The organism is Acidobacteriaceae bacterium (genome assembly GCA_035944135.1).
In the GTDB taxonomy this organism is placed as follows: domain Bacteria; phylum Acidobacteriota; class Terriglobia; order Terriglobales; family Acidobacteriaceae; genus Granulicella.
The window spans coordinates 1-57,671 of sequence record DASZBM010000004.1; the positions used below are offsets into that span (position 1 = coordinate 1).

48 protein-coding genes and 1 other RNA gene (1 of these 49 running past the window's edge) are annotated in these 57,671 nt (G+C 60.5%); 21 read left to right on the plus strand and 28 right to left on the minus strand.

The window, feature by feature from the left end; all coding sequences use genetic code 11:
• The 3 genes from gyrA to VGU25_10150 form a co-directional block, all read right to left on the minus strand.
• On the minus strand, positions 1–2,676 hold a 2,676-nt coding region (gene gyrA / locus VGU25_10140; protein HEV2577558.1), incomplete at its 3' end, for a DNA gyrase subunit A.
• 162 nt (positions 2,677–2,838) lie between these two features.
• Positions 2,839–6,354, minus strand: a complete 3,516-nt coding sequence (locus VGU25_10145) for a carboxypeptidase regulatory-like domain-containing protein (GenBank protein ID HEV2577559.1) — start codon at positions 6,352–6,354, stop codon at positions 2,839–2,841.
• A gap of 239 nt (positions 6,355–6,593) precedes the next feature.
• A complete protein-coding gene (locus tag VGU25_10150) occupies positions 6,594–10,202 on the minus strand; it encodes a carboxypeptidase-like regulatory domain-containing protein (GenBank protein ID HEV2577560.1) in 3,609 nt (1,202 codons plus the stop codon).
• Positions 10,203–10,530: 328 nt separating this feature from the next.
• Between VGU25_10150 and VGU25_10155 the strand changes: the two genes are divergently transcribed.
• A complete protein-coding gene (locus VGU25_10155) occupies positions 10,531–11,727 on the plus strand; it encodes a hypothetical protein (GenBank protein HEV2577561.1) in 1,197 nt (398 codons plus the stop codon).
• Positions 11,728–11,746: 19 nt separating this feature from the next.
• Entirely contained in the window at positions 11,747–11,881 is a 135-nt protein-coding gene (locus tag VGU25_10160) for a hypothetical protein (GenBank protein HEV2577562.1), read from the plus strand.
• A 102-nt stretch (positions 11,882–11,983) separates the two neighbouring features.
• On the opposite strand, the gene VGU25_10165 is transcribed toward VGU25_10160, so the two are convergent.
• A complete protein-coding gene (locus tag VGU25_10165) occupies positions 11,984–12,763 on the minus strand; it encodes a glycosyltransferase family 2 protein (GenBank protein ID HEV2577563.1) in 780 nt (259 codons plus the stop codon).
• Positions 12,764–12,841: 78 nt separating this feature from the next.
• Between VGU25_10165 and VGU25_10170 the strand changes: the two genes are divergently transcribed.
• A complete protein-coding gene (locus tag VGU25_10170; protein HEV2577564.1) occupies positions 12,842–14,380 on the plus strand; it encodes a hypothetical protein in 1,539 nt (512 codons plus the stop codon).
• Positions 14,381–14,395: 15 nt separating this feature from the next.
• Here VGU25_10170 and VGU25_10175 read toward each other — a convergent pair whose 3' ends face one another.
• The 10 genes from VGU25_10175 to thrS all read right to left on the minus strand — a co-directional run bounded on the left by VGU25_10175 (position 14,396) and on the right by thrS (position 26,419).
• The gene (locus tag VGU25_10175) at positions 14,396–16,165 is read right to left on the minus strand and encodes a hypothetical protein (protein HEV2577565.1); all 1,770 of its coding nucleotides are present in this window, start codon (positions 16,163–16,165) and stop codon (positions 14,396–14,398) included.
• Position 16,166: 1 nt separating this feature from the next.
• Complete coding sequence (locus VGU25_10180; protein HEV2577566.1) at positions 16,167–17,573, minus strand: hypothetical protein; 1,407 nt, start codon at positions 17,571–17,573, stop codon at positions 16,167–16,169.
• Between the two features lie 5 nt (positions 17,574–17,578).
• The gene (locus tag VGU25_10185) at positions 17,579–18,514 is read right to left on the minus strand and encodes an NAD(P)-dependent oxidoreductase (protein HEV2577567.1); all 936 of its coding nucleotides are present in this window, start codon (positions 18,512–18,514) and stop codon (positions 17,579–17,581) included.
• Between the two features lie 33 nt (positions 18,515–18,547).
• Positions 18,548–19,921: a hypothetical protein gene (locus VGU25_10190; protein ID HEV2577568.1), complete on the minus strand. Its 1,374-nt coding sequence runs from the start codon at positions 19,919–19,921 to the stop codon at positions 18,548–18,550.
• Between the two features lie 121 nt (positions 19,922–20,042).
• Positions 20,043–20,951: an NADP-dependent oxidoreductase gene (locus VGU25_10195; GenBank protein ID HEV2577569.1), complete on the minus strand. Its 909-nt coding sequence runs from the start codon at positions 20,949–20,951 to the stop codon at positions 20,043–20,045.
• 54 nt (positions 20,952–21,005) lie between these two features.
• Positions 21,006–22,130, minus strand: coding sequence for a glycosyltransferase family 4 protein (locus VGU25_10200; protein HEV2577570.1), 1,125 nt, complete (start codon positions 22,128–22,130; stop codon positions 21,006–21,008).
• Positions 22,131–22,204: 74 nt separating this feature from the next.
• The gene (locus VGU25_10205; GenBank protein HEV2577571.1) at positions 22,205–22,684 is read right to left on the minus strand and encodes an SRPBCC family protein; all 480 of its coding nucleotides are present in this window, start codon (positions 22,682–22,684) and stop codon (positions 22,205–22,207) included.
• A 503-nt stretch (positions 22,685–23,187) separates the two neighbouring features.
• A complete protein-coding gene (locus VGU25_10210) occupies positions 23,188–23,814 on the minus strand; it encodes a hypothetical protein (protein HEV2577572.1) in 627 nt (208 codons plus the stop codon).
• Positions 23,815–23,892: 78 nt separating this feature from the next.
• On the minus strand, positions 23,893–24,375 hold the full coding sequence (locus VGU25_10215; GenBank protein HEV2577573.1) for an SRPBCC family protein: 483 nt from the start codon (positions 24,373–24,375) through the stop codon (positions 23,893–23,895).
• A gap of 7 nt (positions 24,376–24,382) precedes the next feature.
• A complete protein-coding gene (thrS, locus tag VGU25_10220) occupies positions 24,383–26,419 on the minus strand; it encodes a threonine--tRNA ligase (protein HEV2577574.1) in 2,037 nt (678 codons plus the stop codon).
• A gap of 201 nt (positions 26,420–26,620) precedes the next feature.
• Between thrS and VGU25_10225 the strand changes: the two genes are divergently transcribed.
• The gene (locus VGU25_10225; GenBank protein ID HEV2577575.1) at positions 26,621–26,866 is read left to right on the plus strand and encodes a hypothetical protein; all 246 of its coding nucleotides are present in this window, start codon (positions 26,621–26,623) and stop codon (positions 26,864–26,866) included.
• Positions 26,867–26,995: 129 nt separating this feature from the next.
• Here the strand turns inward: VGU25_10225 and VGU25_10230 are convergent, their stop codons facing one another.
• Positions 26,996–27,205, minus strand: a complete 210-nt coding sequence (locus tag VGU25_10230) for a hypothetical protein (GenBank protein HEV2577576.1) — start codon at positions 27,203–27,205, stop codon at positions 26,996–26,998.
• Positions 27,206–27,362: 157 nt separating this feature from the next.
• Here VGU25_10230 and VGU25_10235 point away from each other — a divergent pair, with 157 nt between their 5' ends.
• A complete protein-coding gene (locus VGU25_10235) occupies positions 27,363–27,983 on the plus strand; it encodes a hypothetical protein (GenBank protein ID HEV2577577.1) in 621 nt (206 codons plus the stop codon).
• Positions 27,984–28,101: 118 nt separating this feature from the next.
• Here VGU25_10235 and VGU25_10240 read toward each other — a convergent pair whose 3' ends face one another.
• The 3 genes from VGU25_10240 to VGU25_10250 all read right to left on the minus strand — a co-directional run bounded on the left by VGU25_10240 (position 28,102) and on the right by VGU25_10250 (position 30,197).
• Positions 28,102–29,115: a class I SAM-dependent methyltransferase gene (locus VGU25_10240; GenBank protein ID HEV2577578.1), complete on the minus strand. Its 1,014-nt coding sequence runs from the start codon at positions 29,113–29,115 to the stop codon at positions 28,102–28,104.
• Between the two features lie 181 nt (positions 29,116–29,296).
• A complete protein-coding gene (locus tag VGU25_10245) occupies positions 29,297–29,842 on the minus strand; it encodes a rhodanese-like domain-containing protein (protein HEV2577579.1) in 546 nt (181 codons plus the stop codon).
• A 1-nt stretch (position 29,843) separates the two neighbouring features.
• Positions 29,844–30,197: a carboxymuconolactone decarboxylase family protein gene (locus tag VGU25_10250; protein HEV2577580.1), complete on the minus strand. Its 354-nt coding sequence runs from the start codon at positions 30,195–30,197 to the stop codon at positions 29,844–29,846.
• A gap of 128 nt (positions 30,198–30,325) precedes the next feature.
• Here VGU25_10250 and VGU25_10255 point away from each other — a divergent pair, with 128 nt between their 5' ends.
• Complete coding sequence (locus tag VGU25_10255; protein ID HEV2577581.1) at positions 30,326–30,655, plus strand: metalloregulator ArsR/SmtB family transcription factor; 330 nt, start codon at positions 30,326–30,328, stop codon at positions 30,653–30,655.
• A 59-nt stretch (positions 30,656–30,714) separates the two neighbouring features.
• Here VGU25_10255 and dnaA read toward each other — a convergent pair whose 3' ends face one another.
• Positions 30,715–32,130 (minus strand): chromosomal replication initiator protein DnaA, encoded by a 1,416-nt coding sequence (gene dnaA, locus VGU25_10260; protein ID HEV2577582.1) that lies wholly within the window; start codon positions 32,128–32,130, stop codon positions 30,715–30,717.
• A gap of 562 nt (positions 32,131–32,692) precedes the next feature.
• Here dnaA and rpmH point away from each other — a divergent pair.
• The 6 genes from rpmH to dnaN all read left to right on the plus strand — a co-directional run bounded on the left by rpmH (position 32,693) and on the right by dnaN (position 38,340).
• Positions 32,693–32,848: a 50S ribosomal protein L34 gene (gene rpmH, locus VGU25_10265; GenBank protein ID HEV2577583.1), complete on the plus strand. Its 156-nt coding sequence runs from the start codon at positions 32,693–32,695 to the stop codon at positions 32,846–32,848.
• A 163-nt stretch (positions 32,849–33,011) separates the two neighbouring features.
• Positions 33,012–33,455, plus strand: coding sequence for a ribonuclease P protein component (rnpA, locus tag VGU25_10270; protein ID HEV2577584.1), 444 nt, complete (start codon positions 33,012–33,014; stop codon positions 33,453–33,455).
• Positions 33,452–33,691, plus strand: a complete 240-nt coding sequence (gene yidD, locus VGU25_10275) for a membrane protein insertion efficiency factor YidD (protein HEV2577585.1) — start codon at positions 33,452–33,454, stop codon at positions 33,689–33,691. The genes rnpA and yidD overlap by 4 nt, the downstream gene beginning before the upstream one ends.
• Positions 33,692–33,799: 108 nt before the next feature.
• Positions 33,800–35,632 (plus strand): membrane protein insertase YidC, encoded by a 1,833-nt coding sequence (gene yidC, locus VGU25_10280; GenBank protein HEV2577586.1) that lies wholly within the window; start codon positions 33,800–33,802, stop codon positions 35,630–35,632.
• Between the two features lie 205 nt (positions 35,633–35,837).
• On the plus strand, positions 35,838–36,437 hold the full coding sequence (locus VGU25_10285; GenBank protein ID HEV2577587.1) for a R3H domain-containing nucleic acid-binding protein: 600 nt from the start codon (positions 35,838–35,840) through the stop codon (positions 36,435–36,437).
• Positions 36,438–37,170: 733 nt separating this feature from the next.
• The gene (gene dnaN / locus VGU25_10290; GenBank protein ID HEV2577588.1) at positions 37,171–38,340 is read left to right on the plus strand and encodes a DNA polymerase III subunit beta; all 1,170 of its coding nucleotides are present in this window, start codon (positions 37,171–37,173) and stop codon (positions 38,338–38,340) included.
• Positions 38,341–38,412: 72 nt separating this feature from the next.
• Here dnaN and VGU25_10295 read toward each other — a convergent pair whose 3' ends face one another.
• The gene (locus VGU25_10295) at positions 38,413–40,659 is read right to left on the minus strand and encodes a hypothetical protein (protein ID HEV2577589.1); all 2,247 of its coding nucleotides are present in this window, start codon (positions 40,657–40,659) and stop codon (positions 38,413–38,415) included.
• A 333-nt stretch (positions 40,660–40,992) separates the two neighbouring features.
• On the opposite strand from VGU25_10295, the gene VGU25_10300 reads away from it, so the two are divergent.
• From VGU25_10300 to VGU25_10310, 3 genes are all read left to right on the plus strand, one after another.
• On the plus strand, positions 40,993–41,511 hold the full coding sequence (locus VGU25_10300) for a DUF1440 domain-containing protein (protein ID HEV2577590.1): 519 nt from the start codon (positions 40,993–40,995) through the stop codon (positions 41,509–41,511).
• Between the two features lie 59 nt (positions 41,512–41,570).
• Positions 41,571–42,131 carry a PPC domain-containing DNA-binding protein gene (locus VGU25_10305; protein HEV2577591.1) on the plus strand — a complete coding sequence of 187 codons (561 nt, stop codon included), beginning with the start codon at positions 41,571–41,573 and terminating at the stop codon, positions 42,129–42,131.
• Positions 42,132–42,242: 111 nt separating this feature from the next.
• A complete protein-coding gene (locus VGU25_10310; GenBank protein HEV2577592.1) occupies positions 42,243–42,719 on the plus strand; it encodes a hypothetical protein in 477 nt (158 codons plus the stop codon).
• 77 nt (positions 42,720–42,796) lie between these two features.
• Here VGU25_10310 and VGU25_10315 read toward each other — a convergent pair whose 3' ends face one another.
• The 7 genes from VGU25_10315 to rnpB form a co-directional block, all read right to left on the minus strand.
• On the minus strand, positions 42,797–43,375 hold the full coding sequence (locus VGU25_10315) for an outer membrane beta-barrel protein (GenBank protein ID HEV2577593.1): 579 nt from the start codon (positions 43,373–43,375) through the stop codon (positions 42,797–42,799).
• A 622-nt stretch (positions 43,376–43,997) separates the two neighbouring features.
• Positions 43,998–44,435, minus strand: coding sequence for a 2Fe-2S iron-sulfur cluster-binding protein (locus VGU25_10320; GenBank protein ID HEV2577594.1), 438 nt, complete (start codon positions 44,433–44,435; stop codon positions 43,998–44,000).
• Between the two features lie 187 nt (positions 44,436–44,622).
• The gene (locus VGU25_10325; GenBank protein ID HEV2577595.1) at positions 44,623–45,855 is read right to left on the minus strand and encodes a GGDEF domain-containing protein; all 1,233 of its coding nucleotides are present in this window, start codon (positions 45,853–45,855) and stop codon (positions 44,623–44,625) included.
• A 247-nt stretch (positions 45,856–46,102) separates the two neighbouring features.
• On the minus strand, positions 46,103–46,540 hold the full coding sequence (locus tag VGU25_10330; GenBank protein HEV2577596.1) for a c-type cytochrome domain-containing protein: 438 nt from the start codon (positions 46,538–46,540) through the stop codon (positions 46,103–46,105).
• Between the two features lie 122 nt (positions 46,541–46,662).
• Complete coding sequence (locus VGU25_10335; protein ID HEV2577597.1) at positions 46,663–47,325, minus strand: hypothetical protein; 663 nt, start codon at positions 47,323–47,325, stop codon at positions 46,663–46,665.
• A 247-nt stretch (positions 47,326–47,572) separates the two neighbouring features.
• Positions 47,573–49,396, minus strand: coding sequence for a hypothetical protein (locus tag VGU25_10340; GenBank protein HEV2577598.1), 1,824 nt, complete (start codon positions 49,394–49,396; stop codon positions 47,573–47,575).
• A 279-nt stretch (positions 49,397–49,675) separates the two neighbouring features.
• Positions 49,676–50,157: RNase P RNA component class A (gene rnpB / locus VGU25_10345), an RNA gene on the minus strand.
• 51 nt (positions 50,158–50,208) lie between these two features.
• Between rnpB and VGU25_10350 the strand changes: the two genes are divergently transcribed.
• The 6 genes from VGU25_10350 (at position 50,209) to hpnI (ending at position 56,747) form a co-directional block, all read left to right on the plus strand.
• The gene (locus tag VGU25_10350; GenBank protein HEV2577599.1) at positions 50,209–51,360 is read left to right on the plus strand and encodes an endo-1,4-beta-xylanase; all 1,152 of its coding nucleotides are present in this window, start codon (positions 50,209–50,211) and stop codon (positions 51,358–51,360) included.
• Positions 51,361–51,402: 42 nt separating this feature from the next.
• Positions 51,403–51,729: an antibiotic biosynthesis monooxygenase gene (locus VGU25_10355; protein ID HEV2577600.1), complete on the plus strand. Its 327-nt coding sequence runs from the start codon at positions 51,403–51,405 to the stop codon at positions 51,727–51,729.
• A gap of 666 nt (positions 51,730–52,395) precedes the next feature.
• Complete coding sequence (locus VGU25_10360) at positions 52,396–53,622, plus strand: ABC transporter permease (protein ID HEV2577601.1); 1,227 nt, start codon at positions 52,396–52,398, stop codon at positions 53,620–53,622.
• 61 nt (positions 53,623–53,683) lie between these two features.
• Positions 53,684–54,067 carry a four helix bundle protein gene (locus VGU25_10365; GenBank protein HEV2577602.1) on the plus strand — a complete coding sequence of 128 codons (384 nt, stop codon included), beginning with the start codon at positions 53,684–53,686 and terminating at the stop codon, positions 54,065–54,067.
• Between the two features lie 100 nt (positions 54,068–54,167).
• The gene (locus VGU25_10370; protein ID HEV2577603.1) at positions 54,168–55,385 is read left to right on the plus strand and encodes an ABC transporter permease; all 1,218 of its coding nucleotides are present in this window, start codon (positions 54,168–54,170) and stop codon (positions 55,383–55,385) included.
• 198 nt (positions 55,386–55,583) lie between these two features.
• Positions 55,584–56,747, plus strand: a complete 1,164-nt coding sequence (gene hpnI, locus VGU25_10375; protein ID HEV2577604.1) for a bacteriohopanetetrol glucosamine biosynthesis glycosyltransferase HpnI — start codon at positions 55,584–55,586, stop codon at positions 56,745–56,747.
• A 313-nt stretch (positions 56,748–57,060) separates the two neighbouring features.
• Here the strand turns inward: hpnI and VGU25_10380 are convergent, their stop codons facing one another.
• A protein-coding gene (locus tag VGU25_10380; protein HEV2577605.1) for a DUF1003 domain-containing protein crosses the window boundary here: on the minus strand, positions 57,061–57,671 show its 3' portion. 226 nt of this gene lie beyond the right edge of the window; the window shows 611 of its 837 coding nt (coding positions 227–837); its start codon lies beyond the right edge, outside the window — the gene reads right to left on this strand; its stop codon occupies positions 57,061–57,063.

Genomic DNA, 57,671 nt, shown 5'->3' on the forward strand with positions numbered 1-57,671 from the left:
GCCCTTGCCGCCGCGCGACTGGAGGCGGTAGGCGTCGACGTCGGTGCGCTTGCCGTAGCCGTTCTCGGAGACGGTGAGGATGAGGCAGGGGGTGAGGCCGAGCTTCTCGTCGAGCTTCTGGAGCTTGGCGGCGGCTTCCTCGGAGAGCGCGGGCGCGGCGGCGGTGTCGTCGGCGGCTGCGAGCTCGAGGGGCTGCGAGGCGGCGGAGTCGATGGCTTCGTCGATGGCCTTTTGGACCTGGGCGGCGAGGCCGGCGGCTTTGGCGCGCTCGAGGCGCTGCTTGTTGCGGGCCTCGTTGGAGGGGGTGACGGCGGCGCCGATGACGTAGTCACCCTTCTTGAGCGAGATGCCGCGGTTGCCGAAGGCGGGGCGGCCCATGGCGCGGAGGTCGCGCTCGTCGAAGCGGATGGCCATGCCGTCGTGCGTGGCGAGGAAGATGACCTGCTCGCCGTCGGTCATGCGGGCGGTGACGAGCTCGTCGTCCTTGTCAATGCCGATGGCGATGATGCCGCGGGCCATGACGTTGGAGAAGTCGCGGAGTGCGGTCTTCTTGACGGTGCCGTTGCGGGTGGCGAAGAGGACGTACTTGTTCTCTTCGGTGAGGTCGCGGACGGGGAGGATGGTGACGACCTTTTCGCCGGGCTGGAGGTCGACGAGCGAGGCCATGGCCTTGCCCTTGCCGGCGGCGCCGACGTCGGGGATCTCATAAACCTTGAGCCAGTAGACGCGGCCGGTGTTGGTGAAGCAGAGCAGATAGGCGTGCGTGGAGTCGATGATGAGCTGCGAGACGAAGTCTTCCTCGCGGGTCTTCATGCCCATGCGGCCGGTGCCGCCGCGGCGCTGCTGGCGGTAGGTGGAGATGGGCGTGCGCTTGAGGTAGCCGGTGTTGGAGACGGTGACGGCGACCTGCTCGTCGGCGATGAGGTCCTCGAGGGTGAGCTCGGCGGACTCGTCGATGATGGTGGTGCGGCGTGCGTCGCCGTACTTGTCGCGGATCTCTTCGAGCTCCTTGACGATGACGCGGCGGAGTTTTTTCTCGGAGGCGAGGATGGACTCGAACTCGGCGATGTTGTCGCGGACGAGCTTGAGCTCGTTGAGGATTTCGTCGACGGAGAGCTGGGTGAGGCGGTAGAGCTGCAGTTCGAGGATGGCGTCGATCTGGCGGTAGGAGAGGATCAGCGTGCCGGTGGAGTTGCCTGCAAGCTGCGCGGAGACGCTGCCGCCGGCGAGGTCGATGCCGTACTTGGCAGGGTCGAGCGAAACGCCCTTGATCTCAGTGCCGCGGAGCGTGATGCGGCGATTGGAGAAGAATTGGAAGAGGTTCTCGCGAGCGTCGGCGCGGCTGGCGGACTGACGGATGATCTTGATGACGGAGTCGAGATGGTCGAGCGCGATCTGCTGGCCGAGCAGGATGTGTTCACGGTCGCGGGCCTTGTTGAGCAGGAAGGCGGTGCGGCGGCGGACGACGTCGATGCGGTGATCGATGAAGGCGTGGATGGCCGCGGGGAGCGAGAGCTCCTTGGGCTGATTGTTGTGCACAGCCAGGAAGATCATCGAGAAGCTTTCCTGCATCTGTGTGTGCTTGTAGAGCTGGTTGAGGACGATCTCATGCTGGGCGCCGCGCTTGAGTTCGATGACGATGCGCATGCCGTCGCGGTCGGACTCGTCGCGCACGTCGGAGATGTCGTCGATGATCTTCTCGTTGACGAGCTCGGCGATGCGCTTGATGAGGTTTGATTTGTTGACCTGGTAGGGAATCTCGGTGGTGATGATTGCCTGACGGCCGCCGCTGATCTGCTCGAGGCCACACTTGGCGCGCATGATGAAGCGGCCGCGGCCGGTCTTGTAGGTCTGCGCGAGATTGCCGCGGCCATAGAGATAGCCGCCGGTGGGGAAGTCGGGACCTTTGACGTGATCGAGAACGATCGCGAGGTCGGGGCGCGCGTCGGACTTTTCCTTCTGGATGAGCGCGATTGTCGCGTTGAGGACCTCGGTGAGATTGTGCGGCGGGATGTTCGTCGCCATGCCGACGGCGATGCCGGTGCTGCCATTGACGATGAGGTTGGGAATGCGTGCGGGAAGGACGCTCGGCTCGGTGGTGGACTCGTCGTAGTTGGGGACGAAGTCGACGGTTTCTGAATCGATGTCCGCGAGCATCTCGCCGGCGAGGCGCATCATGCGGCTTTCGGTGTAACGCATGGCGGCGGGCGGGTCGCCGTCGACGGAGCCGAAGTTGCCCTGGCCGTCGATGAGCGGATAGCGCAGCGAGAAGGGCTGCGCGAGACGGACCATCGTGTCGTAGATGGCGGAATCGCCGTGCGGATGGTAATTACCCATCACGTGGCCGACGACCTTGGCCGACTTGGTGTACTTCTTGTTGAACTGCAGGCCCATCTCCTGCATGCCGTAGAGGACGCGGCGATGCACGGGCTTGAGGCCGTCGCGGGCGTCAGGCAGGGCGCGGCCGATGATGACCGACATCGAGTAGTCGAGATACGACCGGCGCATCTCCTCCTCGATGTTGATGGGCAGAAGCTGCAGGGCTCCGGGACCTGTGGGCGCGCCGGGGCCGTCTCCTCCGCCGCCAGGAGGCGGGTTGTTGGAGTTGGCGTCCTGTGCGCTGGGTGGGTCGTTGGGGTTGGAGCCGAGGGGGAGCTGGTTCTGGTCGTCAGGCATCGTCACGCAAACTTTCTATGTATCGTCACCTCTTATTATAGGCGTTTTGCAACGTTGATAGCGGCAGGTGCCGGTGTGGATACGCGACGCAGAATGAGCAACTTGCAGGCAGAGAAAAGGGGCGCCCGAAGGCGCCCCGAAGTGGGTGTGTAATGGATGAGATTAGAAGTAGAATCTTGCGCCGAGCTGCGTCTGACGTGCGTTCGCGGCGGAAGTGATTTCGCCGAAGGCGGTATTGGCGCCACCGACCTCCCAAAGTGAACTCGGGTTGTTGAAGCTCGTGTGGTTGAAGACGTTATCGCTTTCCATGCGGAGCTGCAACCTCATGACACCATCGTTGGAAAGGATGAAGTTCTTCGCGAGAACGAGGTTCGTGTTGTTGGCCCCCGGCCCGTGATACGGGTTGCGATGCACGTTACCGAAGCTGCCGATCGGTTCGTCAGTGATGAAGCCGTTGTTGGCAAACCACTGGCCCTTTGCGGACAGATTGCGTGGGTTGGTGCGAACGAGCGGACCCGACTGAACAGGAACGTCCGGGCAGGCGTAGAAGCTGTAGTTGGGCGAGCACCAGAGCGAGCGCCCGGTGGTGCCAGCATAGGAGATGTCATACGGCTCGCCGGTGTTCAGCGTCAGGATTCCGCTGATCTCCCAGCCTGAGAGCGCGAGGCTCATTGGACTGAAGGCGCTGCCATGAATCAGGGGTGAGGTATAGACGGGCGAGAAGACAAAGTGATGACGCACGTCGTAGGTCGAATCGCCGTAGTTCAACGACTTCTGGAACTGGTTCCAAGCTCGCTGACCACTGTTGCCGAAGCCGCTGTTCTCGAAGCTCGACGCATCGTCCATCGCGTGAGCGTAGGTGTAGCTGGCCTGGAACTGCAAGCCATGGGTAACAGCCTTGGTGATGCTTGCCTGTAAAGAGTTGTAGTTAGAGCTTGCGTAGGAACCTACTTCGCCGATCTCGATGAAGTTGGGGTTGTTTCCAATGGTATGGCTTGGATAGACACCCGATTGCGAATTGCGTTGTGCAACGCAGCTCGGATCGGCGACGCAGGCCGCGTGACCTGCGGCTGTCTCGTAATCGCCCTCATAGGTGACCTGATTGTGCTTGCCAAGAGCACCTACGTAGCTGAGGCGAGCCACCATACGCGAGGGGAGTTCACGCTCCACGGAGAGTTGGAAGTTCTCCGAGTAAGGGGCACGGAAGGATTGATCGTAGCTGCTGATGTTGAAGACGGGCTCCAGGCTGCTCCAGGCGATGCTGGATCCGCGGGACGGAGCGACATAAGGGAAGCGGTTGTTCTCACTCGTCTGGCTGAGAGGTGCGCCAGTCGGGTCGTTGCCACCGTTGATGTCCACGAACGGATTCACGACGGAAGGAGTTCCGCCGAAGTCATTTGCGCCACCGCTCTGGAAGCCGAAGGGCGGCGTGCCGAGGGTCTGGAGCGAACTCTCTTCCTCGGTGCGGTCGTAGTAGATACCAAAGCCGCCACGGACGGAGAACTTGCCGGGCTGGCCGGAGATCCAACCGAGATCGGGTGCCCAGGCGAAGCCGAAGCGCGGGCCGAGTTCGCCCCAGTGCTTCACAGCCTGACCTGAGTTATAGCAACCGGGGTCTCCGGGGAACGCCATGTTGGTGGGCGCGCCAGGGAAGATATTCGATTTTTCGCCGACGATGAAGCAGGCAACAGCCTCGCCGCCGTACTGATGATTCATCATCGGGGTATCCATCGAATACCCGAGACCATAGTTGAGCGTAAGTGTGTTGGTGACCTTCCACGAGTCCTGCGCAAAGACGTAGTTCAGGAAGGCCGTTGCCGCGATCAGGTTGCCGGTGCCCTGCGCATAGGTGTCAGGGATGCCAAGGAGGTAATCGAGGAAGGCGTCGCCGGTCGAGTAGGCACCGTTGGTGTCGAACGAGTATGCGCCGCTATTGCGAGCATCGAAGAGGTTCCACACGGAGAACTTGCGACCGTCATAGCCGAACTTAAGACTGTGGTGGCCGAAGCTCTTGGTGAAGTTGTCATCGAGCTGGATAACCTGATCGATACGGGGCTGCGGTCCGTTTGTTGTACCGCCGATGGAAAAGCCCCCCGGCGAACCGCCGTTGACCGAGATGTTGGGCAGGGTCGCATTGGTTGTGTCGTTTGGCGTGATGCTGAAGCCAGCGGAGCTGGGCAGCATGACCTGCTGCGGCTTGCCCGTGTTGTAGTTGAAGCGGGTGTAGTGGGCCGACAGATCGTTGACGGCCGTCGTGCTTAGTTGACGCACGTAGTCGACGGTCCACTGCTGGATGTGCTCGATGCTGCCGTCGCCGAAGCCGGGGAGCGTCGCGCCGCTAAAGGGAACGCCTTCAAGAAGATTCTGGCTCAGATAAAGTCCGAGGACAGTGATCTGGTTCTTGGGGTTCAGGTTGTAGTCGACGCGGCCGATGTACTGGTTAGCGGTCGTGTTCTCAGTAGCGTTGAGGGTATAGAACGCGCCGTTGTTCGCGGCTGGAACGTACTGCTTGGCGAGCTTCGTGGTCAGCGCGTTGAAGGCACTAGTGGGAACGTAACCGGCGGCGGCGGATCCGCGAGCGCTGTCCAAGCAGTCGGCCCATGTCTCCCCGGTGGTGCAACCCGGGATGCTTATGGAGCTGGGAATTGGATTCGTGCTGAAGTTTCCGACGTCCGAGCTGAAGTTGCCCGCGAGTTGATTCGAGGTGAGAACCGTGTTGTTGTAAGTCCCCTCCGGTACGCGCTGATGCGTGCCCTGATACGCGCCGAAGAAGAAGAGCTTGTCCTTGAATACCGGACCACCGATGGTGCCACCGAAGATGTTCTGGTGGTAGGGGCTGATGACGTCAATTCGCTTGCCACCAGAGAACTGCTTCTGGAAGAAGCCGTTCGTGTTCAGGAAGGTATCGCGATAGTACTCAAAACCAGTGCCGTGGAAGCGGTTAGTACCCTGCTTGATGGTCGCAGTGACGATGCCGCCCGAGTTGCGGTCATACTCCGCATTCAGCGGACCGTCGATCAGGTTGAATTGATCGATCGCGTCGAGGTTCGGGACGAACACGATGGTGTTGAGCGCGATGTCGTTCGTGTCGGCGCCATTGATCAGATACTCAGACTGCTGTGCCTGAGCGCCGCTGACGGAGTAGGTGCCGGAGAAGCGCGTGTCGGTCGGCTGGACGCCAGGAAGTGTAGTTTCGAGCGCCGTGAAGTTGCGGCCGATGAGCGGCAGCTCTTCCATCTGTCCGGAGTTGACGATGTTGTTGAGCTGCATGTCGGTCGTGTTGACCTGGACGGCGTCGGCGGCGACCTCAAGGGTCTCGGTGGTGTTGCCGACCTGAAGCTTGACCGGCTCAACATACTCCTGATCGATGTTGAGGACAATGCCGGTGGCGGTGAAGCTGTTGAAGCCGGGTGCGCTGACCGTGATGCTGTAGGTGCCGACCGGGAGCTGCGGGAAGAGATAGTCGCCGGTAGAAAGGCTCTTCGTGGGGTATTTGACCCCGGTGGCGATGTTGGTCGCCGTGACGGTGGCGCCGGGGACGACTGCGCCCGAAGGATCCGTAACGGTTCCCTTGATGCGGGCATTTACGTCTACTGCGTGGGCCGGGAATGCAAGAAACGCCAGTACGAATGCGAAAACCAGCGTCGACGAGACGCTTCGAAACTTAGCCAAAGACATGAATTTCTCCAGAACAGTTCTCCCTACGAGCTATTACTGTCGTTGTACGCAATTTTGGTGCCAAACCAAAAGGGTCGGGGGTCGACTCATAAGTTATTGAGGATTCGGGACACGATGGGATGGAACCTATGAATTTCTGGAGAAATTTGGGGTCGGGTTTCCGCTCAATGGGATCATGACCAAAAATAAAGGGCGCCCGAAGGCGCCCTTTTTAGGTCGTTGCGGTGTGTGCGGGATGGTTAGAAGTAGAACTTCGCGGCGAGCTGGGTCTGACGGGCCGGATAGGCCGAGTTGGTGGAAGTAATCTGGCCAAACGTTCCAGTCGGCGTACCACTGGAGTTGAAGGTGGGCGTGGCGCTGGGATTAGCGAAGTTGGTGTGATTGAAGACGTTGTCGGATTCCATACTGAGACGCAGACGCCGGAGTCCGTCAGACGACATGTTGAAATTTCTCGCGATAATCAGGTTGGTATTGTTGATCCCCGGACCATGGTAGGCGTTCCGTCCTTCGTTGCCGAAGGTACCGATGGCCTCCGGGGTAACGAAGCCGGTGTTGTAGGCAAACCAGCCTGTGGCAGTGGCTGTCTGGCTGGGGACGTCGTTGGCTCCGACACGCACGCGCGGGTTGAGACGAACGAGTGGGCCGACTTGGTTCGGGACGTCGGGGCAGGCGTAGAACGAGTTGCTGCTGGAGCACCACAGGGAGTTCGACGAGCCGCCGGCGTACGAGATGTCGTACGGAAAGCCGGTCGCCAAAGTCATGATGCCGGTAATCTCCCAGCCTGACAATGCTAGGTTCTTCGGGCTGTACCAACTAGACCCGTGCAAAATGGGCGAGATATAGATTGGGGCAAACACGAGGCGCTGACGCGCGTCATACGACGAATTGCCGTAGTTGAGGGCTTTATCGTATTGGTTGTAGCCACGGCCACTGGAGCCGAACCCGGAGTTCTCAAAGCTGGAGCCGTCGTCAAGTGCGTGCGAAAACGTATAGCTCAACTGGAACTGCAGACCGTGCGTGTAAGCCTTTTGAACGCTGGCCTGCAGGGCGTTGTAGTTTGAGCTTCCTTCGGACGCGTCTTCGCCAATGCTGGTAAAGCCAGTCAGGCCGGTGTTCGGATCAACGCTTCCCCAGGCGGTGTTCCCCGGGTAGAGTTTCATCTGGTTATTGGCGTTCGTGTTTACGACGTACGGGTTGGCGCTCGGTGCTGAGCAGGCCGGATTGGCAAGGCAAGCTGCGTGTCCGGCGGCTGTCTCGTAATTGCCTTCGTAGTCGACCTGATTGCGGTGGGCGAGCGAACCAACGTAGCTGAGCCGCGCAACTACCTTTGCTGGAAATTCACGCTCGAGGCTGAGCTGGAAGTTCTCGGCATAGGGAGCACGGAAATTTGGCGCGTAGGTGCTCTTTGAGACCGGCTCCAGCTTGGCCCAGTTGATAGGCGCACCGGGCGTGGGGAAGGTGTACGGGAACTTGTTCGCGTAAACCGTACCGGAGTTGATATCCACGTAAGGGTTGCCGAATTCGGGAACGAGAGTCCCAGTGGTGGTAGTGGAGTAGTCATTAACTCCAGTCGAGGTGAGACCGAACGGTGGTGTGGTGAGAGTCTCGAGCGAGCTCTCCTCCTCGGTGCGGTCGTAGTAAATGCCGAAACCGCCACGGATGGAGAACCTGTGAGCGCCACCAGAGAGCCAACCGAGACTGGTCGGCGACCAGGCGAAACCAATGCGCGGACCAAACTCGCCGTAATGCATGGTTGCCGTGGCGCTGGTCGAGCAGCCGGGGTCGCCCGGATAATTCAGGCCCTTCGGCGCGGTCGGGAAGACGGTGGACTGCTGGCCGCCGATAAGGCAGATGACCGCCTTGCCCTGGTACTGATGCTCGCGCAGAGGTGTATCGAGCGAGTAGCCCATGCCGTAATCGAACGTTAAGCTGTCGGAGACCTTCCAGGTGTCCTGCGCGAAGAGATAGTTGAGGAAAGCATCGGCCTGGATGGTAGCGCCGGAACTCTGGGAGTAGCTAGCCGGAATTCCGAGCAGGAAGTCGAGGATCGGCACGCCAGTGCTGTAGGTGGATGTTGACGTGAAGCTGTAGCTTCCGTTGTTGCGTGCGCTGAACGGATTGGAAACATTGAAGCGGCGACCGTCATAGCCGAACTTGAACGAGTGGTTTCCAATGACCTTGGAAACGCTGTCACCAAGCTGGTAAACCTGGTCGATGCGAGGCTGCGGGCCATTGGTGGAAAAACCAAGAGTAAAGAAGCCGGAGACGCTCATGAGCGGCAGGCCTTCGGCCGCCGTGTTCTGTGGGCTGATCTGGAAGCCGGCGCTCGAGGGAGAGACGGGATTCTGTGGAAAGACCGCCTGATAGTTGAAGCGTGTCCAGTGGACCTGGAACTCGTTTACGGTCGACGCGTTGAACTGATGGACATAGTCGAAGGTGTATTGCTGGGTGTATTGCGTACTCACGTCGCCGAAGCCAGGGACAGTGGCGCCGGTGAATGGCAGAGTTTCGGGTGCGACCTGGTGCTGGTACACGCCGACGAACGTGAACTGATTCGTCGGATTCAGCGCAAAATCAATGCGTCCCATCTCCTGATCAGCTTTGGTCGTTACAACGGGGTTGAAGTTGTAACCGTAGGTTCCGCTGTTGGGCGAGGGGACATAAGCCTTGATCATTGCAACGGAAATGGGATTAAAGGCCGACGTCGGCACCACGCCGTTTGTTCCGGCGGCGCCGAGGCAAACAGACCAAACCGAACCCGGAGGGCAGCCTGGAATGCCAGTAATCGTCGCGGGCACCTTGGCGGTGCTGAAGCTGTAGTTGAATTGATTGCTGGAAGATTTCAAGAACTCAGAGAAGTTGCCGCCCAGATTGTTGGCATCAGGGACATAAATTCCTGTGCCGCCGGCCTCTGGAACGACCTGGCGAGTGCCCTGATAGGCGCCGAAGAAGAACAGTTTGTCCCTGAAGATGGGGCCGCCGAGGGTGCCACCAAAGACGTTCTGGTGGTACTTTGATACGGTCTTCAGCCCGGTTGACGGGCTGTATTGAAAGAAGCTTGCGGTGTTCAGAAAAGTGTCGCGGTAAAACTCAAACGCGTCGCCATGGAAATGGTTTGTGCCTTGTTTTATCGTCGCGCTCACGATGCCGCCCGAGTTGCGGTCGTACTCGGCATTCAGAGGACCTTCCAAGAGATTAAACTGGTTGATCGCGTCCAGATTCGGCGTATAGGTGAGGGTATTCAGCGCAAGATCATTTGTGTCGGCACCGTTGACGACGAACTCAGACTGTTGCGTCTGAGAGCCGCTGGCAGAGTAGGTGCCGAAGCGATCACTGGAAGCCTGTACGCCGGGCTCGATGAGCTCGAGGCCAGTGAAGTTTCGGTTGATCAGCGGCAGCTCAACCATCTGACTGGAGTCAACAATGTTGCCGAGCTGCATGTCCGTGGTGTTGACCTGGACAGCATCGGCGGCGACTTCGAGGGTTTCCGTGCGGTTTCCGACCTCGAGTTTGACGGGCTGCACGTACTCCTGGTCGATGTTGATGATGATGCCGGTAATGGTGAAGGCTTTGAAGCCCTGGGCGGAGACCGAGATGCTGTAAGTGCCGACCGGAAGCTGCGGGAAGAGATAGTTGCCGTCGGAGAGAGTCTTGGTCTCGAACTTGACCCCAGTCGCTGAGTTTGTGGCTGTGACCTGGACGCCAGGCAAGACGGCGCCGGAGGGATCGGTTACGGTGCCCTTGATGCGGCCGTTCACGTCAATCGCGCTGGCGGGAAGGGTGGCAAAGGCAAGAAGGAAGACGAGAAGAAGAGACGACAGAATGCACCGCAGCCTAGAAAGATCCATGGTTCTTTCTCCAAGAGGTGAGGCAGATGGTTGCTTGTCGCGGTGTATTAGCACGTTGAATTCCAAACCTTGGAATAAAAGATTTGGCCGGAAATCGCGCAGTTGTGCCTCTGGAGCTGTCTGACTTCTATGAATTTGCGGAGAATTTCTATAGGTTTTTTGTTCGCTGGGCGACTTAAGTACGTGTCGATTCTGTCATTTGCGGTGGCGTTGACCGATTGAGTACTCCTCTCAGATTTGAAGGCACGTTCGCAGAGCTTTTATCAGGCGTTCCTAGTGGTGCCCCAGGATTGGTGCAGATACACCGGTTTTCCTGGAGGCGGACGCGATGCAGGCGAAGACCCAGATCTCAAGCCTTTGGAAGGATGGCGCGGCAGCGGAGCCGTACCGCACGGGCGTGTCGCTGCACAGCCATACGAGCTGCTCGGAAGAGAGCTTGAAATTCGTGCACATGTTTGTGAGCGCGCTTCCGGGAGCCGACTGGCTGGTGCGGCGGTATGAACGCGGATGCCGGAAGAACCACGGGCTCGAGCTTGATTTTGAGCGCGCGTTCTGGCGGCCGCCGCTGTTGCCCAGGATGGCGTTCGACCTGGAGGCAGGGCAGATTCGCGGGCTGGGATTGGAGCCTCTGGTTTCAATTACGGACCATGACACGATTGAGGCGCCGATGCTGCTGCGTACGGTGCCGAGTGCGCGGCATATCCCAGTGTCGGTGGAGTGGAGTGCGCCGTTCGGTGACACGGAGCTTCACCTGGGAATTCACAATTTGCCGAGCTCAGACGGAGCTGCTTGGATGCAGCGCTTTGCGGAATACACCCGAGAGGCGCTGGAAGCGCGGTGCTGCGAAGAGGAGTACGGCGCGCGAGTGGAGTGGATGGACGCGCGGCTGATCGCAATGGTGCGCGAGCTGGATGGGACAGCGGGAGTGCTGGTGGTTTTCAATCACCCGGCGTGGGATTTGCATGAAGTCGGTGAAGCGACGCACCGGCGGGAGGTAGCCCGGTTCATCGAGGCGGCCGGCGATGCGATTCATGCGGTAGAGCTTAATGGGCTGCGGCACGCGAAGGAGAACCGCGAGGTGATGCGGATGGCGCGCGAGACGGGCCATCTGATGATTTCCGGCGGCGACCGGCATGGCCTGGAGCCGAATGCGAATGTGAATCTGACGAACGCACGGAACTTCCGCGAGTTTGTGGATGAGGTGCGGATCGAGCGCCGCAGCCATGTGTTGTTTATGCCGCAGTATGCGAAGCCGTGGGAGGGACGGATCCTGCAGTCGACGCTGAATGCGGTGACGGATTTTCCGGAGTTCATCGAGGGCTGGCAGCGGTGGGATGAGCGCGCGTTTCATCCGGATGCGCAGGGAAATATGCGCTCGCTGAAGGAGCTTTGGGAACGGGCTCCATGGCCGCTACGTATGGCTATAGAGACGGTGAAGCTGGGACGGAGTGAGGTTTTGCGGAACGGACTGAGTGCGGCGCTTCGGGTGAGCGACTCGATGCCGCTGGAGATGGAGCTTCAGTAAAGAGGACCGGGGGCGCAGAATGGGATGGATTGCTGCAGCGACGGTAGCGTGGATTGGCGTGGATGTTGTGTCGGCGTGGGATGCGATGTACGCGGCTGTGATGGTGCGCGCGAAGCGGATGCTGGTACTTCAGCGAGTAGTGAATAGTGAGTAGTGAATAAGACAACTACCAAACTACTTCCAGCCCTACACATGACGATTCCCGACGAGAGCAGTGCGCAGGTGACTGGCTCTTGCTTTATTCACTATTCACTACTCACTGTTCACTCGTACTTAGCTCCCGGATATCGATGTGCTCGCGCGTGAAGGGCCGCTTGAAGAAGGTCGTCCAGAAGTAGTTCACCGCGTAGCGGAAGGCGATGGTAAGCATGCCTTCGTGCTTGAGGCGGCGCGCGGAGGAGAGCATCTTCAGGTCGAAGGTGAATAGGACTTTGCCGACGGCATGAAGGCGGCGCGCGATGTCGGTGTCCTCGCCGTAGAAGGTGATGGAGACGTCGTAACCGCCAATGGCCTCCAGCGCAGCGCGGCTGAGGACGAAGTTGCCGCCCTGCACCATGGAGCCCACGCGCAGGATGTACTTGTTGATCCCATAGGTGAGCCACGCGATGAGATAGAAGACGCTCACGAGGCGGCGCTGCGAAGACGTGAGGTCGTAGTAGACGAGCGGGCCGGAGAGCGCGACGAGTTGAGGATGATTGCCCTCGTGGTCACGAAAGGTGCGAAGGACATTCTCGACCCAGCCGGGCGTGAGGCGGGAGTCCGAGTCTACGTTGGCGAGGAGCGATCCTGTGGAGGCGAGGAAGCCGGCCTGCCGTGCGAAGGGAAGCCCCTTGCGCTGCTCGTCGACGAGGCGCACGCGCGCATCCTGCATGGCATACCGGAGCGCGATCGCGCGGGTGCCATCGGTGCTGGCGTTGTTGACGACGATGATCTCGGTGAGGTGCTCAAGGCCGCGGGTCTGTTCCAGGATGGAATCGAGACAGGCACCGAGGTAGGCCTCTTCGTTGTACGCAGGAACCACGAAGCTCAGGAGCATGCCGCTACGCTAGCGAAGGTGTGTGACAGTAGGTTCAATTTCGCGCAAGGCGTACCTGGCTGGCTACACTTGTGGTGAATGGCTACTTCTACCGCTCATCCCCAGGCACACGCCCGATTCAGCAGATTGTCGTGGAAGACGCTGGCGGTTGTGCTTCCCTTCCTGCTGCTGTTCTGGGTGGATATCGCGCATCACACGATGTTCTTCGATGAGGTCAATGCATGGGCGATCAGCGCGGCGAGCCCGACACTTTCGAAACTCTTCTACTACGTACACTTCGAAGGCCACCCGTGGCTCTGGTACTTCATCCTCTGGTTTCCGTCGCGGTTGACACATGATCCCGTGGGGATGAAGTGGGTGGAGGCCGCGCTGGGCACCGCGAACATCCTCATCCTCGGGCTGTTGTCACCTTTCACCTACAAGCAGCGGGCTCTGATCCTGGGCAGCTACTTCCTCGTGTGGGAGTACACGGTGATGTGCCGGATGTACTCGGTGATGTTGCTGCTGGTGCTGCTCTATGTCGTGCTCAGACTGCGGAAGCCGGATTGCGTGGTGGGCTGCTGTGCGCTGCTGGGCCTCGCCGGCAATACCGACATGACCGGCGTGCTGTTGTCAGGCGCGCTGTTGGTCGAGTATGCGTACAGCTCGTACTTCGACGTGGCGAGAGAGCAGCGCCGCGCTGTGATCAGGCGCTGGGTTCCGGGAGTGCTCGCTTATGTGGCGCTGGTAGGGCTATCCATTGCGACGCTGTGGCCGGCGAAGCAGATCAGCTGGCAGAGTTCCGGGCACCTTGGGTCGCACGCGCTCGACCGGCATCGCATCCAGGCGTCAATTGGCAATATGGTGGCCGCGCCGTGGTGGCCGATCTCACCGAAGTTCCCGCACCACTTCTGGGAGACAAGCGTGGTGGAGGCGCGCTGGCTCTACCTGCTGGTTCCGGTGGTGCTGTTCGCGTACTGGTGGACGTTTCGCCGCGATCGCAATCTGCTTTTGCTGATGGGATGCACGCTTGCCTTTGGCATCCTGTTCGCCGACTTCGTCTATGAAGGGCGCGTACGGCATTGGGGCATCTCGTTTGTGTCGTTTGTGGTGGGATTGTGGCTGCAGAGCGTGCAGAACGAGGGCAAGGGCGAGCGACGTGTCAGATGGTCGCGCTGGACGTATCTTCTGCTGGGGATGAGTGCGGTCGCCGGTGCGTTCGCAGTTTACGGCTCATGGGCACATCCGTTTTCGCGCGCGCGGGAGGCGGCGTTCTGGCTGAAGCAGAATGAGCCGAACGCGGCCCTGGTGGGTGCGGGTGATGTCAGCTTCGGCAGCGTGGCGGAAGAGATGCAGCGGCCGGTTTATTTTCTGGAATGCCGGTGCGTGGACACGTTCAAGCTGTTCTCCAAGGACCGCGAGGTGTTCCCTGAATCACAGCTTCCTCTGCGATTCAACCTGGCTATGCAGGACCTGCACACCAATCAACTGGTGTTTGTGTTCTACCGACCTCTCGCCGACGACGACACTAAACGTCTAACGAGCGCGGGACTTCAGGCTGTTCCGCTGACTTCGTTTCCGGGTGCGGACTCTGCTTTGGAAAGCTTCTACATCTACCGGATCAGCCGCAAGACGTAGCGGTTCGGTCTTGCATCAATGGGATGGCTGACCCCAACTGGCTGGCGTGGGATTGCGGATTCCGATGAAGAGCTGGCGCTTCGCGGGCGGAAGCCAGGTCTGGTAGGTGGCGGGCGGGAACTGGCTCGGATGGAGACAGGCGATGGGGTCCGCCTCAAGAACATAGATGGCGTGCACGGCCGGGGCATACACCTGCAGCGGGTTGCGGCAGGGATCGGTGTCCACGTAAGCGTCAGGCTGCGGCTTAAAGGCGTCGGGTGGATTTTTGATGCGAGGGTCATTGAAGTAGCCCCAGGCCTGGACCTGCGTGACAGCGTCGAATTCGAACCCGCCGCTGACGGCGGTGCGCGGCACGCCGGAGCGCTGAACCTCGTCGAGCAGACGGACGCGCGCGCGGTCCATGGCAAAGAGATCATGCGTGCCGGCAATCGCAATGACAGCACCGATTGCAAGGATGGCGACGGAGATGGCAGGGATGCGCGGGCTTATGCGCTCCTGGTGCAAGCGCAGAAGGAAGACGAGCAGGACGGCAAGGATCTCCAGAAGGTAGCGGTCTATCATGCCGAGCGACGACGCGAGAGGCACCAGCAGGCAGCAGTACACCGCCGTAAACGGCAGAAGAAGAATGGATAGCGTGCGCCACGACATTTCCGCTTGCGGATGGGAGGACGCGCGGAATTTTAAGAACGTTTGCACGCAGGCGACAGCGCAGAATGCAACCAGAGCTGCGACGCAGGCCAGTATCCAGGGCGGTACAGACCTGGTGGATCCGAAGAGACCACCGCTCTGCATGATGCCGTTGGCCGTGACCACATTGCCCAGCCATGGCGGCAGAAGTGGATCGATGATCTGCGCCGGGATCGCAAGCCAGAGCACAATGACGATGGCAGCCGCCGTTGCCGGCGCGACGAAGCTGCGGCTGCGCATTTGGCGCAACGCTGCGACGCCCATCGCGAGAACCGGAAGCACATACAGCAGCGTGGCCAGCAGCGTGCGCCAGATACTGTTAGCCAGATGCACGTAGACCATGTTGTGAGCCTGGCGCGGAGGGAGCAGGCTCAATGGCGCGGAGTAGGGTTGGCGGGCAAACCAGTGGAGCACGGACCGAATGCAGATCGCGCCAATGAGCCAGAGAACTGCGGTGGCGGGAAGCGCGAAGCGGCGGCGGCGAAGCAGCCATCCACAGCTCGGCACAATAACTAGAAGACCAAGCCACGCGATCTGGCGGACGGTCCCGAGCGCAATATTGGTCAACGCAGCGGCGGCGAGCCAGGAGATGGCCGACAGATTCGTGTGCGCAGCGATGGCCCGCTGGCAGAGATAGACGCACACGAGGATGGCAAAAAGGCTTGAGACGTCGGTCATGAACGTCGCTGTCAACGGCAGGAACAGCGGGCTCAGAGCAAACGTGAGCGTGCCGAAGACAGCGTGCGCAGGATTGAGCCCGAAGCGACGAAGCACGCCGTGATAAAGCAGCACGGTGGCCAGCGCGATGGGAATGCTGGAAAGTCGGATGACGTTAAACGATGCGCCAAAGAGCCGAACAAAGAGCGCTCCCCACATTGCTTGCCAGCCAAGAATTGGAGACGCCCATCCGTGATACAGGAAGTGTCCCGTGCGGGCGAAGTCAAACGCGATGAGACTGTAAACCCAGTCATCGTTGATGCCGATCTGCGCGAAGGGCCACGTGATGATGATGCAGACAGCGAGAAGAAGCACGCAGAAAAAGCCGGCAGCGGAGAAAAGCTTCGGCGGGCTGGTACGGCTCTGGGAGCCACGAGTCATCTCAGGGGCGTTCATTTTCGATCCCTTGCGAAGAAGGCGAGTGGGTGCGGACCGGCAGAGGGTCTGCGGCTGTGTAGGGCGGAATATAGAGACCGGCAGCAACCTCTCGCTGCATATCCTGCTGGAAGCGTATGCGGGTTCGAACGAAGCCTGGCTGCTGTTCAGCGATGCCTTCGTCGGGTACGAGCACCAGGTGATCCGGGTGCCGCTCCCAGAGAATCAGGTGCGTCGTGAGACGCTCCTTCCGATCGCGCAGCAACTGATATCCGCGGAGGTCGGCGAGCAGACAAAACAGGAAAGCGCCAACGCCGGCGGCGCCGAGACATAAAAACCACGGCGAACCGCGACGCAGCGTCCGGGGAGCGAACAGCCTGACGGCGGCGATGTACTCGAGTGAAGCGAGCAGAGCCGTGTACATCGCGTAGCGGCCGGGAATAGCAGCTTCGAGCCCTAATCGAAATCGTCCTGCCGCAACAAGACAGGCGGTGAGGAGACTGAAGAGAGCAAGGCCGAAAGAGGCTGGGCACACGCGAAGCCAGCCTCGCAAGGTGAGAAAGGCGAAGCCCGCGACGAGTACCACGCCAACCACGAGAGCGCTATGGACAGCGCCGGTCCCAGCTCCGAGGAAGGCGAAGGGGAAACCGATCAGCGACTTGACGCCATGTGGGGATGGAACGTCAGAGCCGACGATGAGTGTGTAGTGCCAGGCGTAAAGCGCACCCATGGCCAATGTGACGGCGACGGTGTAGGAGGCTTCACGGAAGCGCCGTGCATACAGAAACAGGAAGAGGAGAACCGGCACGATGAGAAAGCCGTTGACCGAGGAGGCGATCGTAAGGGCGAGCGAAAGCAGGAACCACGGCATAATCTTGCGGCGCGTGGAGGTCGCGAGGAGCGCCGTCAGCGCAGCAAAGAGGATGACCGTTGGTCCCTGCAGATTGGTCATGGCCCAGTTGACCGTGTCGGCGTAGCGCAGCCCGAGATACAGAAAACAGGGAACGCTGAACAACCAGATGCGCTGCGTGAGCGGTCTGGCGGAGCGCGCAAAGATGAACCAGAGAACGACGACTGTCGCCAGCTCGGAAAGATTGCCGCAAAGCTGCAGCCACTGGTAGTTGATGCGATGGATGCATTGATACTGCAGAGCGACGACCGTCTGCATCACCATGTCTTTGTATTGCACATGCTGCGCGGTCAGGACCCACCAGAGCCTCGCTGCCGCGCCGTGCAGCGAGACATAGTGCTCAATGAACTCACCGATGCCGTCATAGTCATCCTCGAAGGGAATGTTGACGCTGGTGCGCAGAGTGACCAGGACAAACAGCAGGATGGGAACAGCGAGAGTCGCGACTCCGAGATATCGGAGCGCCTTTCGCTCGGACGGTTTTTCCAGATCGGCTGCCTGCATGGGCTTCAGAAGTCCAGCACAACCTTCGAATATTTTGGATCGCGGAAGGTGGTGTTCAAGGCGTCCTGTAGCGGCGTGGCGCGAACGCCGAAGATGCCGGGCCAGTCGATGACCTCGAAGACATCGGGCGTGACGAGCGCCTCGAGCTGCTTGGCCGTGAAGGCCGGATCCTTGTCCCAGAGAGCGTTGGTCTTGAGCAGCAGCCAGAAGACGCGATAGGGAATTTTGATGATGCGCGTCTTCGAGCCGGTGGCCTGCTTCACGGCACGGATGAGGTCGATGTAGTCGATGCGCTCCAGCCCCGTGATGTTGTAGGCGCCGGTGATCTCGTGCTCCAGTGAGCTGTCGATGATGTCGCAGAAGTCGCCGACAAAAAGTGGCTGGCGAAGGAAGCGGCCGGTGCCAGGGATGGGAAACACGGGCGTGCGCTGCATGAAACGCGCGAGCCAGCCGACGTGCTTGCGGTCGAACCAGCCGAACATCAGCGTGGGCCGAAGCACAACCTGCTTGATGCCGGAGTCCAGCACAAGCTTCTCCTGCGCCTTCTTGGTCTCGGTGTAGTCGTCGATGGCCATCGAGTTCACGACCGATGAAGAGATATTGACGACATAGGAGACTTTGTTGCGCAGCGCCACCTCGAGCACGCGCTCTGTGGCGGTGATGTTGTTACGAACGTATTCAGCGGGGTAGATGCCGCCGATCTGCGCGTGGCCGTTCATCAGGTGCGTGCAGCCAACAAACTCGTCCTGCCATGGGCCGGGCTCGGCGAGGTCGGCGTGGATGACGCGCAGGTTCGGGTGCAGACGGCGCAGAGTCTCGGTGTTCGTAGGGTGCTTGTCGATCGCGACAAGCTCGCCGAGATTCTTCTGCTCAAGCCGGGGGATCAGATTTTGGCCGACAAGACCGGCGGCCCCGGTGATAACAATTTTTCTCGAAGACATTGCTCTCCGCGCCACTGCTTTGTGATGATGGCGCTACCGATCGGGATTGATTCTCTTCAACAGGTATACATTGCCGGAGTGGAAGGGCACCTGCTCGTAGTCGGGCGAATTCTCCGTAACCTTCTCCCATACCCATAACGGATGGTGCACGACGATGTACGCTGGACGATCCTCGCTCAGCCAGCTTGTGACGTCTTTGTGGGCGATGTGATCGGAATTCTTGGGGTTGGTCAGTCCAAGAATGTCGATCACAGGACGATGCGTGTACCAGCCGAGGGTGCCGATCTCCGAAGCCTCGATTGTGGCGTTGCTGGGCGTGTTGCGATTAATCCACTCAGCGATATTGACGTAATCCGCGGTCGCTAGCGGGCGGCGCATCTCGCGGAAGTTGAGCGCAATACAGATGACGACGCAAAGCACAACCACCACATGGGCCACCCTGGTCTGCGGTAGTCCCCACATCGCATAGATACACAGCAGAAAGACGAATGGAGCGTAATACCAGTGGTAGGAAGGAATGTTGAAAAGAATGTAGAAGGCCATCAACGCAAGCGCGAACGGAGTCAGCAGTTGCTCCGGCCTCGATCCGCGCTGCTTTCCCCATCCGAGCACAGCGAGTACCAGCACAGGCGGAACCATCCACCACGTTTGCCGGAAAAGACCGCCGTGACCGAATGCCCAGCCTCCGATCTGGAGGAAGCTCCACGGCCATTGCCCCCACAGACCAGAACGCGCCTGCGCCAGTTTGGACGTCGCTGAATTGGGAAGCCAGGCGCCGTAGAAATGCCGGTTCAACAGGACGTATACAAACAGAAGCGCGATAGCGGGCAGGAACGCGATCATTCGCGGGAAGCGACGCTCGCGCCATAACTTCCATGCAACAATCGGCACAAGCAGCCCTGCTTCAAAGCGAGTGAGCACCGCGATTGCGACCAGCAGCGGGAGCCACTCGTACTTCCTCTTCTGATATACCGTTACCACCAGCATCAGGACAAGGAGGAGGGTGGACGTCTCCATTCCGATGACGCTATAGAAATAGGCGGTGACCGCAGCCAGGATTCCGGAGAATGGCGCCAGATTCTCCGCCAGTAGACACGCGCCGGCGAACGTGAGGGTGAAGAGAACATCCCCTGCCAGCAGCACACGGCCGTGCAACAGCCACGTCATCGCGATAAGCAGGTAGGTGAATAGCGGCGACGTGAGGGCGTTGACGGGCTCGCCGGGATTGAAGACCAGCCCGTGCCCCGCAAACAAATTGGCTACAAAACGAGCGTAGATGAGGGCGTCTTCCAGCACGCCATGCCTCGACGCCACCGCGAATACGCTGATTAGAACGAGTACGGCGGTGGCACGGAATGGAAATCCTTCCGTCACGCGCACCCACTGTTGGGGTGAGGATCTATGCATCTGGTTCAGGCAGAGTCAGGCTACCACACGCTTTATCGGAACTAACGGGCCTGTGCGGCGTCGGCAGTGTTGGGTCTTCTCCTTGTATCGGGGATTGCCGCGAAGGACTTCGATGAGCGCGTCAGGATGTGAGGATGATCTTGCCGACGCCGCCCTTTTCGGCGGCTGCGTGGGCCTGTGCGGCGTCGCTGAGCGGCATGACGCGATCGATGATCAGCTTGAGCTTGCCGTCTCGAATGGCTTCGGCGTAGTGCACGTATGTCGCTGGGTCCGGGTGCGCCATCATTGCCTTGATGTTGATGGTCGGGTGCAAGGCGTAATCTTTCGGCTGGCCAAGCACGCTGCCGTAGTTGCCGCCGGGCTTCACCTTACCGAGCAGCTTCGATGCGACCTCACCGCCGACAGCGTCGGCGACGGCGTCGACTGTGCCGAGTTTCGCGATCGCGGCATCGCTGGAGAGGTCGATCGCGTCGATGGCGCCGAGCGATTTGGCTTCGTCGATCTGGTTCTTGCGAACGCCAGCGATCACCTTTGCACCGATCTCCTGTGCGGCAAACAGGGCACAGCGGCCTACGCTGCCGACGGCTCCGGTGAGGAGAATGGTTTGACCGGGCTGGACGCCCGTGGCTTCGCGGATGAGCTCATCGCCCGTGCAGGAGACGAGCGGAACGGCGGCGGCCGTCGTCATCTCCACCCCGTCAGGAACCTTCGCGAGGTCTGCAGCTTTGACCACGCAGAGCTCGGCGTAGGTTCCCCACGCAAGAGCGAAGACGCGGTCGCCGACAGCGAATTGGTCGACGCCCTCGCCGAGCGCGCGCACCACGCCGGCGGCATCGCGGCCGAGAATGCCAGGGAAGGTGACGGGAAAGCGCTCCTTCGCGGCGCCCGAGCGCATCTTCAAATCGACGGGATTGATGCTCGCCGCACGAACCGCAACAAGGACCTCGCCCGGGCCGGGCTTCGGGTCAGGGAAGTCTTCGTACTTGAGGTTCGATGGCGGACCGTACTCTTGCAGAACCGCAGCTTTCATGAAGGCACCTCGGTGGTGAGATGCAGGCCGCGGGGCGCTGGATTAAGTGCTTTTCTAAATCTTGGTCAATAGATCAACCCAGCGATCGACGCAGACCTGGAGATCGAACTGCTCGGCGGCGCGCGTCCGGGAGCGCACTCCCATACGCTGGCGGAGAGCTGTATCAGTCTGCAGCCGGAGAATGTGTGCCGCGAGTTGTTCCGACGACGGCGGATCAAACAGAAAGCCGTTATCTCCGTCGACGACGAGTTCCGGCAGGCCGCCAATACGCGACGCGATCACAGGCAGGCCGGCGCTCATGGCTTCAGCAACGGTGAACCCGAAAGCCTCCTGCCACTGCGAGCATTGAATCAGGATGTCGGCGGCCTTGAAGGCTCCTCCGCCAACGAGGTCCTCCACCTGTCCGGTCCAGGTAACGTGATCTTTGATGCCGAGCTGTCGCGCGAGCCCTTCATACTCGGCGCGATGAGCTCCCTCGCCGCAGAAGACAAAGTGGAGCGACGGCTGGTCTTGTACTGCAACCTGGGCAGCGCGCAGCGCGACGTCAATCCCTTTCTCTGGCACCAGCCAACTGACCTGCATAACGAGCGTGCGATCGAGCGGAATTCCATAACGTCTGCGGAACTCCTCTCCGCTGCCGTGAACACGTTTTGTGTCGGTGCCGCTGTAGATCACCATTGTCTTTGCAGAAGGGATGATGCCTTCGCGCTCCGAGCACCGGCGCACAAAATCCGTGGCGCATACGGAACGGGAGAGCGGCTTCATCATCCACCTCACCTTGGCGGATGCTCGATATCCTTCGCTGCCCCTGGGCCGCGATGTCTGGTCGTAGTAGACCGAGCCACGCGCTCCGCACAGCCGCGCGAGAAGCGGCCACCATCGCACGACGCCCGCGAGCGAGTAGCAGACCAGTGTCGGGCGTTCCTTCCGGAACATGCCGAGTGACTTTTTGACATTGGCGGCGCCCATGTTCGACTGCGCGCGAAAGACCTCGATCTTCACGTTGCCGGGGCCAAGCAGGAACTCGCGCACGAGTGGTGGCGGCTCGTCCTGGAACCAGAGTGTGAGATCCCATCCTTTGTCGTTGAGCTTGCGCGCGAGCCGCTCGGAGAAAGCTTCGACGCCTCCAATTTTGTTTGGTGACACGGCAAACGCAAACACAACGCGAGGACGTCCCATGAGCTCTCCGGAGCGACGAAGTATTGCAAGCATATCGCAGCGGCGAGAAGGCGCTCCGATCCAGCTGCTTTGAGCTACACGGCGACGAGAGACTGCCTCCATTCCTCCGTCTCTGCGAGCCGTTTGAGCCGATGAAAGCGGCGGCGCATGAGGCCGCGAATGCGCGGCGCTACGATGGTGCGGCCGGTGAGCGCGCCGCCCCAGCGCAGCTTCATGGAGAAGCGAACTTCATCGTCCAGACGTGTACCTTCTGCAGTTTCGGTGAACCGATGGTCGTGCTCAAAGCTGCGAAAGCGGCCGGCGATCATGCGGTCTTGAAAGAAGTGCGGCGGGTCCCAGGTGTCGGGGACGATGAGCGAGACGTGATAGTTTGGGAAGCCGAATTGCATGCCCTGCCAGCGGATGATGTCGCCGGCGGTGACCAGGCCAGAGGTGCGGCCGCCCGCAGTGGGATGCATGCCGAGCTCGCGCTCCACGATCGCGATGCTCGTGGAGAGCGCGAAGATGCGGTCGATGGGCGCTTGGATGAGGATGCTGTCGCGGATGGTGAACATGCGCTCTGAGGCTTGAGATGCGGCGCGCACCGCCCGTGCTGTTTTGTTACACGGTTGATGCGGTCTCCATTGTTGCCGATAACGTGCCTGTGGAATGACCGTCGAGCATGAGAGAGCAGAGGAAGCACGAGCGTTTCGCCTGCGAAGGCATGGCCGAAATCCATCTTTACGAGATCGGAAAATCCTACCCTGCGCGGATAGAAAACCTGAGCCTGAGAGGATGCAAGCTCGTGCTGCGACGTCGGCCGGAGTTCAATCTGCAGACTCTTTTTGAGCTGACCTTTACGGTCCACGAGCTGTCGTTTCGTGTGCGCGGCAGGGTGGTGGAGATGCGTCGGGCACGATGTATCGGGGTGGAGTTCGTGGACCTGCGTCCAAGGTTGAAGCGGTATCTCGAGGACCTTATCGAAGAGTTGGCTGCAGGCGGATGGAGGCCTATGCGCATTGACGATCAGGCTGAGGAACGACCCGGCGGAAGAGCGCGGCTGGTAGTCATTCGCAGTTCATCTCCGAACGCTGGTGTCCAGCATGAAGCTTTGGACCGAGGACGTCTCTGACCAAGACTGTAGTGTGGCGTGAATTTGCGCAGGAAGACGCCCTTCAGGCGAGGTCGATGGCCGGACGATGTTCGGCGATGAAAGGTGCGGTTCGAGCTCCAGCGCGGGAAGATAGTCGCGCCACTCGTCCGTTTCAGCGAGGCGTTTGAGGAGGCTGAAGCGGCGGCGCATGAGTCCGAGGATATGTGGGACGACGACCGCGCGTCCGACAAGATCGCCGGCGCGACCGAACGGCATCGTAAAGCGAATGCGGTCGTCGAGGAAGGTTCCCTTTGCGGTTTCAACGAAGCTATGGTCGTGCTCGAAGCTGCGGAACCGGCCCGTGATCATGCGGGCCTGAAAGAAGCGGGGAGGGTCCCATGTGTCGGGCGGGACGAGCGACACGTGGTAGTTGGCGAAGCCGAAGCGCATACCCTCCCACCGAACGGTATCGCCGGCGGTGACGAGACCAGCGGTACGTCCTTCGACGGGATGCATCCCGAGCACTCGCTCCACGACACGAAGGTGTGTGGAGAGGGCGAAGCAGAGATCAATGGGTGCCTGGATGAGAAGGCCGTGCCGGAGAGTAAACATCGTGGAGCCTTCGACGCCGGGAGTCGTTACAAGGTCGATGTGAAAGTGGCTCGGTAGCTGCCGGATTCTTCGCTTCGGTCAGCCCAGATAATCACGCCACTCTTGCGTCGGGCTCTCCGCAACACGACGGATGGCCGCGTTGCGCGCCTGAAGAAATTTTATGAAATATCGGCGCAGAAAAAATTGCTCTGTGAGGATGCCGGCTACACCAAAAGGGGCAGAGAACCAAAGGCGATCCCGCATCAGAGTCTGGCTCTTTTCGATGGGCTCATAGAAATGCTCGTGCTCGAAAGAACGGAAGTGGCCTGCGACCATGACATCGCGGAAATAGTTCGGCGGATCATAGCGATCGATGAGTGAGGTGTGCGTAAGCATCAGCCCGAAGTGGCGGCCGCGCCAGGTCACGGTCTGGTCCGGGCCGATGATGCCGTGTGTCACACCAGCGATGGCGCGCTCGCGCGTGGGCGCGGTGCTGGCCATGTGCAGCTCGATGCTGAGGGACAAAAGAAAGCAGCGCTCAAGCGGCGCTGCGATCTTTGTTTCGAGCTCGATGAGCTGCACTGGTTTTCTATAGCTCCATCGAGTGCTCAGCGACGAGCTGCTTCGCGTGTGCGAGGAAGGCGTCGATGGTTTGTGAGCCTTGGTCGCCTTTGCCACGGACGCGCACGCTGACTGAGTCCGTCGCCGATTCCTTGTCGCCGACGACGAGGATGAACGGAACCTTTTGCAGGCCGAAATCGCGGATCTTCGCGTTCATCTTCTGGTTGGAGAGGTCGAGCTCGACGCGAAGGCCGGCGGCTTCAAGGCGGTTCTTTACGCTCTGCGCGTAGTCGGCGTGCTTTTCACTGATGGGCACGAGGCCGACCTGCACGGGAGCGAGCCAGAACGGGAAGGCGCCTGCGTAGTGCTCGATGAGCACGCCGAAGAAGCGCTCGACAGAGCCGAAGAGAGCGCGGTGGACCATGACGGGGCGGTGGCGCTCGCCGTCTTCGCCGATGTATTCGAGTTGGAAGCGCTCGGGAAGGTTCCAATCGAACTGGACGGTGGAGAGCTGCCAAAGGCGGCCCAGGACGTCGACGAGTTTGATATCGATCTTGGGGCCGTAGAAGGCTGCCTCTCCGGGGATGGTCTTGTAGGAGATGTTTTTGCGTTCGAGCACGCGGGTGAGCGAGCCATTCGCGCGGTTCCACTGCTCGGCGCCGCCAATGAACTTGGGATCTTTGGGGTCCCACGTGGAGAGCTCGACCTTGAATTCAGAGAAGCCGAAGGTCTTGAGGACAGACTCTGCGAAATCGACGCAGGCTTCCATCTCGTCTTCAATCTGCTCCGGTGTGCAGAAGATGTGGGCGTCGTCCTGGGTGAAGCCGCGAACGCGCAGAAGCCCATGCATCGTGCCGCTGCGCTCATAGCGGTACACATTGCCGAGCTCGGCATAACGCTGCGGAAGGTCGCGGTAGGACTTCGGCGAATTCTTGTAGATGAGGATGTGGCCGGGACAGTTCATGGGCTTGATGCGGTACTCAGCATCGTCGAGCTCCATCGGCGGGTACATGTTTTCGGCGTAATTCTCTTCATGGCCGGAGATCTTCCAGAGCTCGCGGCGCATGATGTGCGGCGTGAAGACCATCTGATACCCGCGGCGGATGCATTCGGCGCGCATCCAGTCTTCCATCGTCTTGCGGATGAGGCCGCCCTTCGGGTGCCAGAAGATGAGGCCCGCGCCGGCGACCTCCTGGATGGAGAAGAGATCAAGCTGTTTGCCGAGCACGCGGTGATCGCGCGCCTTGATCTCCTCGAGGTACTTGAAGTGGGCGTCGAGGTCCTTCTGCGAGAAGAATGCCGTGCCGTAGATGCGCTGCAGCTGCTGGTTGTCCTCTTTGCCGAGCCAGTACGCGCCCGCAATCGACGTGACTTTGAACGCCTTCACCCGGCCGGTGGAGGGCACGTGCGGGCCGCGGCAGAAGTCCGTGAAGTTACCGTTCTTGTAGAGCGAAATCGTGTCGCCGGGTTTGGTAAAGCGTTCGATGAAGTGGACCTTCATGAACTCGCCGGACTTTTCGTAATCAGCAAGGCCCTGCTCGCGCGGCTCTTCGACGCGCTGGAACTTCTCGTCGCGCGCGACCACGTCATGCATCCGCTGCTCGATCGCGGCGAGGTCGGCTTCGGTGAACGGCGTCTCGCGGTAGACGTCATAGAAATAGCCGTTGTCGGTAGCGGGACCGTGGCCGAGCTTGGTCTCCGGGAAGAGCTCGAGGATCGCCGTCGCCATGACGTGCGCGGCCGAATGGCGCACGACACGCAGCGCTGCCGGATCATTCTCTTTCAGCAGCTCGAGCGCAACATCCTCGTTGAGGGGAGCGGAGAGGTCGACGATTCGTTCGCCCTGCTCGGCCTGGCCGGAGTACATCGCTTCTTCGCTCTGTTCAGCTTTAGCTTCAGCATCGGCGCTTTCGGTAGAGGCGGTGTTCAGCGGGCGCACACGCGCGACAACCACGGCGGCGGCGAGGCGCGGCGAGATGCTGTTTGCGATGTCGAGCGGCGTCGTTCCGCGCGGAACCTCGCGCGCGGAGCCGTCAGGAAGCTGAATCTTGATCTGTGAGTTCACTCCACCAGCATAGCAACCGGAGCCGCATACGGTACGAGCGTCACGGTACAGCCGTCACGGTACAAACCCGCCATTACAAAAGGCCTTATTTCAGCGGAAAGTTGTACCACTTACAGCCGAGGCGGCATTAGTCTTCGGCGCGCCCTGCCGTAGATTCCATCCAGCGGTTTTGGGTTCCTACCCACGGGGTGTAAAACGACGATGCAGATCCTGTGTAAGGCTTCCGAAGGCGATTGCGACGTAAGCTGTCCTGTCTGCGGACAGGGCTTTCAAATTTACTGGACGCGATCGTTCTCCGGCGAGCGCTCAACGCGTGTCGAGATTCAACAGGCGCTTCTCAACCAGCACGGACACAACCGCGAGCTGCCCGCACACCCGGGCGTGGAGTTCTCGGTCTCGGTAGCGACGCTGCCGGGTTACTTCGAAACGATGGGCGCCTACGCCTGACGTGATCCTTACAAACATCGCTCAAGCCGAAACAGCCTCGGTGCGGAGAAATCACCACACCAGAGGCTGTTCCGTCAGCCGCATTCACACGTGGGGGCCCGGCCGGGCAGGGGCGAGCATGCCCGGGGTTCAGGCTCGTGCTGCCGGCACGAACCCGTCACAGCCGGAGATGGGAGACACCTTCAGGTGAAGAGAGGCATGGCGCGGATGACCGCACTCATCCAGCATGGTCTCACTGGCCTGCTTGCTGCTGAGGATGGACACCAGCGCAGGTGTCTGTTGGTGGTTCTCTCCGAAGTGACCGCAGAGCCCGCATTGTCCGTTATGAAGCGACTCCATCTGTCACCTCCATTTGCTGATGACAAATTGGAGCGGGCAAAATGCGGCAGAGTTGCTTAGCCCAGCCGCCGAACGTTGAGTTGCTTTCACCGACAACGAACGACTCCCAGTGACAATTTCCTCTGGTATCCTCCGGTGAATCTTCCGGAGGTGTTTCGTGCGTTTGATTTCAACGTGTTCGGCTGCATTCGCCGCGGTTTTGGCGACTGCGTTGTGCTGCGGAGCGGCCACCGCGCAGACGGCAGCTCCCCCGCCCCCGCCCAAGCCACTGCCGAGCTCCATCGCGTCGCACCCGGACTGGCCGAAGGCAAAGAAGGACGATGTCGCCAGCGTCGACAGCCTGATGGCAGCGCTCTACGACGTAATCAGCGGGCCGGCCGGCAAGCCGCGCGACTGGGACCGCTTCCGCTCACTGTTTCTTCCGGACGGAAGGCTCGGCGTCATCCGCCACGCGCAACCGGCAGCCGATGGAAAGCCCGAGCGGCCGGACGACGTCGTGTTCCTCACCCCGCAGGATTACATCGACCGCGATGCTCCGTTCTTCCAGAGCAATGGATTCTTCGAGCGTGGCATCGCGAACAGGGTCGAGGAGTTCGGCAACCTGATCAGCGTGTGGAGCACGTATGAGAGCCGCCACTCCGCCGACGACCCCAAGCCGTTCGTGCGCGGCATCAACTCGCTGCAGATCGTGAAGGCGCGGGGACGCTTCTGGGTCGCGAGCATCATCTGGGACGATGAGCGCTCGGGCGTGACGCTGCCGGAGAAGTATTTGAAGTAATGCAGTGAATAGTGAGTAGTGAATAGTGAATAAAGCAGAGGCAAAGGCCACCGAATCTGGTGGCCTTGTCTTTGTTGTTGTCTTATTCACTATTCACTACTCACTACTCACTCGTCGCTTACGGCTTGGTCGCCAATATCAGCGGCGAGGGCCCCGGAGAATCGAGCGTGCGTGGATTCGCGAAGCCCGCCTCTTTGAGCCAGCCGGAGATCTCATCGAAGCTCCAGGTGTCGCCGTTGTCCGTGTTCACGACCATGTTGACGGCGAAGATGAGGCTCATCGCCGGCCCGGTGCGTTCGGCGTTGACGAGAAACTCCTGGATCGCGATCGTGCCGCCAGGAGCGAGCGCGTCAAAGCATTTGCGCAGCAGCGTCTTCGAGCGCTCCTCGCCCTCGCTGTGCAGGATGTGGCCGATAGTGATGACGTTGTAATCCTTGCCAAAATCAACCTTGCCGAGGTCGCCGGGAACCAGCGTGTAGCGGTCTCCCACGCCGAAACGGTCGGCCGTCTTTTTCGTAATCGGAAGCACGCCCGGCCAGTCGACCGCCGTGACCTGCACGCGCGGCGAGCTCTGCGCGAGCGCGATGCTCCACACGCCGGAACCGGCGCCGAGATCGAGCACACGCACCGGAGGACCAGACTCGCCGAGCGCTAGATGTGCACCGAGAGCCTTGGCCGGGGCGTAGCTCATCGCGAAGATATTGCTGACGAGTTCCTGGAAAAACGCCTCGCCTCCGTCCGCCTGATTGACGGTGCTCGCGGGCTTGCCCGTCGCAACCACGTCGCTCAAATGCAGCCAGTTCGGGATGAGCTGCTGTGACGTGTGCGCCGCCATTCCGCCCATGAACGAGGGCTTGGTCGAGACCAGAAATGCCGCGCTTTCCGGAGTCAGCTCATACTTGCTGCCGCCGTTTTTCTTCAGCAGGTCGAGCCCGACGAGCGCGTTCATGATGGCGCGTACACCGCGCTCCGACGCGCCCGTCGCAGACGTGACTTCATCAACTGTCTTCGGCCCGGCGTCGAGTGTGTCGAAAACCTTGTTGCGGATCGCGGCTTCAAGAATCAGGGTCGGGGCGTAGCCCCACGCCATCTGCATAATGCGTTCAGGCGTGACTTGTTTCTGCTGTTCCATGATGGAATCTCCATTGAGATTTGAGTTCGGCCAAAAGTGACTCGTGAAAGCGCTCCGATTCTACTCAGGCGCTATGCGGGCCACAATGAGAATCACATCGCAAAAAGCAAGGCCGCCCGAAGGCGGTCTTGGAGCTTTTGCCGAACCGTTGCAGCTAACTGCCGGAAGAGCCTTGAGGCATCTAGCATCTCGCGGAGTCACCGCCACGTGAGTTCCACGGCAGCTTGCCGAGCAGAATCGCCATCCCGCAGATATCCGTGATGCCGGCAAAGGCGAGCCCCGCGCCGACGAACGCAGACAGCAGAATGAATTGCGGTGCTGCCAGCCATGCCAACACGCAGCCAAGAAGAACCAGCGAGCCCGCGGCAATGCGGACCTGCCGCTCGAGCGAGATAACGCCCGAGCTACTGCGCACCACGGGAAGGCCCGCCGACTCCCAGGCTTGCGTGCCACCTTCGACGACGGAGACATCCGGGATGCCGGCGTCGAGGAGTTGCCGGCAGGCCATGGAGGCGCGCGTTCCGGAGTGGCAGATGACATAAATGTGGCCGTCCGAACTGCGGCATTCGGCCGCAACGCTCGCCGCGTTGAGTTGGTCGAGCGGCATGGAGCGGGCCCCGGCCGCATGCATCCGCGCGAACTCGCCCGGCGTGCGCACGTCAAGCAGAACCGGGTTGAGGCCGCCGCTCATGCGTGCGCGCAGCTCGGCAAGAGAAATGACATTCATCTCAGGCCGCCTCTTCCTGCACGGCGAGAGCGTCGAGCGCCTCAATCACGCGCGGCAGATAGGTGTAAGACGGTCCGCCCTGCATCAGCACGGCGACTCCTGCGGCCTCCAGAATCTGCTCGCGCGTGGCGCCGGCAGCGAGGCAGGCCTTCACATGCGAGTAGATGCAGCTTTCGCAACGGAGCGCGAGACCAATGGACATCGCGATCAGCTCCTTCTCCCGCAACGAGAGCGCACCCGGCTTCAGTGCCGCCTGGTGCAGCTCGCGGAAGCCCTTGACTATATCCGGCATCTCGGTGCGGACGGGCTTCATGGCGGCTGCTACGTTCTGGTAGTAATTCTTCGCGTTCGACACGGGATTTCCTCGATTCTGTGCAGTCGATCTAAGACAACTGTTGATTACTATATTGCTGTATGGTGATATAGTCAAATGGTGGCCGAATTCCCAGGAGCGAATCTGAGGCCCGTTAGAGATTGCGGAATATGAAGAAAAAAACTTTTGATGGTGTACAGCTACAGGCTGTGGCGGAGCTCTTTTCCGTGCTGTCGGAAGGCAGCCGCCTGCGCGTTCTCCAGGCACTTCAGCGAGGTCCGCTATCAGTGGGAGAACTTGTTGAAAGCACAGGAATGAAGCAGGCGAATGTGTCTAAGCAGCTTGGAATTCTCCAGGCCGCGGGCGTGATCTCGCGGCGGCAGGAGGGCAATCGAGCGATCTACTCGATTGCGATGCCGCTGGTGTTCGAACTTTGTGATCTCGTGTGCCGCGGAGTTGCGAAGCAGGCGGCGGCCCGCGCAGCGGCGTTGAAGGTATGAAGTTCAAAGGCCGCGAGTGATCGCGGCCTTTGCTTTATTCACAATTCACTTTCACTGCGCTATCCCAGCGTCTCCAGCAACTTCGCGACGGTCCGGTTCAGGTCCTTGTCGTGGCGGCGTTGTTCGTCTATCTTCGCGATCGAGTGCATCACCGTGGTGTGGTGCTTGCCGCCGAACTGCCGACCGATCTCAGGCAGCGAGGCCTCGGTGAGCTGCTTGGCGAGATACATCGCGATCTGCCGCGGCACCACGATCTGGCGCGAGTTGTTCTTCTGCTTCAGCTCGGCAACGCGCATGCCGAACGACTCGGCAACCGCCCGCTGGATCGCTTCAATCGTGATCTTGCGGACCTGCGTGTCGATGATGTGCTTGAGGCAGTGCTGCGCGTTGGGCAGCGTGATCTCCGCGCCCTGCATGGATGACCACGCGATGAGGCGGTTGAGCGCGCCCTCGAGCTCGCGGATGTTGGTCCGCACATTGCCGGCGATGAACAGGGCCACTTCGGTCGGAAGTGCGATCCGCTCCTGCTCGGCCTTGCGCTGCAGGATGGCAACCTTGGTCTCGAGATCGGGAGGTTGAATGTCGACGACCAGGCCCCACTCGAAGCGCGAGCGCAGGCGGTCTTCGAAGTCGTTCAGCTCTTTAGGCGAGCGGTCCGAGGAGATGACGATCTGCTTGGAGGTCTCATGCAGCGCGTTGAAGGTGTGGAAGAACTCCTCCTGCGTGCGCTCCTTGCCGGCGAGGAACTGGATGTCGTCGATCAGCAGGACGTCGACCGTGCGGAACTTGTCCCGGAAGGTCGTCATCTTGTCGTAGCGCACAGAGTTGATCATCTCGTTGGTGAACTTCTCGCCCGAGATGTAACTGATCGCCGCGTGCGGCGTGCGCGTCTTCACAAGATGGCCTACTGCGTGCATCAGGTGAGTCTTGCCCATGCCCACGCCGCCGTACATGAACAGCGGATTGTAGGCCTTCGCGGGCCGCTCAGCGACGGCCTGCGCAGCAGCATGCGCAAACTGATTCCCGCTGCCGATTACAAAGCCGTCGAACTGATAGCGAGGATTGAGCTGCGCCGCGGTGTTCCAGTCGAAGCGAGCCTGCTCCGGTCCTGGCGCTGCCGGTCCCGGGCGGGAGTTGTTGCGTGTGATGTTGGCATTGTGCGCGGACTGTGGAGCGAAGCCTCCATCTTCACGCTGCGGCCGCGGCGCCTCCTGCGGCGGTATCTCGAAGATGACGTTGTCCAGGTCGAGGCCGAGTGTCTCAATCGCTTCGTAGATGTGATCGCCGTAGCGATCGCCGACGTGCTGAAACGCCGCTGAGGGGATGCGCACGTGCAGTGTGCGCCCATTGATGTGCGAGAACCGCGTGGGCTTTAGCCAGGTCTCAAAGCTCTGACGATTGATCTTCTTTTCCAGCGCGCCGAGAATTCGAACCCACTGGTTCAGCACGGTAGCTGGGACCGGCTCAAATGACATCGTGAATCTTCCTTAGTGTCCTAGACGTTCTTGAGGAGCTAAAGCAAGCAAGCGGCGAAGGGTGAAGGTGAAACAAAAACTGCATAAACACAATAGTAGGGCAGCTCCGCGACACGTTCACGCGGAGGAGAACGGAACCCTGAGATTGGTTTTGAATTCCGACGCTGCCATAGGCACCGCCGGAGAGTGAATCAACAGACCCGGTCGGAACTCAAGGCGGAGTGCTTTTGCACTCCACGAACGGAGTTGATAGTAGCACGCATTCCGAGGGTGTTCAGCAACTCAAAAAACTCAAAAATGCGAAAGAGAGACCGTTTGCACCAGAGTCGGTGAAGATTTGGATGTGGGCCAAAAAATGCTTACACGAACGGTTCAGGAGATGATCACCTGTCCATCATAGAATTGCCGATCGGGAGCGACTTCGGTATACTCAATAGTGCTGCCATATGCCTGCGCGCATGCGACTGAATGCCGCTCGTGCAAGGTGACTAACGAGTCTCTCTGGTAGAGGGGCGCCCGCAGCAGACAGCCTTACAAGATTTCTTCAGAACAGGATACGACGATGCCTAAGCGCACCTTTCAACCAAATCGCCGCCGCCGGAGCAAGGTTCACGGCTTTCTGAGCCGCATGGCCACCAAGGCCGGCGCTGCCGTGCTCAGCCGCCGCCGCGCCAAGGGCCGCCACAAGATTGCGGTCTCGGCCGGCTACCGCGACTAGTTCTCGCGAGAGCTTTCTTCAGTTCGCGAAGCTTTTTTGAGTTTCTTCTCGAACGCGCGCTCCGGAGGGATTTTCCTCCAGGGCGCGTTTCTGTGTTGGAGCAACCTGCCGCGCGCAACTCGGTCGCACTGCATCTCAGCCGCGATCCCAACGATGAGCGACCATGACCTCCTCCACGAACTTCCGCCTGCGAAAACACGCCGACTACCAGCGCGTGTACAAGGCAGGCCGCAAGCAGTTCGGCCGGCAGATGGCGTACTTCTCGGCGCTCCGCGATGCTGACGCTGCCGCGCGCTCCGAGACCACGGGACCGCGCGTTGGACTGACCGTTCCGAAGGCACTCGGCAAGGCCGTCGCACGCAATCGCATCAAGCGCAGGCTGCGCGAGGCCGTCCGCGGCGCGCTGCCGCTGCTCTCCGCACCCGTGGACGTTGTGCTGCATCCGAAGCGCACTGTGCTCGAAGCTGACTTCACCCTCATCCAGCGCGAGGTCGAGACGATCTTCCGCAGCGTGCAGGCCGCGGCGGAGAACCCGGTCGCCCCATCAGCAACCCGTCGAAGCAACAAACCGGTAGCTCAGCCCCTCGGCGCCGGGATATCGCGGTGAATCGAGAGCGCCGCCGCGAGCTCCAGGCTGCCTGGCTGCTCGGCGTCTACAAACGCGTCTTATCTCCGATGCTGCACGCGGTCTCTGTTTCGCAATGCAAATATCTCCCTACATGCAGCGAGTACGCCTACGTCGCCGTTGTGCGGCATGGATGGATTCGTGGCGGCTGGCTTGCCCTGCGCCGGCTGGCGCGGTGTCATCCCTTCAGCAAGGGCGGCCTCGATCCAGTGCCGTGATTAGATCGCCCGGCGAAACCTGACAGTCCCTTCAAACGTAGTCATTTACCATGGACAATAGCGAACTCCGCGCCCGACGCGCAGATTCAACGATAGGAAGTTCTTCCCTTGCCAGAGTTTCGTAACCCCAATGCAGGCGGCGCCGGAAGCCAGGACAACCGCTCTTTTCTCGTCATGTTCGTCGTCATGATGGGCGTGATCTTCGGCGTCCAGTACTGGCGCATGAAGACCAACCCGCCTGCCCCGCAGAACGCGCCCGCCACTACGCAGTCCGCTGCCCAGACGAACGCGCCCGCGCAGTCGAACGCAGCCGCGCAAACCGCCGCCAACGCAGCGACGCAGACGCCTGCGGTTCAGGCCTCTGCCGCCACCGAGACCGTCGTCGAGAACGAGCTGTACCGCATTACCTTTTCGAACCGCGGCGGCGACGTCACCTCCTGGATCCTGAGGCGTCAGAAGGATCAGGACGGTAAGCCGCTCGATCTGGTCGATCACGTCGCTTCCGCGAAGTTCGGCTATCCGATGTCGCTCTACACATACGACTCGGGGCTGAACCAGACGCTGGCCAACGCGATGTTTGTTCCCTCCGCGACGGGAACCCTCGAGGCGCCGTCGACGCTGAGCTTCCACTACGCAGCCAACGGCCTCGATGTGACGAAGACCTTTACCTTCGGCCAGGATTACCTCATCCACGCCGACACGCTCGTACTCAAGAACGGCGCTCCGGTGCGCGCGCTGCTCTCCTGGCCTTCGGGCACGGGCGATCTGGTGGTCCCGCACCTGCAGGGCAGCCACTACCCGTCCGACACTTCGGTCGACACCATGCAGAACGGCAAGGACGACCATATCGCCTCCAAGAAGGTGGCTGGCGGAGCCACGCTGAACGGCCCGTTCGACTTTGCCGGTGTAAGCGATCAATACTTCGCCGCCACCATCCTGCCGGACCACACCCAGACCGCCACAGCCGTCACACTGCACAATCAGCTCTCCCTGAATGACCTCGAGCGTGCCGCGGGCAAGCCCGTGGGCAAGGACGTTCAGCTTCCGATCATCGGTGCGGCCGTCGGCGACATCTCCGGGCACAACCAGGAGCGCGTCTTCGTCGGCCCGAAGTACCTGAAGCTGCTGAAAAGCATCAAGACGGTCGATGGCTATTCGCTCGAGCCGCTGCTGAACTTCGGCTTCTGGGGACCCGTCGCGAAGTATCTGTTCGTCGGGCTGCAGACAGTTCATTCCTGGATCGCCCCTTCGAACGCGACTGCGAACACTCCTCATGACTTCTCTTGGGGATGGGCGATCGTTCTCTTCACTGTCCTGATCTACATGTTCCTGGTGCCGCTGCGCTTCCAGAGCATGAAGGGCATGCTCAAAATGCAGCGGATTCAGCCGCAGATTGACGCGATCAAGGCCAGGTACGGGAATCCGAAGCCTACCAGCCCAAAGATGGGCGAGATGAACGCCGAAATCATGGATCTGCAGAAGAAAAACGGCGTCAGCATGTTCGGCGGTTGCATCCCAACCCTTGTCCAGCTCCCGCTGCTGTTTGCCTTCTTCGAGATGATGGAGAAGGTGGTCGAGCTTCGTCAGTCTCACTGGTTCTGGATCAAGGACCTGAGCCAGCCGGACCCCTACCACATTCTGCCGATCGTCATGGTTGTGACCAGCTTCCTCGTGCAGTTCTATACGCCCTCACCCGGCGTCGACCCCGCACAGCAGCGCATGATGGCCTTCATGATGCCGGCCTTCTCCGGCTACTGGACCTGGTACTACGCCGCAGGGCTCGCACTCTACTGGAACGTCGGTAACTTCATCATGGTCGGCCAGCAGCTCGTCCTGAACCGAACGGCGCTCGGCAAGGAGATGCGGGAGATCCAGCTCAAGCGGGCTGAAGCCAAGGCCAGGGCCAAAGCGGCTCCCAAGACCATTGCGGGGAGGCGATAACCATTGCCCTGGGCTGCACGGCCAATGAAGTTTGCGTCATACTGGATGCCCATACTTCCCGGCATGCGACGGAAGTCCAAAAAGAGGTTTTGCGAAGAGTTTGCCTGTTCGTTTTGAGTTCGTTGGTGTCGGGCCTGCAAGGCAGCCTGTCGTTCCAATCTTCTGTCTAAAGCAACCTACCTATTTCCCGAGGACATAAAGACCCATGGAAGACCTCGCCCAGGCGGCTGAACGAGTAGCCTCCCTGATGCGCATCCTGACCTCGACCGGAGGTCTTCGGCTCAAGTACCGGATCACCGCCGGCGCCGGCGCGGCCGATCCTGACGGCTTCGAGCGCCGCGACATCTACGTGGAGTGCAAAGGTCCGGACGCCGGGCTTCTTCTCGATCGCGACGGCGAACTGCTGCGCGCGCTCGAGCACATCACGGCCAAGGTCCTGCGCCTCGAGCCCGAGGAGCACGACCGCATCTCCTTCGACGCCGACGGCTACAAGGCCGCGCGCGTTCGCCATCTCCGCCGCCTCGCCGACGACGCCATCGACCGGGTGGACGACACCAATCGCCCCTACAGCTTCCCCCCCATGAGCTCCCGCGAGCGCCGCATGCTGCACCTCTTCCTGCGCGACAGCGGCCTCCAGACGGCCAGCTCCGGCGAGGGTCCCCGCCGCTTCGTTGTCCTCTATCCTGAGGGCTACCGCATCCCCCCGGAGGGCGAACGTGAGCGCTCCGGCTACGGCGACCGTGGAGGCTATGGCCGCGGCCGCGGACCGCGCCGCGGTGGTGGTGGCGGCGGTCGCCGGTACTAAATCAAAGCAAATTCTCACTTCCGAGAGCCGCTGGTTCACTATCCAGCGGCTTTTGCTTTGCTCCTCGAAAGCCTCGCCCTTGCGTCACGCGGCTCGGGACGCATTTTCCGGCACGTCCTCGGTGCAGTTGTTGAGATCACGGGACTTCATTCAACCGCGTCTGCACTGAATTAACGCGCATTGCCCACACTTCTGACCCAGCCTTCTCACCTGCCTGTGCGACCGGCTGTGGGGAACGGGGAAAACGCCGTACCGAACCCGAAGCTCCGTCCCTGACTTCCAACCTCTTCGTTCTTCCGCAGCCGATTTTGGAAAGCAGGGACGCCCGTTTTTCGCGGCCTTTTGTGCGTCCGGACGGCTTATCCACTCTTCCACGCCAAACGACTACGACGACTGTCTTCTCTCTTTCTTTAAGACTTAATAAGTCTTCTTAACCCTCGCGCCGACACATCTGAGATTCGCCTTCCTCGCTACCCCTCTACCCCTCTACCCCTCTACCCTCTACCCGCCTGACGTAACACCCACAACACACCCTCGTTATGCACAGAAGATCGCCCTCGCGCGAAACACCTCGCTCGACCTAGAATCATCACAACCCAGAGTTGGCTATCACCTCGCGCTTTTCAAATGCGCCACCTCAGGGTGTAGTACGCAGGAGACCCAAGTGTCCTCAGCAACCATTACGCCGCCTGCCGAACGAGGGAGAACCGAAACCGTGTCTACAGCAGCCAACATGCCCGACGCAGCGCCCACCGGCAACCTGGAGATCACGGTCTCGCGAGCAGAGCTGCTGCGCGAGCTCACCGCCGCTCAGTCCGTCGTCGAGCGCAAGACGACGATTCCAATCCTTTCGAACTTCCTCTTCGAAGCCACCGAAGACGGCAGGCTGACCATCACCGCCACCGATCTCGACCAGTCGCTGCATACGAGCTGCGCGGCCAAGGTGAAGAAGCCCGGCGCCTGCACCATCCCCGCGCGCAAGCTGTACGACTACATCAAGCTGCTGCCCGAAGGTGACATCTCCATCAAGCTGATGGACAACCACTGGGTGCAGATCCGCGCCGGCCGCTCCAACACCAAGATGGTCGGCATGGCGCGCGCAAACTTCCCGCAGGTGCCGCAGTTCCCGGCGGCGGGCGGATACAAGATCAACGCCGTCACGCTGCACAACATGATCGCCAAGGTGATCTTCTCCATCTCCAACGAGGAGTCGCGCTACACGCTCAACGGCGCGCTGCTCGTGCTCAAAGCTGAGTCCATGGCGATGGTCGCCACTGACGGCCACCGCCTCGCGCACATCGAGAAGACCGGCGAGCCCATCGAAGGCATCTCCGGCGAAAAGAAGACCCTGATTCCGCGCAAGGCGCTCGCCGAGCTCAACGGCCTGCTCGCGAACATGGAGCCCAGCAAGGACAAGGCGCCGCAGTTCATCGAGTTCGCCGATGACGATCAGACGCTCTTCTTCAAGGTCGGCGGTCGTGTGCTGACCTCGCGCAAGCTCACCGGCCAGTTCCCCAACTACGAGGCCGTGCTCCCGCGCGACAACAACAAGTTCGTCATCGTCCGCAGCGAGGACCTGATGGCCTCCATCCAGCGCGTCGCTCAGTTCGCCGACGAGCGCTCCGGCGCCATCAAGATCCGTCTCGAGCAGAACGAGCTCAAGCTCTCCGCGCAGTCCACCGACGCCGGCGAGTCCGAAGACATCATCGAAACGCCCTACAACTACGACCCGCTCGTCGTTGGCTTCAACAGCTCCTACCTGGTCGATTTCCTCCGCGCCATCGGCCTCACCGGCGAGGTCCGCCTCGAGTTCAAGGACGCGCAGTCCGCCGGCCAGATGCGCCCCGAGGACGGCAACGAAGAAACCCGCTACCGCTACATCCTCATGCCCATGCGCATCTGAAGTAAACGCTGGACTGGCGACAACGAAGGCCCGCTCACCAGAGCGGGCCTTTTGTATCTCTCGAGTGCTGTCTCACTTCCGCGTGCTTTGCTCGACAGGCGCCTTGAATCGAACCCACCATGAATCGCCGCTGTTTTCTACGGAATTTCCGGAAGCGACTCTGCCGTTCACTCGAACACTGGATGCATTAGGCCGGTGCGCAAACGGCCCAAGACGCATCGCCACCACGCCGAGGTTCTTATCGGAAGATATGCGCAAATTCATCCGGTCACGAGAACGCGTGAGGCGGTAGCTCAGCAGTGCAGTTTCAAGTTGTTCTGACGATTCGTAGACCAGTGGATATTGCTTCACCGAAATCTCGTTCCAGTCATACGGCATTCTCGGAAAAAACTGCAGGCGAGCTGGCTTTGTGTCGTCCACACCGATGACCAGGCGAAGCGTTTTGACAACCTCCGCCTCCTGCACACCGTTGCCAAGGTCTCCGATGCGAAACCAGTACTTGCCTGTCGGATCAATTTGCACTCCCTCAGGCACGATGAAGGATCCGAATCGCGGATCGTAAATTTCTTTTCCCATCCAGTCCAACATCTTCGTCGCATCCTGCATACGATCAAGCAGGAGCGCCGACTGCGTCACGAATCCTTGGCCATATCCCATCGACTGTCCGTAAAACCCAAACGGTTTGTAGGTGTCGATCAGGCGCTTGTACGTGTCTTCATTGATCGCGCGCCATCCAGGATTGCTGTCCTCCGGCGCAAAGCCCCAATCATCCGCCTGGAAAACCAACGGCCCAAGAACAGTGGTCTTGTGCGTCCAGTTGGAGTAATCCAGGGTCCACACGGGGCCGTACTTCGGGTCATCGACGACGTAGTGATTCGTAATCGCCGCGCTCATCAGGTCGGCGCGTTGCCGCCACTGCGCTGCAGATTCGGAGTCTCCTATGGAGTCCGCCATCTGCGCCAAAGCCCGCAGCGCGTCCATGCTCACAGCGTCCGGGTACACAGAATAGCCGTCTCCATTCGCGCTTTCACCCGTGGTGTGCAGCAGCCCGTCTTTCGCCCCCGATATATCGGGATGAGCAAACTGCCAAAGGATCCAGTCACCTTCCGCCTTTATGTCGGGCCAACGCTGGCGAAGCCATTGGTCCCGGTCGGGCAACTCTCGCCAGAGCTTGTAGATGGCCAGGGTTGTCAGCCCTTCGCCGTCGTTCTCAAAGCTCGGATTGCCCGGATGATTGACCAGTGAACCCCAGTGCGGCGGAAGCGACACGTTCTTGTACCTGAGTTTGGGATCGCTCGCATAACTGCGAGCCATGCGCAGCGAGTAATCAACACATCGCATCACCGCATCGGTGTAGCCAAGGTCCGCGACCTCCTGAATACTGCGGCCCATGTCGCGCGTGTAGGAGACGCCATAGTAGCTCCCGATATTCGGAACGAAGGTCCCAAATCCCTTGTAGCCTCCCCACGACACCGCGCCACGAGTAGAGGTGTGATACATCCGCTCCGCATCGATCTTGTCCAGAATGTCCTCGACGTTATAGCGGAACGCATTGGACAGGATCTCTGCAGAGATATCGCCGCGAAAGGAGACCTCCGCTCCTGAATAGTTCGGCGGCGAGGATGGTGCCACATGCCCGGTGTATTCTCCATCGTTGGAATACAACGCCTTCTTTAGCTGATCCAGCTCTCGACCCGACAACAATTCGTCATTGCCTTGCGCGCGAAGCGCCTTCGTTCGAATAAACGCTGCTAATTCCGGGTCAGGAGCAGACGCGACAAAGCTCTTGCCTGCGGAGAGGCCATCACTGTCGGGCGACTCCACCGTGATGCCCTTGATGACAATCGTTCCTTTCTTTGCAGGCGAGCTCTCGACCGTGATGCTTCGAATCGTCTTTTGCTTCGGCACAATTACCGCCACATAGTTGCCATCTGCGAGCGGTGTAGGCGGATAGAGATGCAGTGCAGCGGCGAACGCACTCCGCAATCGCGCGTCTGTTGAGAACGGATCCTGATAGTCATAGAACGCACGCCCGAACCACACGCTCTCGCCCAGGATCAGAGGAAAGACCTGCGTCGTCCCGTCTTCATAGTTGAGCCGGATGGAACCCAGGTCATCACCAACAAAGAATCGATATGAATAATCCCGAGGATCGGCCCATCCATAGGCTGGAATTGTCTGAGGTCCGCCGTGCGGAGAATTGGAAGCTTCGTCCGCTTGTAACGACGCTGTCTTCGCGTCGGTCATTCCCAGCAGGAAGATGCGATCAGCACGCCCTCCGACCGCAACCTCTGCCGATCCTCCCGAGCGAAGCGGCAACACCGCTTGCACAAAAGGCACGCCATAGCGGTAAAGAACGCTGCCCTCAGCATTTCCGCCGGTATTTTCTCCGAGCGGCAGAGCAAAATACCTGGCTTGAGAACGGTTAGCCGTAGGAGTCGATGGAATTTGTGCAGACGCTGAAATGGCAGAAATCGCAGAAAATGTTGCAACGAGAATCAAGCGACGGATTTCCCAGATCACGCTCTAGTCCTTCGGCTCCTGTTTACGTTCAAGCCCGACTCGCAGTTAGTGCCTTCACTCTAATAATGCCGTATATGGACTTGCTGCCTCTCCGCGCCTGTCCTGCATCGAACCTCGGTGGAGGGTCACATGGCAAGCAAGCATCTCGTGCGGGGAATTCTGGCGGGCGTAGCCGGCGGCCTGGCCGCCTCCTGGGTGATGAACGAGTTCAGCGCGACGCTCGGAGAAAAGCTCTCAAAAGCCGTCGAAACACCCGCTGAGCAACAGGAGTTGAACCTGCAATCCGACGGCGAAGACGCGACCATGAAGGCCGCCGACAAGATTGTCGAAACCGTCACCGGCGGACGTCACCTCTCGCACGAGCAGCGCGAGATCGGCGGCCCCATCGTGCACTACAGCATGGGTGCGCTCGCCGGCGGCATCTACGGCGCACTCGCCGAGTACACGGATTTTGCCAAGGCCGGCTTCGGCACCACCTTCGGCGGCGTGCTCTTCGCTACCGCCGACGTTCTCGGCGTTCCCGCCATGCACCTCGGCCCCTGGCCCGACGAGTATCCCGTAAGCTCTCTCGCCAGCCCGCTGGCCGCCCACCTCGTCTATGGCGCCACCACTGAACTCGTCCGCAGAATCGTCCGCGAAATTCTGTAGCGTGTACGCCCCTCAGGCCTAAGTGAGATTCTGGATGGCGCACTTCCGGAGCCTCGCCCATGAATCTCACCTGCTCCATCCTCGCTCTCACACTCTCCGCAACCTTCGCATCCGCGCAGTCTGCCCCGCAGTACATCCCCACCTCCGACGCCGTCCCGCACGGCTCCGCGCCCGGCATGTGGGTCAAGGCGCTGAACAGCGGCAAGGGCTCCGCCGAATACGCGGTCATCTTTCGCGCCGGCGACGATCCCTACCCCGGCCTCACGCAATTCGCCGCAGAGCACCACATCCAGAGCGCGCACTTCACCGCCATCGGCGCCTTCCACGACGCGCGCCTCGGCTTCTACGACCCCGACAAGAAGATGTATCGCGTCATCCCCATCGACACGCAGGTGGAAGTAGTCTCACTCATCGGCGACATCGCGCAGCTCAACGGCAAGCCCTCGGTGCACATGCACTGCGTGGTCTCCATGCCGGACGGCCGCGCGCTTGGCGGCCACTTCCTCAGCGCGCATGTCGCTCCGCTGCTCGAAGTCTTCGTCACCGCTGATCCCGTGCCGCTCACCAAGAAGCACGACGACGCGACAGGCCTGAGCCTCATGGACCCGAATAGCAAGTGAGCATCACGCGCCTGGACTCGTGACAAAAATCGTCCCGCATGCCACCAGATTGTTATTGCCCTCCCTCGAACATGCCCTTATAAAGGTGCGTTCCTCAAAAGGAGAAATTTGATGAAGCGGGTCTTAGCGGCGCTGTTGTGTCTTTTCGTGCCAATGTTTGCATGGGCTTCGAGTACCGGAGATAACGGCTACAAGGTGATGTACGACGGCGGATCCGTCCAGAACCTCAAGACAGGCGCATCCGCCCAACTGATCATCGATCCCACACAGGTTCGGCTGCATATCGGCAAGGACGATGTCGTCACCATTCCCGCCGCGTCGATCACGGAAATCTCCTACGGTCAGGATGTCCACCGCCGAATCGGCGCAGCGATCGGCCTCGCGGTTATTTCCTTCGGCGTAGGCGCCCTGATGGCGCTGACGAAATCCAAAAAGCACTATGTCGGCCTCACCTGGGCCAACGGCGATCAGAAGGGCGGCTTCGCCATGCAATGCGATAAGAACGACTATCGCGGCGTACTCACGGCGCTCGAAGGAATCACCGGAAAGAAAGCGGTCGATTCCGACGCCATGACCGTCAAGAACTAGTCAGGAGTGAGGAGTTAGAGAGTTAGGAAGTGCTTTTAGGTGCTTCACTCCCCAACTCCTCACTCCCTGACTCACTGCTACATCCGCAGCACCAGCCCAATCCCATACTCCTGCAGCGTGTGGTGCGCGTTGCCGATGCTGGTCAGCTGACCCGCGCCGTACTCTCCGCGAATATCCAGATGCGGCAGCACCGTGAAGTCGATACCACCATTCACCTGGTACGCAAACGACGTGCTCTTGCTGTTGCTCGATCCGTTGTTCGTGCCCACGCCACCGAACTCGAGCTGGATATACGGCTTGACTGGAATCGGCGGCGGCGGCGCGATCTCCAGCCGCGGCCCAAAGATGAACCCGGCGAGCTTGTTTCCATACGTCGTCGAGTTCGCGCTGTTCTGGATGAAGAATCGCGCATCGCCGCCGAACCGGATCGGCCCGAACGGCAGGAAGTTGTCGTAGACGCCAAACGTTCCGCCGTCCGCCGTCATGCCGCCACTCTGCGTTGAGGGCGTCCCATAGCCCACACCCAGCCCTGAGTAGTGTCCACCGCTCAACATGCCATAGACTCCGGCCTGCGCCTTGGCCGCATCCGGCAGAATCATCAACCCAAAAATCGCGAGAAGAGAAAGACAGCAGTTGCGAGCCGCCGAAGAGATCATCTGAAAAGGCCCTCGTTCTTGTGGCGCACCTGCGCCCTGGATTCCGTGCTCCTGTTTAGAGACACGCCCACCCAACCAGCGTTGCGCCTGTCCGCGCAGAAAACCCCACCTCAACTGCCGTGGCGTTCCTTTGCGCAACTTCGCGACCTTTGCGTTAGAAGTTTTGCTTTCTGTCTGTTATCCCCGCACCCGAGTCCCGGCCAGCTAAGCCAACTGGCTCCGAAGTTCAAAACAATCCGGATCGCAACGAACGTGGAGAGACTTCGGTGCCTGCATCCATTCCGCGTATTCCTTCGCTGAAATGGGAATTACATTGACCCGGATTCCGGTTTCGGCCGGCCCAACCTGTCCGCAGGCAGCGCACATCAACGGTGGCGCCATTTCCTCATGCACTGTATCGTCCGGGCTGGAACTCTCGGAACTGATAACAGATTCAACACTGCAGCCCTTTCCACACGCCAGGCAGCGAAATCGTGTCGTGATGTGCAAGTAGCTCGGCATCGCCGTAATCCTCGCAGAGAACGGTCTCCTGCGCAACACATCGCTGCAGAATGTGGAAATGACGGGCCTAACTGATTGCTCAGGCGATTGAAAAACGGGGCCTGGCAGGCATATTTGCCGGCTAATCCTTCACCACCGCCGCCGGCTTGCCTTCCTGGACGTAATTCTTGTTCCACGCCGGAATCTCCACCACGTAATTCCCCGGCTTCTCAATCACCGCCTGGCAGCCCAGCCGCGAGTTCAGCTGCAGCCCCGGCGCCATGTCCATGCGGTCCAGCTCCTTCTCCTCCGGCTCCGACAGCCCCTTCGCGCCATCGATCACGTGCAGATGGCACGTCGTGCACGCGCACACGCCGCCGCACGCATGGTCCAGAAAGATCCCATAATTCTCAGCCACGTCGAGCAGACTCATCGGCTCGCCATGCCCGTCATACGGCAGCGTGCCGAACGGGAACTCAACCGTCCTGTTCTCAGGACGAAACGTGACGCGGACCATATTCTCCGCAGGGGGCTTAGACAGATCAACCTCAGGAAGCGGCTTCGACTCAGACTCGGACATAGACAGTCCTAGTTTAGTGCCGACGAGCAGCGGGACGCGAATCCGGGAACGGAGAGGGCAGAGAGTAGAGGGTAGAGCGTAGAGATAGAGAGTAACCGGTAAAGGGTAAAGGGTAGACAGTAGACCGTAGAAACGAGCGCAAGGTTTCCGCTGCCCTTCTCTACTGTCTACCCTCTATCCTCTGCCTTTACCCGACGAACTCGCGCACGCGCTGATTCGATCCCGCCACCGCCATCGGCTGCAGCTCCGGCATTGCCCGTCCCGGCGGAATCGACGGAACCGGATGCGTGTCCGAGTCGGCCAACAGGACCTGATTGCGTCCCGAGCGCTTCACCTTGTACAGCGCGCGATCCGCTCTCCGCAGCATCGGCTCGAAGCCTTTCTCGCCCGGCAGCAGCGAGCTCAAGCCTACGCTCACCGTGAACCGCACCAGCTCTTCGCCCTCGCTTAGCCGCAGGCCTTCAACCGTGGCCCGCAGGCGCTCCGCCAGCGACAGCGCGCTCCGCGGCGAACGGCCGGGAAGCAGAATCGCAAACTCCTCGCCACCCAGACGCGCCACAGCATCGCGAGTCCCGGTCACCGTCAGCAGAACGCCGCCGAACGTACGCAGAGCTCGATCGCCCAGCGCGTGTCCCCACGTGTCGTTGAGCTGCTTGAAGTGGTCCAGGTCCATCATCAGCAGCGTCAGCGGCGTATTGTCGCGAGCAGCAATTTGGACCTCGCGCAGAATCTTCTCTTCAAATGCCCGGCGATTGTGCAGCCCTGTCAGCGAATCAAGCCGTGTCTCTTCGTGCAGACGCCGCTTGGTCTCCGCCACGTACATCGCCACAAACCCGAACCCCAGCATCGTCAGCCCGATCATCGACAGATCGTGAGCCGCCGGCTCCAGCCCGCGGTGACGAAGGATCCCCAAACTCAGCACCAGCCGAAGTGCGACCGTGGCCGCCACAAACGTAAACAGGAACGCCATCACCCGGCCGATATCCGCCAGCGACTTGATGCGCGGCCTCAGCAGCATCACGATCGTTGCGGCCAGAACGATAAGAGCCGCCACTCGCGCAGCAGCCAGCTCCCACCCAGGATGCATCACTCCAACCGAAAGAATCGTGGTCATCGCCGCGCTCAGCGCCAGCGGTCCATTCATCGTTGCCAGCCGGATGCGCAGCACAAACCACCGCATCCCCATGTACACAAGGAAGAAAACCAGCACCAGCAAACACGCGCTCAGGTTGTCAGAAACCCGCAGCGGCACCGGCATAATCGCGTGCGAAATCGTTGTCAGCAACTGCAGTGCGCAGGCCGCCGCCAGCCAGCGAGTGCCCCGGGTGCGCGCGTCGCTCCACGCGAGCAGCGCCAACGTGAGGGCAAACGTCGCCTGAGAAACGAATCCCGGCAGCGCGAAACTGTGAATGTCAACCATGCAAGAGACCTGCCCTGCCTCGGTTCAACATGCAAGCCGAGGGCGCCGTTCTGAATTGGAGGAGGAATCAGGACGGTCAACGCGTCCCAATGGTAGAACCTCGTTGCCCCTTATGATGCAAAAAATTACATATTCGAGTGAGAAAATAAGTCGCCACGCGAACGGAAGGCGTAGCTAAATTACCTTCTTTCGTCATTTTTGGGTTGACCTGACCTTGGTGCTTTCGGGCCTTCGGTAACCTGGCTTGCTAGTTGGCCGGATCTGCTGGTATCACCGCGCCTGCACGGATCCATTCCGTGATAGTCGCGATGTCTGCGTCCGTCAGCTTACTCTTCGGCGGCATAGGCTTCGGATCGTTTGCCGGTCCCTCGTGTCGGATAAGCGTCACCAGCAACGACTGCTCTGGATGCCCCGGCACAATAACGCTACCGTCTTTGCCGCCATGCATCAGCCCCTCGCGAGTATCCAGATGCAGCCCACCCCTGTGGTTCAGTCCCGCATGACAACGGTAACAATTCGCCTGGAGGATCGGCTGCACGTGCTCGGTGTAGTACTCGGGCGTTGCTTCGACCGGTGACGAGTTCCCGACTGCCTTTGAACTGCGTGCAAGAAGTGCGCTTCCTGCGGCAGCCGTTACAGCCAGAGCGACAACAATAGAGCGGTGCGAAGCGATGGGCCTAAACATGCAAAGTACGGTTCGTTCCTAAGACTCTAATCGCAGTTGACCACTCCGGCTAGTAAAAGTTGCAAAATCCTGCAAATTTCTTGCGATGTGGCTTCGGTAACGCTCCATCTGTCGTCTACCGGTCAGAACGCACGACTCAAACCAAGCGCCTCCGCTGCCCGGTCCAGCGCCGCCTGCGTATCAAAGAACCGGTGTGTCGGATTCGACCCAGGATAAAAACGGACAACGATCTCGGCCTCTTCCACCGCGTCGTCCTTACCGTTGTGAAACGGATATCCCAGCGCCCGCAGCAGGTGCAGCGACCCTTCATCGCCGCTCGGATTCCCGTTGTCCCCCACAATCCCGAACACCGACCGGTGCGTCCGCCGCGAATACACCGCCACAAAATCCCCCAGCCGCGCTCCCATCCTGCGCGCCTTCTTCCCCAGCACCACATAATTGATCGCCGTCGCGTCCACATACTTGCGTGGATCACGCTCGTTCTCCACCGACTCATCTGCAAACGCAGTTTGCGAGACGTAGTACCCCGGCGCTGGATCGTGCGGTCCCTGCACCACCGGCCTGTGCGGCGGTTCGTCCTCCACCATGTAGCCGACAATCGGCGCTCGCGGCCGTCCCCTGGAGTGCGCGTTCGAAAGATAATCGAGCGCATCCGAGCCCGGAGGCCCATACGCGCGCGGCGCCCCATCCACATCCACATCCATGCGCCGCGTCAGCAGCTCAAATGACCGATGCTGCACCGACGCCCCGATCTGCGCGGCTCTGTTGCTCTGCGCCGCAGCCATGACAGTCAGTCCACACAACGCCCAGGAAAGGAATTTGCAACATCTGCCCACAAAGTTAAGACGAACCAAAACACGATTCAGTCACGCGGTGGGGTATCTGAAAAACAGCCGCAACTACCGTGGCGTTCCTTAGCGTATGTTTGCGCGCTTTGCGTCAAAGCTCTTGCTTTTGTTGTCTTGACTAACCACTAACCACTAACCACTAACCACTAACCACTACCCACTACCCACTAACCACTAAGAACCCCTACGGCGCCACCGGCGTAATCGGCATCGGCGTCTTCGTCGGTGTAGCCATGCCGAAGAACATCACCAGCGAGTTCGCTCCAGTATTCGAAAGCCAGAGATTTCCGCTCGCATCCACCACCATGCTGAACGGCGAAAGAAGCTTCGCGTCCAGGCCATATCCCGTGCTCGGCGAGAGCGCCGTTCCCGGGCTGCTGGAGTTTGCGCCGGAGAGCTCCGAAAAGCTCTCGTAAACCAAACCGCTGGTCGCCGGCGCATGGAAGTTCGAAACCCACACGTTCTGCGCCGCGTCGATCGCGATATGGGACGGATTGGTAATGCCGCCCGTCGTGATGAATTCCTGAATCGTAGTTCCGTCCGCTGCCAGCTCCGTGACCGCTCCGCCTGCGTCGCCGGCCTCATCTGAATCGGTCGAGTCCGCCAGCCATACGTTGCCCGCTGAGTCGACCGCAACGCTGTCCGTTGCTCCGCAGCACTCCGTCGAAAACGTGATGTTCCCACTCGCATCCACATGCGCCGCGGTCCCGATTCCATTGCCCGACGACATCCACACGCCATGCGCGGCATCCGGCGCCAGCGCCACCGGCACACCCACATCGCTGCCCATGTTCACAGGCGTGTAGGTGTTCGTCGAAGGATTCAGAATCACCAGGTTCGTCGACGTGCCTTTGACATAGTAGTTTGCGATAAGAACATTGCCGTTGCCGCTATCGATAGCAACCGCGTACGGATAGTTGATGCTGTCATCCTGGTAATTCGTCATGGTGCCAAGCGTTCCACCCGACGAAACTCCTGAAAGCTTCTGCAACGAGCCTTTCGTGCTGTCGTGTGTGGGCACCTCGCCGAACGTGATCCACACGTTATCGCTTTGATCGATGGCTAAACCGTAGTCTTCGACAGCGTACGGGATGCTGAAGCCCGTCGAACTGAGAGGTGTTCCCTGCGGGTTGAACGCGCTCACGACTCCGGAGTGGTCCGCCACCCACACGTTCCCCTGGCTGTCCACGCCCAGACCCTCCGGCGTGTTGATCGCGCCCCCGGTCACCGTGAGGCTCAGCGTCCAGTCGTTCGGTGCCTGCGTCAATGTCGTCGCAAACGGCGGTGTCGATCCAATGGCCTGAAACACACCCGACACATTGTTCGCCGGATTCTTCACGATGTTCATCAGCGCGTCCCACGTGTTCGTCGGCGCGCTTTTTCCGCTCGGCGTGGCAGCCGTAAACAGCGGCGAGCACCCGCTCGTCCCATCCGAGTTGATGCACGACGCGACCGCATCCGCGAGCGCGTTGATCTTGCCGGGCTCTGTCGTCAGGTTGCTCGGCAGCGTCGCCACCGTGCCGTTGCTCGTATTCGCGATCAGCTGCGCGTTCAAAAACGCATTCGCCAGCCCCACAGAATTCGTTGAGCTCGCGCCGATATGCGCGATGTCCTGCGCGAACGGTGCCAGAGACCACGCCGCCGCCACCGTCGTCACCTCATTAATCCAGATGAACTGCGACGGCGACAGATTGCCGCAGTTTCCCAGCGCCGCCATCATCGCCAGCGCCGGATTGTTCCCACCCGAACCCAGCCCCGGATTTCCCTGCGTCGCCACCAGGTAAACCTGCGAGGTCGCCGACGGGCAGCTATAGTCTCCCGTGATCGAAAATCCACCGTCCGAGCCGCTTACCACGCTCGTATTCAGCAGAGACGACGCCGCGCTCCCATTGCCCGCATTGCCGGCCACATAGAGCTGAATCTTCGCGCCCACCACGGCCTGCTGCCCGCCATGCACCCGGCCATTCACCGTCAGCGGCACAGGATTGGGCTCTGCCGTCGGCCCCACGCCACAACCTGTAACCAGCCCTGTCACCAACAAGGCAGAACAACCCAGCAGAACACGGCAAACGGGCCCGAAGAAAGGTACACACGAAACGCGCGGCATGATACCGCCAGTCTACGCGAACACCCTCAAATGCCCATTCCCCATTCCCGTTATGGGAATCCCCAATGGCACCAACAAAACAGTAGTTGGATAGACGGTAGACAGCAAAGCGTTCGGATTCCCGGCGGACCGCGGTTTCTCGCTCTACCCTCTACTGTCTACCCTCTACTCCCTGTCCTTTTGTGCAGGCGGCCCGTAAGCCGAATTCTGTTCTAAGCGATCATTCCTCTAGGCTCGCCATTGCTGACGAACTCCAGCAACCTACCCGCAGGTTTCAGCCGCCTGGGCCTAAGCCCAATGCTCTCTTCGCCTGAACGCAACGGGCCGCTGCGCGCCGCCGCCTGAAGAGAAGCGAACGGACTCCCTGCCTATTTGGTCTTGCTCCGTGTGGGGTTTACCGTGCCGTTCGCATTACTGCGGACGCGGTGGGCTCTTACCCCACCCTTTCACCCTTACCCCGGCCTGTTAGCCCGGAATCGAGCGCCGAAGCGCCTGTCCGGCAGAACCGGGGCGGTTTGCTTTCTGTTGCACTTGCCGTCTACGGGCCTTGACGCCCGCATCCCGGACGTTATCCGGCACACTGCCCTGCGGAGTTCGGACTTTCCTCCCCCGCGCAACACGCCTCACAGCGCCCGCGCGGCAGCGATCACCCGGCCGCCTGCACCGGTTTAGTTTATCAGCCACTGCGAAAAGAACCTGCGATGATGTCTGCCATGCCGCGCCCGACCCGCCGCCAGTTCCTCGCCCAGACCGCCGCCACCGCCTCGCTCGCCACCCTCCCCATCCGCTCCCTCGCCCAGCAAGCATCCCCCGACACCCTGAAATCCGCCGCCCGCATCCCCGTCGGCTGCTGCGTCCACGCCGCCACCCTCAAGCAGGACGCCGCCTACACCGCCCTCGTCAAGCAGCAGATGTCCATCCTCGTCGCCGAAAACGAGTTCAAATTCGGCCCCATCCACCCGCAACCCACCACCTTCTTCTTCGACGACGCCGACTACATCGCGCACTTCGCCGAATCCAACAACATGCTGCTGCGCGGCCACAACTTCGTCTGGCACCGCGCCCTCCCACCCTGGTTCGCCACCTACGTCACCCCCGCCAACGCCGAGCAGGTCCTCGTCAACCACATCGAAACCGTCGCCGGCCGCTACAAAGGCCGCATCCACAGCTGGGACGTCGTCAACGAAGCCATCCAGGTCTCCGACAACCTGCCCAACGGCATGCGCAACTCACCCTGGCAAAAAGTCCTCCCCAACTACATCGACATCGCCTTCCGCACCGCTCGTCGCGTCGACCCCCATGCCCTCCTCACCTACAACGACTACGGCATCGAAGCCGAGGATGAAGCATCGACGAAGAAACGCGCCTCCGTCCTCGCTCTCGTTCGCGGCATGCAGCAGCGCGGTGTCCCGATCGATGCCGTGGGCATCCAGTCCCACATCTCCGCCGGCGTTGCCGTCCCTGAGATCCCGCGGCCCGCGCAGCAGCAGACGACGCCTCTCCCCACCTATCTGTCCGACTACGGCCCCGGCCTCAAGCAGTTCATGGCCGACATCCAATCCCTCGGCCTCAAAATCATGCTCACCGAGATGGACGTCAACGACCGCGCCCTCCCCGCCGACATTCCCACGCGCGACAAGATCGTCGGCGACGTCTACGCCCATTACCTCAACCTCACCCTCGCCAATCCCGCCGTCATCGCGCTCCTCACCTGGGGCATCACCGACAAGTACACCTGGCTCAACCACGAAGGCGCCCGCAAAGACGGCCTTCCCGAACGCTGCCTCCCCTTCGACGCCGACCTCAAGCCCACTCCCGCCTTCTATGCCGAGCTCAACGCCCTGCGCGGCGGCCCGAAGCGCTGACACGCAGACCTGATACCATCTCGCCTCGAAAGGGATTAGCGAATGATCGCGAGAGTTTGGCGAGGTGTAACCAGCAGGGAAAACGCAGACGCCTACGAATCCATGTTGAAGCCGGAGCTGCTCCCTGGCCTCTCCAGCGTTCCCGGCTTCATCACCAGCTACCTGCTCCGCCGCGACATCGGAAACGACGTCGAGTTCATCACCGTCATCCTCTTCGATTCCATCGCGAGCCTGCGCCAGTTCGCCGGACCGGACTACGAGCAATCCATCGTGCCCGAGGACCGAAGACCCCTGCTGAAACACCACGACAAGCTTTCACTGCACTACGAGGTCGCCTCAGTTTCCGAATCCAAATTCCCCCGCCACTAAGCCTGCAGTTAGTTCGTCGCGGTTCACCTTGAATCTGGGATAACTCTAACCAGACTCGATCCGTGTGCTGGAAGCGACTCGGTATAGCTACCATCTGCACGCAGAGCTCGGTGCCGGTTCCACAGGTCCAAAACCACAACCGGCCGCCAACACCGACGTGGCGAACCTTAGCGCCCCTTGGCGCCCTTCGCGTCAAGGCCTTTGCTCTTGTCTTTCACTAACACTCCCCACTAACCACTCGCACCTACCTTGCCTCATAGGATGCCGCCCATCCGAGTTCCATCACTCACTCAGAATCGAATCGAGTGAACGCGACTCACTTCTGCGGACCGTAGCACCACGTTGCGCTCGTCTCCCATTCGCCTGGTTGACCAACTTGATCTGCGTTTGGCCGTTATCTGCGAGATGGCCACCGCTTCCCAATAACAAGCCCAGTCCCAGGACAGCAAGCTTCAAGGTCCCCAATCCAATCTCCCGAATGCTGACGTCTTCCTATGCGCAACACGCAGAGCAACTTAGAATTCGGTCGGCAGCACTGTCAACGCTTTTCGCAACGCCCAACGGAACCATCACCCTCATCCCTGCGTACCATCCATCACAGGAGAGCTGCGTCCGGTCACATCGGTACGCCCCGGCACGCCAGACGGTAGACTCTAAAGACCTCTCATGGAGACCAAGGAAGCATTCCGGATCGCCCTCCAGTCCCTCTGGGCGAACAAGCTGCGCACCATCCTCACGCTCCTCGGCGTGGTGATCAGTGTCTCCTCGCTTATCGCCGTCATGACCCTTATCAACGGCGCGCAGGTCTACGTCGCCACCAAGGTCAACAAGCAGGGCGCCAACGTCTTTACCATCTCGCAGCAGCCGCAACTCATCACCAGCTACAACGACTACGTAAAGTTCCAGAAGCGCAAGGTCATCTCCCTGGATCAGTACCGCGCCGTGAAGTCCCAGTGCACCCTCTGCCAGGGCGTCGGCGCCATGCAGTCCACCTCCGGCTCCGTCGTCTACGGCAAGGAATCCGCCACCGACGTCACCATCCGCGGCTACACCGCCCTCATGCCCGAGATGCAGAATCTCGACATCGCCGAGGGCCGCAGCTTCACCGAAGCCGACGAAAACCACGCCTCTCCCGTCTGCATCATCGGCACCGACATCGAGGACAATCTCCTCAAGGGCGCCGACCCGCTCGGCAAAGAGATCCGCGTCGGCGGCGTGCCGTACACCATCATCGGCATGGCCGAGCCCCAGGGCAAAACCTTTGGCCAGAGTCAGGACAACTGGGTCGCCGTCCCGCTCACCGCCTATCAGAAGACCTACGGAACCCAGAAGTCGGTCATCATCTATAACCAGGGTCCGCAGGGCGCCGAGCAGATGGAAGCCGCCGTCGACCAGGCGCGTCTCATCATGCGCAGCCAGCGCCACGACCGCCCCGGCGAGGAAGACAGCTTCACCCTCGAGACTTCCAACTCGCTCGCCGGCCTGCTCGGCACCATTACCGGCTACTTCGGCGCCGTCGCCGTCGCCATCGCCGCCATCTCGCTCATCGTTGGCGGCATCGTCATCATGAACATCATGCTGGTCTCCGTTACCGAGCGAACCCGCGAGATCGGCGTCCGCAAAGCCCTCGGCGCCAAGCGCAACGACCTCCTCAAGCAGTTCCTCATGGAGTCCGGCACCATGGCCTTCGTTGGCGGCATCCTCGGCGTCATCGCCGGCGTCGTCATCGCCAAGACCGTAACCCTGCTGATCAGCTTCCCCTCCACCATCGCTCTCTGGAGCGTCTTCGCCGGCCTCATCGTCGCCGCCTCTGTCGGCATCTTCTTCGGCGTTTACCCCGCACGCAAAGCCGCCGACCTCGACCCGATTGTTGCTTTGCGTTCAGAGTTCTAGTGAATAGTGAGTAGTGAATAGTGAATAAAGCAGGTCGGGCCAGGAGTTACAGATTGTGGGAGTGAAGTCGTTTCGAGATTCAATCGCATGGCAACGAGCTATGGACCTGTCAACCACCATTTACGCAGCAACGAGCACCTTCCCGAAGGAGGAGATGTTCGGCCTCACTAACCAGCTCAGAAGAGCTTCGGTCTCAGTCGCGAGCAACATCGCTGAAGGCCAGGGCCGCCTTACGTCTGGAGAATTCATGCACTTCCTCGGTATGGCTCGAGGCTCCGCTCTCGAAGTCCAAACGCAGCTCGAATTGGCTCAGCGTCTTGAGCTGGGAATACCGTCCAAATTGGAAGCCGCTCAGATCCAGGCAACAGAAGTCGTACGAATTTTGAACGCGGTACTTTCGAACCTTCGCAACCGTCCTGCACGCAACCGCACCGCCCCGAACTAGCCACGCTGTTGCTTTTGTTGTTGCTTTATTCACTATTCACTATTCACTACTCACTATTCACTCCCCTATGCGAGCCTCCGATCAACGCGAATCCATCAAAATGGCGCTCGACACACTCCGCGCCAACAAACTCCGCTCCGCACTCACGATCCTCGGCATCGTGATCGGCGTAATGACCGTCATCACAATTTCGTCGGTGATCAATGGTTTGAATACAAGTGTTTCGACCATGGTCGAACAGTTTGGCACCAATGTACTTTGGATCTTCCGCTTTCCGGTCATTGGCGTGCGCCCCACCGCCGAGATGCTCGCCCGCAAGCAGATGACCTACGACGACATGGTCGCCATCTCGCAGCTTCCGCACGTCGTCGCCGCCTGCGCCGGCCTCCAATACGAGAACTACCAGTTCAACTCCGGCTCCGAGAGCGCGCACTACGGCATGCGCAAGTCCGAGAACGTCGGCCTTGAGGGTGAGACACCGTCCTACGCCCAGGTCTATGACAAGGCCCTCGAAGCCGGCCGCTACTTCACCCAGACCGATCAGGACCGCGCCACGGATGTCACCATCCTCGGCCACGACATCGCCCAGGATCTCTTCGGCGGCGCCGAAGACCCCATCGGCAAAGACGTCATCATCTCCGGCCGCACCTTCACCGTCATCGGCGTCTTCGACCGCGTAAAAAACGCCTTCGGCGGCGGCAAGAATCCCAACGACTCGATGGCCTACTTCCCGCTCTCCACCTTCCACAAACTCCACCCTGAAATCCTCGACTACTGGATCAGCGCCAAGTTCGACGACCAGAAAAACAAGGACCTCGTCACCGACGAAATCCGCGAGCTCCTCCGCCGCCGCCGCAAGGTCCTCAACGCGCAGGACGACAACTTCGCCATCTTCTCCTCCGACGCCATCACCCGTCTCTGGAACCAGATCACCGGCTCGCTCTTCCTCCTCATGTTTGGCCTCTCCGCCGTTGGCCTCATCGTCGGCGGCGTCGGCGTCATGAACATCATGCTCGTCTCCGTCACCGAGCGCACGCGCGAGATCGGCGTCCGAAAAGCCATCGGCGCCACCAAAAAGGTCATCCTGCTTCAGTTCACCCTCGAAGCCATCGTGCTCTGCGCTGTCGGCGGCGTCATCGGAATCCTTCTCGGCTCGGCCCTCGCCTTCGGCGTCCACTTCCTCATCGCCTGCACCGTCAGTTTCCTCTGGGTCCTCGCCGCCTTCCTCTGCTCCTGCGCCATCGGCCTGGTCTTCGGCATCTACCCTGCCTACAAAGCCGCCAACCTCGACCCCATCGAAGCCCTCCGCTACGAATAAGGCAGTGAAGCAGTGAAAAGTGAATAAGGCCGGGTGCCCCATTCATACGCGAAGCGGATGAGTGGGTATCGCGCGTGGTAGCGCGCGAGTGCCTTCGCTTTTCTGGCTGTCATCCTGAGCGGAGCGAAGGACCCGCTTTTGCCTTCTTCACTATTCACTACTCACTATTCACTGACTTCTAGCCGATAAACTAAACAAGTGGACTCCCTCGCGCTCGCTGCTGAGCTCTTCACCGCACTCCTCACCGCCAGCGGCATCATCTACAGCGCGCTCGCCCTCTGGGCCGCCCGCCGATTCGCCCGCACCCCCGCCCCGCAACCCGATCCCGCCTTCACCCCCGGCATCTCCATCCTCAAGCCCGTCAAGGGTCTCGACCCCCACATGCACGCCGCGCTCGTCAGCCACTGCACCCAGAACTACGCTGGCGAATTCGAGATCCTCTTCGGCGTGAGCTCACTCGACGACCCCGCCGTCCCCGAAGTCGCCCGCCTCCGCGTCGACTATCCCCACATCCCCATCCGCCTCATCGAGTGCCCCGCGCGCCTCGGCCCCAACGGCAAACTCTCCAACCTCACCCAGATGCTCCCGCACGCCACCCACGAGCACATCCTCGTCAACGACTCCGACATCCTCGTCTCCCCCAACTACCTCACCCACATCGCCGCCGCGTTTCAACAAGAGAACACCGGCCTCGTTACCGCACCCTACATCGGCATCGCCTCCGGCACCCTCTGGTCCCGCCTCGAAGCCCTCGGCATCTCCACCGACTTCATCCCCGGTGCGCTCACCGCTCGCGCCCTCGAAGGCGGCCTCCGCTTCGGCCTCGGCTCCACGCTCGCGACCACCAAATCCGCACTCGCCAGCATCGGCGGCTTCGCCTCCCTCACCGACCAGCTCGCCGACGACTACGAGCTCGGCGCCCGCCTCCACCGTGCCGGCTATCACGTCTCCCTCCTTCGCGAGGTCGTCGCCACCTCCATCCCTGCCTACAGTCTCCGCGCCTTCTGCGACCACCAGCTCCGCTGGGCCCGCGGCACCCGCGACTCCCGCCGCGCCGGCTACATCGGCCTCGGCATCACGTATGTCCTCCCCTGGGCCGTCCTCACCGTGCTCGCATCCGGCGGCGCCCTCTGGAGCCTCACCCTCCTCTCCATCGCCCTTCTCGCCCGCATCTCCGTCGCCCTCATCATCGGCGTCGGCCTCCTGCGCGACACCCAGATCCTCCGCGACCTCCTCCTTCTCCCCCTCCGCGACTTCTTCGGCCTCTTCTTCTGGCTCTGGTCCTACGCCTCCGACACCGTCGTCTGGCGCGGCGAACACTTCCGCCTCCACCGCGGCCATCTGCAGAAGTTAGGAAGTTAGGAGTGAGGAGTCAGGAATAGAAGTTAGGAACTCAGGGGTGAGGAGTTAGGTAGAGAAGTCAGGAAGTTAGGGGTGAGGAGTTAGGTATAGAAGCTAGGAAGTTAGGGCTGAGGAGTCAGGAATAGAAGTTAGGAGTTGCTGAGTAGGAGCTGCGAATTTATGACCCGCAATCTCCCGTAGCGTTCCTTAGCGCTCCTTGGCGACCGTTGCGTCAAGGTCTTTGCTTTTGCCCTTGCTTTTCTTTCCGTCATCCGCGAAGGGAATCTGCTCTTGCCTTCGCTTTATTCACTACTCACTACTCACTGACTAACCACTAACCACTTGCCTTACCCCTCAACCTATCCTCCACATCATCCAACTTATCCCCCAGCGCATGCAGCTTCCTCGACAGCGCCTGGATCTCCGACTCCGCCCTCCGGTTCACCTGAAAATCCAGCTCTGATCTCACGCGGTCCTTCGCATCCTGCCGGTTCTGGCTCATCATGATCACCGGCGCCTGGATCGCCGCCAGCATCGACAAGAACAAATTCAGCAGAATAAACGGATACGGATCCCACGCATGCTTCTTGAGCGTGACGTTGATCAGCACGTACACGATCTCAACGAAGAGGAACACGCCAATAAACGTCCACGATCCGCCGAACGACGCCACCTTATCGGCCACTCTCTCGCCCAACGTCTCCGACTCTTCGTACACCTCATTCGGATTCCGCGCCGCGCGCACCCGCACAATCTTTTGCGTGGAATGAATCTCCCGCGCCAGCGCCGTCATCATGTCCAGCCCCGCCATCGGTTTGCTTGTAATCAGTTGCTCAAGATCGTTGCGGTCGATCACCAGGCACTTCGTCGCTTCCATCGCCACCGCCGAAGTCGCATGCGGAGAGTCATCCATCATTGAAGCGAAGCCAAAGAATTCGCCATGAT

Bases quoted from the DNA above. Each gene is read 5' to 3' on its own strand.
- VGU25_10225 (HEV2577575.1), top strand. From the start codon at position 26,621: ATGCAGATCCTGTGTAAGGCTTCCGAAGGCGATTGCGACGTAAGCTGT.
- VGU25_10185 (HEV2577567.1), bottom strand. From the start codon at position 18,514: ATGTCTTCGAGAAAAATTGTTATCACCGGGGCCGCCGGTCTTGTCGGC.
- VGU25_10355 (HEV2577600.1), top strand. From the start codon at position 51,403: ATGATCGCGAGAGTTTGGCGAGGTGTAACCAGCAGGGAAAACGCAGAC.
- VGU25_10285 (HEV2577587.1), top strand. From the start codon at position 35,838: ATGGAAGACCTCGCCCAGGCGGCTGAACGAGTAGCCTCCCTGATGCGC.
- VGU25_10155 (HEV2577561.1), top strand. From the start codon at position 10,531: ATGCAGGCGAAGACCCAGATCTCAAGCCTTTGGAAGGATGGCGCGGCA.
- VGU25_10310 (HEV2577592.1), top strand. From the start codon at position 42,243: ATGAAGCGGGTCTTAGCGGCGCTGTTGTGTCTTTTCGTGCCAATGTTT.
- VGU25_10315 (HEV2577593.1), bottom strand. From the start codon at position 43,375: ATGATCTCTTCGGCGGCTCGCAACTGCTGTCTTTCTCTTCTCGCGATT.
- VGU25_10335 (HEV2577597.1), bottom strand. From the start codon at position 47,325: ATGGCTGCGGCGCAGAGCAACAGAGCCGCGCAGATCGGGGCGTCGGTG.
- VGU25_10330 (HEV2577596.1), bottom strand. From the start codon at position 46,540: ATGTTTAGGCCCATCGCTTCGCACCGCTCTATTGTTGTCGCTCTGGCT.
- VGU25_10170 (HEV2577564.1), top strand. From the start codon at position 12,842: ATGGCTACTTCTACCGCTCATCCCCAGGCACACGCCCGATTCAGCAGA.
- VGU25_10255 (HEV2577581.1), top strand. From the start codon at position 30,326: ATGAAGAAAAAAACTTTTGATGGTGTACAGCTACAGGCTGTGGCGGAG.
- VGU25_10200 (HEV2577570.1), bottom strand. From the start codon at position 22,130: ATGGGACGTCCTCGCGTTGTGTTTGCGTTTGCCGTGTCACCAAACAAA.
- dnaA (HEV2577582.1), bottom strand. From the start codon at position 32,130: ATGTCATTTGAGCCGGTCCCAGCTACCGTGCTGAACCAGTGGGTTCGA.
- VGU25_10240 (HEV2577578.1), bottom strand. From the start codon at position 29,115: ATGGAACAGCAGAAACAAGTCACGCCTGAACGCATTATGCAGATGGCG.
- VGU25_10165 (HEV2577563.1), bottom strand. From the start codon at position 12,763: ATGCTCCTGAGCTTCGTGGTTCCTGCGTACAACGAAGAGGCCTACCTC.
- rnpA (HEV2577584.1), top strand. From the start codon at position 33,012: ATGACCTCCTCCACGAACTTCCGCCTGCGAAAACACGCCGACTACCAG.
- VGU25_10145 (HEV2577559.1), bottom strand. From the start codon at position 6,354: ATGTCTTTGGCTAAGTTTCGAAGCGTCTCGTCGACGCTGGTTTTCGCA.
- VGU25_10180 (HEV2577566.1), bottom strand. From the start codon at position 17,573: ATGCAGGCAGCCGATCTGGAAAAACCGTCCGAGCGAAAGGCGCTCCGA.
- VGU25_10175 (HEV2577565.1), bottom strand. From the start codon at position 16,165: ATGACTCGTGGCTCCCAGAGCCGTACCAGCCCGCCGAAGCTTTTCTCC.
- VGU25_10360 (HEV2577601.1), top strand. From the start codon at position 52,396: ATGGAGACCAAGGAAGCATTCCGGATCGCCCTCCAGTCCCTCTGGGCG.
- VGU25_10245 (HEV2577579.1), bottom strand. From the start codon at position 29,842: ATGAATGTCATTTCTCTTGCCGAGCTGCGCGCACGCATGAGCGGCGGC.
- VGU25_10205 (HEV2577571.1), bottom strand. From the start codon at position 22,684: ATGTTCACCATCCGCGACAGCATCCTCATCCAAGCGCCCATCGACCGC.
- dnaN (HEV2577588.1), top strand. From the start codon at position 37,171: ATGCCCGACGCAGCGCCCACCGGCAACCTGGAGATCACGGTCTCGCGA.
- VGU25_10325 (HEV2577595.1), bottom strand. From the start codon at position 45,855: ATGGTTGACATTCACAGTTTCGCGCTGCCGGGATTCGTTTCTCAGGCG.
- rpmH (HEV2577583.1), top strand. From the start codon at position 32,693: ATGCCTAAGCGCACCTTTCAACCAAATCGCCGCCGCCGGAGCAAGGTT.
- VGU25_10300 (HEV2577590.1), top strand. From the start codon at position 40,993: ATGGCAAGCAAGCATCTCGTGCGGGGAATTCTGGCGGGCGTAGCCGGC.
- VGU25_10210 (HEV2577572.1), bottom strand. From the start codon at position 23,814: ATGTTTACTCTCCGGCACGGCCTTCTCATCCAGGCACCCATTGATCTC.
- VGU25_10350 (HEV2577599.1), top strand. From the start codon at position 50,209: ATGCCGCGCCCGACCCGCCGCCAGTTCCTCGCCCAGACCGCCGCCACC.
- VGU25_10305 (HEV2577591.1), top strand. From the start codon at position 41,571: ATGAATCTCACCTGCTCCATCCTCGCTCTCACACTCTCCGCAACCTTC.
- VGU25_10230 (HEV2577576.1), bottom strand. From the start codon at position 27,205: ATGGAGTCGCTTCATAACGGACAATGCGGGCTCTGCGGTCACTTCGGA.
- VGU25_10150 (HEV2577560.1), bottom strand. From the start codon at position 10,202: ATGGATCTTTCTAGGCTGCGGTGCATTCTGTCGTCTCTTCTTCTCGTC.
- VGU25_10320 (HEV2577594.1), bottom strand. From the start codon at position 44,435: ATGTCCGAGTCTGAGTCGAAGCCGCTTCCTGAGGTTGATCTGTCTAAG.
- VGU25_10370 (HEV2577603.1), top strand. From the start codon at position 54,168: ATGGCGCTCGACACACTCCGCGCCAACAAACTCCGCTCCGCACTCACG.
- VGU25_10195 (HEV2577569.1), bottom strand. From the start codon at position 20,951: ATGAAAGCTGCGGTTCTGCAAGAGTACGGTCCGCCATCGAACCTCAAG.
- VGU25_10190 (HEV2577568.1), bottom strand. From the start codon at position 19,921: ATGCATAGATCCTCACCCCAACAGTGGGTGCGCGTGACGGAAGGATTT.
- VGU25_10160 (HEV2577562.1), top strand. From the start codon at position 11,747: ATGGGATGGATTGCTGCAGCGACGGTAGCGTGGATTGGCGTGGATGTT.